At 38.6% G+C, this 55,344-nt stretch carries 73 protein-coding genes, 1 pseudogene and 1 riboswitch (2 of these 75 running past the window's edge); of the genes and pseudogenes, 66 read left to right on the top strand and 8 right to left on the bottom strand.

Annotation, left to right across the window (positions count from 1 at the left end; all coding sequences use genetic code 11):
• Positions 1–870: the 3' portion of an elongation factor G gene (gene fusA, locus FLK20_RS16920; protein WP_152657765.1), read on the top strand. 1,209 nt of this gene lie to the left of the window's left edge; only the last 870 of its 2,079 coding nucleotides appear in the window; its start codon lies off the left edge, out of view; it ends in the stop codon at positions 868–870.
• A gap of 107 nt (positions 871–977) precedes the next feature.
• Positions 978–2,168 (top strand): elongation factor Tu, encoded by a 1,191-nt coding sequence (gene tuf, locus FLK20_RS16915; RefSeq protein WP_152657764.1) that lies wholly within the window; start codon positions 978–980, stop codon positions 2,166–2,168.
• A gap of 285 nt (positions 2,169–2,453) precedes the next feature.
• Here the strand turns inward: tuf and glpX are convergent, their stop codons facing one another.
• Positions 2,454–3,398, bottom strand: a complete 945-nt coding sequence (gene glpX, locus FLK20_RS16910) for a class II fructose-bisphosphatase (RefSeq protein ID WP_152657763.1) — start codon at positions 3,396–3,398, stop codon at positions 2,454–2,456.
• 419 nt (positions 3,399–3,817) lie between these two features.
• Here glpX and FLK20_RS16905 point away from each other — a divergent pair, with 419 nt between their 5' ends.
• The 46 genes and pseudogenes from FLK20_RS16905 to FLK20_RS16670 all read left to right on the top strand — a co-directional run bounded on the left by FLK20_RS16905 (position 3,818) and on the right by FLK20_RS16670 (position 34,259).
• Positions 3,818–5,179: a sigma-54 interaction domain-containing protein gene (locus FLK20_RS16905; RefSeq protein ID WP_152657762.1), complete on the top strand. Its 1,362-nt coding sequence runs from the start codon at positions 3,818–3,820 to the stop codon at positions 5,177–5,179.
• Between the two features lie 220 nt (positions 5,180–5,399).
• Entirely contained in the window at positions 5,400–6,095 is a 696-nt protein-coding gene (locus FLK20_RS16900) for a CoA transferase subunit A (RefSeq protein WP_152657761.1), read from the top strand.
• Positions 6,096–6,116: 21 nt separating this feature from the next.
• Positions 6,117–6,791 (top strand): 3-oxoacid CoA-transferase subunit B, encoded by a 675-nt coding sequence (locus FLK20_RS16895; protein ID WP_152657760.1) that lies wholly within the window; start codon positions 6,117–6,119, stop codon positions 6,789–6,791.
• A gap of 51 nt (positions 6,792–6,842) precedes the next feature.
• A complete protein-coding gene (locus tag FLK20_RS16890; protein WP_152657759.1) occupies positions 6,843–7,619 on the top strand; it encodes a 3-hydroxybutyrate dehydrogenase in 777 nt (258 codons plus the stop codon).
• Between the two features lie 20 nt (positions 7,620–7,639).
• Positions 7,640–8,818, top strand: coding sequence for a thiolase family protein (locus tag FLK20_RS16885; RefSeq protein ID WP_152657758.1), 1,179 nt, complete (start codon positions 7,640–7,642; stop codon positions 8,816–8,818).
• A gap of 131 nt (positions 8,819–8,949) precedes the next feature.
• Positions 8,950–10,233 (top strand): GntP family permease, encoded by a 1,284-nt coding sequence (locus tag FLK20_RS16880; RefSeq protein ID WP_152657757.1) that lies wholly within the window; start codon positions 8,950–8,952, stop codon positions 10,231–10,233.
• Positions 10,234–10,654: 421 nt separating this feature from the next.
• Positions 10,655–11,980 carry a short-chain fatty acid transporter gene (locus tag FLK20_RS16875; RefSeq protein ID WP_152657756.1) on the top strand — a complete coding sequence of 442 codons (1,326 nt, stop codon included), beginning with the start codon at positions 10,655–10,657 and terminating at the stop codon, positions 11,978–11,980.
• 378 nt (positions 11,981–12,358) lie between these two features.
• Positions 12,359–12,667, top strand: coding sequence for a 30S ribosomal protein S10 (gene rpsJ, locus FLK20_RS16870; protein WP_152657755.1), 309 nt, complete (start codon positions 12,359–12,361; stop codon positions 12,665–12,667).
• 28 nt (positions 12,668–12,695) lie between these two features.
• Entirely contained in the window at positions 12,696–13,325 is a 630-nt protein-coding gene (gene rplC, locus FLK20_RS16865) for a 50S ribosomal protein L3 (RefSeq protein ID WP_152657754.1), read from the top strand.
• A 26-nt stretch (positions 13,326–13,351) separates the two neighbouring features.
• Positions 13,352–13,975, top strand: a complete 624-nt coding sequence (gene rplD, locus FLK20_RS16860; RefSeq protein ID WP_152657753.1) for a 50S ribosomal protein L4 — start codon at positions 13,352–13,354, stop codon at positions 13,973–13,975.
• Positions 13,975–14,262: a 50S ribosomal protein L23 gene (gene rplW, locus FLK20_RS16855; protein WP_152657752.1), complete on the top strand. Its 288-nt coding sequence runs from the start codon at positions 13,975–13,977 to the stop codon at positions 14,260–14,262. Before rplD ends, rplW begins: the two co-directional genes overlap by 1 nt.
• 46 nt (positions 14,263–14,308) lie before the next feature.
• Entirely contained in the window at positions 14,309–15,139 is an 831-nt protein-coding gene (gene rplB, locus FLK20_RS16850) for a 50S ribosomal protein L2 (RefSeq protein WP_152657751.1), read from the top strand.
• A gap of 57 nt (positions 15,140–15,196) precedes the next feature.
• Positions 15,197–15,475 carry a 30S ribosomal protein S19 gene (rpsS, locus tag FLK20_RS16845; RefSeq protein WP_152657750.1) on the top strand — a complete coding sequence of 93 codons (279 nt, stop codon included), beginning with the start codon at positions 15,197–15,199 and terminating at the stop codon, positions 15,473–15,475.
• An 18-nt stretch (positions 15,476–15,493) separates the two neighbouring features.
• Complete coding sequence (gene rplV, locus FLK20_RS16840) at positions 15,494–15,835, top strand: 50S ribosomal protein L22 (RefSeq protein ID WP_152657749.1); 342 nt, start codon at positions 15,494–15,496, stop codon at positions 15,833–15,835.
• Positions 15,836–15,838: 3 nt separating this feature from the next.
• Positions 15,839–16,480, top strand: coding sequence for a 30S ribosomal protein S3 (rpsC, locus tag FLK20_RS16835; RefSeq protein ID WP_152657748.1), 642 nt, complete (start codon positions 15,839–15,841; stop codon positions 16,478–16,480).
• A gap of 18 nt (positions 16,481–16,498) precedes the next feature.
• Positions 16,499–16,933: a 50S ribosomal protein L16 gene (gene rplP, locus FLK20_RS16830; protein WP_152657747.1), complete on the top strand. Its 435-nt coding sequence runs from the start codon at positions 16,499–16,501 to the stop codon at positions 16,931–16,933.
• Entirely contained in the window at positions 16,923–17,123 is a 201-nt protein-coding gene (rpmC, locus tag FLK20_RS16825; protein ID WP_040985079.1) for a 50S ribosomal protein L29, read from the top strand. The genes rplP and rpmC overlap by 11 nt, the downstream gene beginning before the upstream one ends.
• Before the next feature lie 26 nt (positions 17,124–17,149).
• Complete coding sequence (rpsQ, locus tag FLK20_RS16820; protein WP_077605113.1) at positions 17,150–17,413, top strand: 30S ribosomal protein S17; 264 nt, start codon at positions 17,150–17,152, stop codon at positions 17,411–17,413.
• Positions 17,414–17,455: 42 nt separating this feature from the next.
• A complete protein-coding gene (gene rplN / locus FLK20_RS16815) occupies positions 17,456–17,824 on the top strand; it encodes a 50S ribosomal protein L14 (protein WP_077605112.1) in 369 nt (122 codons plus the stop codon).
• 190 nt (positions 17,825–18,014) lie between these two features.
• Complete coding sequence (gene rplX / locus FLK20_RS16810) at positions 18,015–18,326, top strand: 50S ribosomal protein L24 (protein WP_042530803.1); 312 nt, start codon at positions 18,015–18,017, stop codon at positions 18,324–18,326.
• 27 nt (positions 18,327–18,353) lie between these two features.
• A complete protein-coding gene (gene rplE, locus FLK20_RS16805; RefSeq protein WP_152657746.1) occupies positions 18,354–18,893 on the top strand; it encodes a 50S ribosomal protein L5 in 540 nt (179 codons plus the stop codon).
• A 28-nt stretch (positions 18,894–18,921) separates the two neighbouring features.
• Complete coding sequence (locus tag FLK20_RS16800; protein ID WP_152657745.1) at positions 18,922–19,107, top strand: type Z 30S ribosomal protein S14; 186 nt, start codon at positions 18,922–18,924, stop codon at positions 19,105–19,107.
• A 29-nt stretch (positions 19,108–19,136) separates the two neighbouring features.
• A complete protein-coding gene (rpsH, locus tag FLK20_RS16795; protein WP_152657744.1) occupies positions 19,137–19,535 on the top strand; it encodes a 30S ribosomal protein S8 in 399 nt (132 codons plus the stop codon).
• A 32-nt stretch (positions 19,536–19,567) separates the two neighbouring features.
• Entirely contained in the window at positions 19,568–20,104 is a 537-nt protein-coding gene (gene rplF, locus FLK20_RS16790; RefSeq protein WP_152657743.1) for a 50S ribosomal protein L6, read from the top strand.
• 30 nt (positions 20,105–20,134) lie between these two features.
• The gene (gene rplR, locus FLK20_RS16785; protein WP_152657742.1) at positions 20,135–20,494 is read left to right on the top strand and encodes a 50S ribosomal protein L18; all 360 of its coding nucleotides are present in this window, start codon (positions 20,135–20,137) and stop codon (positions 20,492–20,494) included.
• 28 nt (positions 20,495–20,522) lie between these two features.
• Entirely contained in the window at positions 20,523–21,023 is a 501-nt protein-coding gene (gene rpsE, locus FLK20_RS16780) for a 30S ribosomal protein S5 (protein WP_194165655.1), read from the top strand.
• A gap of 13 nt (positions 21,024–21,036) precedes the next feature.
• The gene (gene rpmD / locus FLK20_RS16775; RefSeq protein ID WP_077605106.1) at positions 21,037–21,219 is read left to right on the top strand and encodes a 50S ribosomal protein L30; all 183 of its coding nucleotides are present in this window, start codon (positions 21,037–21,039) and stop codon (positions 21,217–21,219) included.
• Positions 21,220–21,248: 29 nt separating this feature from the next.
• A complete protein-coding gene (gene rplO, locus FLK20_RS16770; RefSeq protein ID WP_152657740.1) occupies positions 21,249–21,689 on the top strand; it encodes a 50S ribosomal protein L15 in 441 nt (146 codons plus the stop codon).
• A gap of 1 nt (position 21,690) precedes the next feature.
• Positions 21,691–22,986 carry a preprotein translocase subunit SecY gene (secY, locus tag FLK20_RS16765; RefSeq protein ID WP_152657739.1) on the top strand — a complete coding sequence of 432 codons (1,296 nt, stop codon included), beginning with the start codon at positions 21,691–21,693 and terminating at the stop codon, positions 22,984–22,986.
• 30 nt (positions 22,987–23,016) lie between these two features.
• Positions 23,017–23,661 carry an adenylate kinase gene (locus FLK20_RS16760; protein ID WP_152657738.1) on the top strand — a complete coding sequence of 215 codons (645 nt, stop codon included), beginning with the start codon at positions 23,017–23,019 and terminating at the stop codon, positions 23,659–23,661.
• A gap of 462 nt (positions 23,662–24,123) precedes the next feature.
• Positions 24,124–24,342 carry a translation initiation factor IF-1 gene (gene infA, locus FLK20_RS16755; protein WP_040985051.1) on the top strand — a complete coding sequence of 73 codons (219 nt, stop codon included), beginning with the start codon at positions 24,124–24,126 and terminating at the stop codon, positions 24,340–24,342.
• Positions 24,343–24,373: 31 nt separating this feature from the next.
• Positions 24,374–24,487 (top strand): 50S ribosomal protein L36, encoded by a 114-nt coding sequence (gene rpmJ, locus FLK20_RS16750; protein WP_010095733.1) that lies wholly within the window; start codon positions 24,374–24,376, stop codon positions 24,485–24,487.
• Between the two features lie 23 nt (positions 24,488–24,510).
• The gene (gene rpsM / locus FLK20_RS16745; protein ID WP_152657737.1) at positions 24,511–24,876 is read left to right on the top strand and encodes a 30S ribosomal protein S13; all 366 of its coding nucleotides are present in this window, start codon (positions 24,511–24,513) and stop codon (positions 24,874–24,876) included.
• 21 nt (positions 24,877–24,897) lie between these two features.
• Positions 24,898–25,287, top strand: a complete 390-nt coding sequence (gene rpsK / locus FLK20_RS16740) for a 30S ribosomal protein S11 (RefSeq protein ID WP_040985036.1) — start codon at positions 24,898–24,900, stop codon at positions 25,285–25,287.
• Positions 25,288–25,489: 202 nt separating this feature from the next.
• Positions 25,490–26,434: a DNA-directed RNA polymerase subunit alpha gene (locus tag FLK20_RS16735; RefSeq protein ID WP_152657736.1), complete on the top strand. Its 945-nt coding sequence runs from the start codon at positions 25,490–25,492 to the stop codon at positions 26,432–26,434.
• 45 nt (positions 26,435–26,479) lie between these two features.
• Positions 26,480–26,833 (top strand): 50S ribosomal protein L17, encoded by a 354-nt coding sequence (rplQ, locus tag FLK20_RS16730; protein ID WP_147211524.1) that lies wholly within the window; start codon positions 26,480–26,482, stop codon positions 26,831–26,833.
• A 649-nt stretch (positions 26,834–27,482) separates the two neighbouring features.
• The gene (locus tag FLK20_RS16725) at positions 27,483–28,325 is read left to right on the top strand and encodes an energy-coupling factor ABC transporter ATP-binding protein (RefSeq protein WP_152657735.1); all 843 of its coding nucleotides are present in this window, start codon (positions 27,483–27,485) and stop codon (positions 28,323–28,325) included.
• Entirely contained in the window at positions 28,301–29,170 is an 870-nt protein-coding gene (locus FLK20_RS16720; RefSeq protein WP_152657734.1) for an energy-coupling factor ABC transporter ATP-binding protein, read from the top strand. The genes FLK20_RS16725 and FLK20_RS16720 overlap by 25 nt, the downstream gene beginning before the upstream one ends.
• Positions 29,163–29,960: an energy-coupling factor transporter transmembrane component T family protein gene (locus FLK20_RS16715; RefSeq protein ID WP_152657733.1), complete on the top strand. Its 798-nt coding sequence runs from the start codon at positions 29,163–29,165 to the stop codon at positions 29,958–29,960. The genes FLK20_RS16720 and FLK20_RS16715 overlap by 8 nt, the downstream gene beginning before the upstream one ends.
• Positions 29,961–29,985: 25 nt before the next feature.
• Complete coding sequence (truA, locus tag FLK20_RS16710) at positions 29,986–30,759, top strand: tRNA pseudouridine(38-40) synthase TruA (protein ID WP_152657732.1); 774 nt, start codon at positions 29,986–29,988, stop codon at positions 30,757–30,759.
• 194 nt (positions 30,760–30,953) lie between these two features.
• Positions 30,954–31,391 (top strand): 50S ribosomal protein L13, encoded by a 438-nt coding sequence (gene rplM, locus FLK20_RS16705; RefSeq protein ID WP_152657731.1) that lies wholly within the window; start codon positions 30,954–30,956, stop codon positions 31,389–31,391.
• 19 nt (positions 31,392–31,410) lie between these two features.
• Complete coding sequence (gene rpsI / locus FLK20_RS16700) at positions 31,411–31,803, top strand: 30S ribosomal protein S9 (protein ID WP_152657730.1); 393 nt, start codon at positions 31,411–31,413, stop codon at positions 31,801–31,803.
• An 84-nt stretch (positions 31,804–31,887) separates the two neighbouring features.
• Positions 31,888–32,010 carry an IS3 family transposase gene (locus FLK20_RS16695; protein WP_152657778.1) on the top strand — a complete coding sequence of 41 codons (123 nt, stop codon included), beginning with the start codon at positions 31,888–31,890 and terminating at the stop codon, positions 32,008–32,010.
• Positions 32,011–32,116: 106 nt separating this feature from the next.
• Positions 32,117–32,365 (top strand): annotated as a pseudogene (locus FLK20_RS16685) (JAB domain-containing protein); the annotation flags it as partial.
• Positions 32,366–32,611: 246 nt separating this feature from the next.
• Positions 32,612–33,316, top strand: a complete 705-nt coding sequence (locus FLK20_RS16680; RefSeq protein ID WP_152657727.1) for a class I SAM-dependent methyltransferase — start codon at positions 32,612–32,614, stop codon at positions 33,314–33,316.
• A gap of 709 nt (positions 33,317–34,025) precedes the next feature.
• Positions 34,026–34,259 (top strand): hypothetical protein, encoded by a 234-nt coding sequence (locus tag FLK20_RS16670; RefSeq protein WP_152657725.1) that lies wholly within the window; start codon positions 34,026–34,028, stop codon positions 34,257–34,259.
• A gap of 244 nt (positions 34,260–34,503) precedes the next feature.
• Here FLK20_RS16670 and FLK20_RS16665 read toward each other — a convergent pair whose 3' ends face one another.
• Both FLK20_RS16665 and FLK20_RS16660 read right to left on the bottom strand, forming a co-directional pair.
• The gene (locus tag FLK20_RS16665) at positions 34,504–36,171 is read right to left on the bottom strand and encodes an alpha-keto acid decarboxylase family protein (RefSeq protein WP_152657724.1); all 1,668 of its coding nucleotides are present in this window, start codon (positions 36,169–36,171) and stop codon (positions 34,504–34,506) included.
• Between the two features lie 358 nt (positions 36,172–36,529).
• Complete coding sequence (locus tag FLK20_RS16660; RefSeq protein ID WP_152657723.1) at positions 36,530–36,883, bottom strand: hypothetical protein; 354 nt, start codon at positions 36,881–36,883, stop codon at positions 36,530–36,532.
• A 431-nt stretch (positions 36,884–37,314) separates the two neighbouring features.
• Here FLK20_RS16660 and FLK20_RS16655 point away from each other — a divergent pair, with 431 nt between their 5' ends.
• From FLK20_RS16655 to FLK20_RS16620, 9 genes are all read left to right on the top strand, one after another.
• Complete coding sequence (locus FLK20_RS16655) at positions 37,315–37,809, top strand: LysM peptidoglycan-binding domain-containing protein (protein WP_227995095.1); 495 nt, start codon at positions 37,315–37,317, stop codon at positions 37,807–37,809.
• A gap of 354 nt (positions 37,810–38,163) precedes the next feature.
• Entirely contained in the window at positions 38,164–38,472 is a 309-nt protein-coding gene (locus FLK20_RS16650; protein WP_152657721.1) for a TIGR04197 family type VII secretion effector, read from the top strand.
• On the top strand, positions 38,472–38,831 hold the full coding sequence (locus FLK20_RS16645) for a DUF3958 family protein (RefSeq protein ID WP_152657720.1): 360 nt from the start codon (positions 38,472–38,474) through the stop codon (positions 38,829–38,831). The genes FLK20_RS16650 and FLK20_RS16645 overlap by 1 nt, the downstream gene beginning before the upstream one ends.
• Positions 38,828–39,442 (top strand): hypothetical protein, encoded by a 615-nt coding sequence (locus tag FLK20_RS16640; RefSeq protein WP_152657719.1) that lies wholly within the window; start codon positions 38,828–38,830, stop codon positions 39,440–39,442. The genes FLK20_RS16645 and FLK20_RS16640 overlap by 4 nt, the downstream gene beginning before the upstream one ends.
• 101 nt (positions 39,443–39,543) lie before the next feature.
• Positions 39,544–40,215 carry a hypothetical protein gene (locus tag FLK20_RS16635; RefSeq protein WP_152657718.1) on the top strand — a complete coding sequence of 224 codons (672 nt, stop codon included), beginning with the start codon at positions 39,544–39,546 and terminating at the stop codon, positions 40,213–40,215.
• Between the two features lie 68 nt (positions 40,216–40,283).
• Positions 40,284–40,514, top strand: coding sequence for a PDZ domain-containing protein (locus FLK20_RS16630; protein WP_152657717.1), 231 nt, complete (start codon positions 40,284–40,286; stop codon positions 40,512–40,514).
• 4 nt (positions 40,515–40,518) lie between these two features.
• Positions 40,519–40,995, top strand: coding sequence for a hypothetical protein (locus FLK20_RS16625; protein ID WP_152657716.1), 477 nt, complete (start codon positions 40,519–40,521; stop codon positions 40,993–40,995).
• Positions 40,996–41,263: 268 nt separating this feature from the next.
• On the top strand, positions 41,264–41,464 hold the full coding sequence (locus tag FLK20_RS21680; protein WP_194165652.1) for a hypothetical protein: 201 nt from the start codon (positions 41,264–41,266) through the stop codon (positions 41,462–41,464).
• The gene (locus tag FLK20_RS16620) at positions 41,400–41,756 is read left to right on the top strand and encodes a hypothetical protein (protein WP_152657715.1); all 357 of its coding nucleotides are present in this window, start codon (positions 41,400–41,402) and stop codon (positions 41,754–41,756) included. The genes FLK20_RS21680 and FLK20_RS16620 overlap by 65 nt, the downstream gene beginning before the upstream one ends.
• Before the next feature lie 194 nt (positions 41,757–41,950).
• Here FLK20_RS16620 and FLK20_RS16615 read toward each other — a convergent pair whose 3' ends face one another.
• Entirely contained in the window at positions 41,951–42,196 is a 246-nt protein-coding gene (locus FLK20_RS16615) for a hypothetical protein (RefSeq protein WP_152657714.1), read from the bottom strand.
• Between the two features lie 340 nt (positions 42,197–42,536).
• Here FLK20_RS16615 and FLK20_RS16610 point away from each other — a divergent pair, with 340 nt between their 5' ends.
• Complete coding sequence (locus tag FLK20_RS16610; RefSeq protein WP_152657713.1) at positions 42,537–43,079, top strand: helix-turn-helix domain-containing protein; 543 nt, start codon at positions 42,537–42,539, stop codon at positions 43,077–43,079.
• A gap of 251 nt (positions 43,080–43,330) precedes the next feature.
• Here the strand turns inward: FLK20_RS16610 and FLK20_RS16605 are convergent, their stop codons facing one another.
• Entirely contained in the window at positions 43,331–43,645 is a 315-nt protein-coding gene (locus FLK20_RS16605; protein WP_152657712.1) for a DMT family transporter, read from the bottom strand.
• The gene (locus FLK20_RS16600) at positions 43,645–43,986 is read right to left on the bottom strand and encodes a DMT family transporter (RefSeq protein WP_152657711.1); all 342 of its coding nucleotides are present in this window, start codon (positions 43,984–43,986) and stop codon (positions 43,645–43,647) included. Before FLK20_RS16600 ends, FLK20_RS16605 begins: the two co-directional genes overlap by 1 nt.
• 72 nt (positions 43,987–44,058) lie before the next feature.
• A riboswitch (guanidine-I (ykkC/yxkD leader) is annotated at positions 44,059–44,155 on the bottom strand.
• A gap of 185 nt (positions 44,156–44,340) precedes the next feature.
• Between FLK20_RS16600 and plsY the strand changes: the two genes are divergently transcribed.
• Positions 44,341–44,964: a glycerol-3-phosphate 1-O-acyltransferase PlsY gene (plsY, locus tag FLK20_RS16595; protein ID WP_152657710.1), complete on the top strand. Its 624-nt coding sequence runs from the start codon at positions 44,341–44,343 to the stop codon at positions 44,962–44,964.
• A gap of 109 nt (positions 44,965–45,073) precedes the next feature.
• Here the strand turns inward: plsY and FLK20_RS16590 are convergent, their stop codons facing one another.
• Positions 45,074–46,426 carry an MFS transporter gene (locus tag FLK20_RS16590; RefSeq protein ID WP_152657709.1) on the bottom strand — a complete coding sequence of 451 codons (1,353 nt, stop codon included), beginning with the start codon at positions 46,424–46,426 and terminating at the stop codon, positions 45,074–45,076.
• Positions 46,427–46,992: 566 nt separating this feature from the next.
• On the opposite strand from FLK20_RS16590, the gene FLK20_RS16585 reads away from it, so the two are divergent.
• The 7 genes from FLK20_RS16585 (at position 46,993) to FLK20_RS16555 (ending at position 54,561) form a co-directional block, all read left to right on the top strand.
• Positions 46,993–47,988, top strand: coding sequence for a LacI family DNA-binding transcriptional regulator (locus FLK20_RS16585; protein ID WP_194165651.1), 996 nt, complete (start codon positions 46,993–46,995; stop codon positions 47,986–47,988).
• Positions 47,989–48,092: 104 nt separating this feature from the next.
• Positions 48,093–49,187 (top strand): Gfo/Idh/MocA family protein, encoded by a 1,095-nt coding sequence (locus FLK20_RS16580; RefSeq protein WP_152657707.1) that lies wholly within the window; start codon positions 48,093–48,095, stop codon positions 49,185–49,187.
• Positions 49,188–49,192: 5 nt separating this feature from the next.
• Positions 49,193–50,293, top strand: coding sequence for a Gfo/Idh/MocA family protein (locus FLK20_RS16575; RefSeq protein WP_152657777.1), 1,101 nt, complete (start codon positions 49,193–49,195; stop codon positions 50,291–50,293).
• Between the two features lie 22 nt (positions 50,294–50,315).
• Entirely contained in the window at positions 50,316–51,155 is an 840-nt protein-coding gene (locus FLK20_RS16570) for a sugar phosphate isomerase/epimerase family protein (RefSeq protein ID WP_194165650.1), read from the top strand.
• 17 nt (positions 51,156–51,172) lie between these two features.
• On the top strand, positions 51,173–52,441 hold the full coding sequence (locus FLK20_RS16565; RefSeq protein WP_152657705.1) for an ABC transporter substrate-binding protein: 1,269 nt from the start codon (positions 51,173–51,175) through the stop codon (positions 52,439–52,441).
• Positions 52,442–52,818: 377 nt separating this feature from the next.
• On the top strand, positions 52,819–53,745 hold the full coding sequence (locus FLK20_RS16560) for a carbohydrate ABC transporter permease (protein ID WP_152657704.1): 927 nt from the start codon (positions 52,819–52,821) through the stop codon (positions 53,743–53,745).
• Positions 53,746–54,561, top strand: coding sequence for a carbohydrate ABC transporter permease (locus tag FLK20_RS16555; RefSeq protein WP_152657703.1), 816 nt, complete (start codon positions 53,746–53,748; stop codon positions 54,559–54,561).
• Between the two features lie 268 nt (positions 54,562–54,829).
• On the opposite strand, the gene FLK20_RS16550 is transcribed toward FLK20_RS16555, so the two are convergent.
• Positions 54,830–55,344 carry the 3' portion of a DUF1259 domain-containing protein gene (locus FLK20_RS16550; protein WP_370453202.1) on the bottom strand. Its footprint extends 25 nt past the window's final position, so only the last 515 of its 540 coding nucleotides appear in the window; its start codon lies beyond the right edge, outside the window; it ends in the stop codon at positions 54,830–54,832.

The following is a 55,344-nucleotide window of genomic DNA, read 5'->3' as shown; positions in this document are numbered from 1 at the left end:
GAACCAGTTATCTCTGTTGCGATTGAGCCAGAAACAAAAGCAGACCAGGATAAAATGGGAATTGCGCTATCTAAGCTTGCGGAAGAGGATCCAACTTTCCGTACAGAAACTAATACAGAAACGGGACAAACTATCATCTCTGGTATGGGTGAACTTCACCTGGATATCATTGTTGACCGTTTGAAACGTGAATTTAAAGTTGGTGCAACAGTTGGTGCTCCACAGGTTTCTTACAGAGAAACTTTCCGTGCTGCTGCTGAAGTAGAAGGTAAATTCGTACGTCAGTCTGGTGGACGCGGACAATTCGGTCACGTTTGGATTAAATTTGAGCCAAACGAAGAAGGCGCCGGATTCGAATTCGTTAATAATATCGTTGGTGGGGTTGTTCCTCGTGAGTACATCCCGGCTGTTCAACAAGGTGTTGAAGAAGCAATGGACAATGGTGTCCTTGCCGGATATCCATTAATCGATGTAAAAGCTACATTATATGATGGAAGCTATCACGATGTCGATTCCAACGAAATGGCGTTTAAAGTAGCTGCTTCTATGGCACTTAAAGCTGCTAAAAACAAATGTAACCCAGTTCTGCTTGAGCCAATGATGAGAGTAGAAATTGTTGTTCCAGAAGAATACATGGGAGACATCATGGGTGATGTTACATCTCGTCGTGGGCGCGTAGAAGGTATGGAAGCACGCGGAACTGCGCAAGTAGTTAAAGCATTCGTACCGCTTGCAGAAATGTTTGGCTATGCAACTTCATTACGTTCAAACACGCAAGGTCGCGGAGTGTATACAATGCACTTTGATCACTACGAAGAAACACCGAAAAGCATTACAGAAGAAATTATCAAGAAAAATGCAGGTGAATAATTGATTTTTTCTTCAATCTAACGTATAACATTTAATAAAGGCTGGGAAATTCTAATAGAACTTCCTGGCTCATAAAAATTGCTATATATTTAAAGGAGGAACTATAAATGGCTAAAGAAAAATTCGACCGCTCGAAAAGTCACGTAAACATTGGAACAATTGGTCACGTTGACCATGGTAAAACAACTTTAACTGCTGCAATCACTACTGTTATGGCAAAACGTAATGGTGATGGTACTGCAATGGCATACGATCAAATCGATGGTGCTCCAGAAGAGAAAGAACGCGGAATTACAATCGCAACTTCTCACGTAGAGTATGAAACAGAAACTCGTCACTATGCACACGTTGACTGCCCAGGTCACGCTGACTACGTTAAAAACATGATCACTGGTGCTGCACAAATGGATGGAGCTATCCTTGTAGTATCTGCTGCAGATGGTCCAATGCCACAAACTCGTGAGCACATCCTATTATCTCGTAACGTTGGGGTACCTTCTATCGTAGTATTCCTTAACAAAACAGATATGGTAGACGATGAAGAGCTACTTGAATTAGTTGAAATGGAAGTTCGTGATTTACTATCTGAGTATGACTTCCCTGGTGATGATGTACCAGTTGTTGCTGGTTCTGCTCTTAAAGCACTTGAAGGCGACGAAGAATATGAAGAGAAAATTGTTGAGCTTATGGCTGCAGTTGATGAGTATGTACCAACTCCAGAACGTGATACAGAAAAACCATTCATGATGCCGGTTGAGGATGTATTCTCTATCACTGGTCGTGGTACTGTTGCTACAGGTCGTGTTGAACGTGGACAAGTTAGCGTTGGGGACGAAGTAGAAATCATCGGTCTTGCTGAAGAGTCTTCTAAAACAACTGTAACTGGAGTAGAAATGTTCCGTAAGCTTCTTGATTATGCAGAAGCTGGAGATAACATTGGTGCTTTACTACGTGGTGTGGCTCGTGAAGATATCAACCGTGGTCAAGTATTGGCTAAGCCTGGTACAATCACTCCACACACAAACTTCAAAGCGGAAGTTTATGTATTATCAAAAGAGGAAGGTGGACGTCATACGCCATTCTTCTCTAACTACCGCCCTCAGTTCTACTTCCGTACTACGGACGTAACTGGAGTAATTCAACTTCCAGAAGGAACTGAAATGGTAATGCCTGGAGATAACATCGAAATGACTGTAGAACTTATTTCACCAATCGCGATCGAAGACGGTACTCGTTTCTCTATCCGTGAAGGTGGACGTACAGTTGGATCTGGCGTTGTATCTTCTATCCAAAAATAATAATTGCTTAAAATAAAAAGGCAGCGTGACGACGCTGTCTTTTTTGCACTTTAAGAAAGTATTTAAGGAATAAAGTATAAGCGTAAGGATTTTCGGTGGGGCGAGTAATCGCAGTTCCAGTCCCAACTAAGGCAATCCTGCGCCTTTCAGGCTTGGCTTGCCAAATCTTCTTTAATGGCTTCCCCATTCATTTGGCGATTACTCAAAATCTTAATTCGTAATATCAGTATGGAAATAACGAGGGTCAGGTACCTTCGTTATTTTTGTCGGGCTCTTTACATTCTCTTAGATAGAAGGTTTAGCATGCTCTGTTGTTATTAGACGAAAACATTTATCTAGCCCATTTAAAACAATAGAATGCGTCGTAAAAGCATTCTGGTTATTTTCTATTCCTGGTAATAGCATATTGCCGGTAATGCTTGTTGCGATAAAAGCACATTCATCTGTAGCAACTAATTGATGATGCGAAAGAGCTTTATTTGGAGACGTGAGTCCCATCGACACACAGCGATTCCATTGCTCATCTGTATTAGGAAGTAATCTTGCCTGCATTTCTCCGCCTAGACTTTTGACACCGACAGCTGCAAGAACTCCTTCAGGCGCGCCGCCAATGCCAATAAATAAGTCTGCATCACTTCGATGGATACATGTTGCAATGGCAGGAATAACATCTCCTTCTTCAAATAATTCTGTTCTAACGCCTAAAGCATGTGCCTGTTCTACCCAATGGCTATGCCTCTCTCGATCCTGAATAATCAATTTTAATTCCTCAACCTTTTTCCCTTTTGCCTCTGCAATAATACGTAAATTTTTCTCCAGCGAAAAATCAATGTTAATCTTACCTGCTGCCTCAGGCCCAGTTACAATCTTCTCCATATACATATCAGGAGCATGAAGCAATGTACCTTCCTTAGCAACAGCAATGACAGCAATTGCGTTATTTTTTCCTTTAGAAGTAGAGGTAGTGCCATCAATTGGATCAACAGCGACATCAATACCTGCACCATTTCCCGTTCCCACTTTTTCGCCGATAAATAACATGGGAGCTTCGTCAACTTCTCCTTCACCAATAACAACCTTGCCATCCATAGGTATTCTGTTAAGTAAAGTGCGCATGGCATCTGTAGCTGCCTGATCAGCCTCTATTTTATTTCCTGTTCCAATCCATGGGTACGTTGCAAGTGCTGCGGACTCAGTAACATGTAGAAAATCTTGAATAAACGGGTTCATAACTGCCATCTCCTTTAAGGTTTTATCCTTTAAAATAACTATCTATAATTAAATACCTCATTTAATTTTCACTATTTTAAAATACCAGCTAAATGAGTATTTAAATTAATAGTAATATAATTTTCGTTTTATATCAATATCTTTCGTTTATTATTATTTTTTATTTATATCTTTTGTTTTGTGGAAGTGAAGATTAGAAAATCAATATGTGGTGATATAAAGAATAATGACGATAACAATTAATGAAGGAAGTACGATACAAAAATGCAAACACTTTAATAATTTGTACTCCTCTATGAAAAAGGCATTCCTCCGATAGACAAGAGTTTGGTATGATAAAAACAACAGGTTTAAAATGTGAACAATAAGAGTGGGTTTAATGGGTGTAAAATCATGAGCTGTGGGATAGGGGAGAAAAGATGCTTTTTAATAATAAATACAGAGAAGAGATCATTGAAGCTGTTTTTGAAAAAACGAATTTTTGTTTTGTTGTTGTTAACGAGCGGGGATTAGTTACATATTTAAATAAAAATTATTGTGATTTTATCGAAGTCAGGCTGGAGGACGTATTGGGGAAACATGTCACAGATGTTATTGAAAATACCAGAATGCATATTGTTGCACAAACAGGTAAGGAGGAAATTGCTGATCTGCAATATATAAAAGGGAATCATATGATTGCTAATCGTATCCCGTTGTTTGCTGATGGGAAATTAGTTGGTGCTGTTGGAACAGTACTATATAGAGATACAGAAGAATGGAAGAAAATGAATTCTCATATCAAGAATTTATTATTAGAAATTGAAAACTATCAGAAGAAGTTAAGTAATCCAAGGGGAGCAACTTATTCATTACAAGATGTTGTCGGCAGCTCTGTCCAAATCAATGAAATTAAAGAAAAGATTAAGAAGGTTTCATCAGGAGATGCTTCCATATTATTAGAAGGAGGCAGTGGTACAGGAAAAGAGCTTTTTGCGCATAGTATTCACCATTTAAGTGAGCGCAGTGCGAAGCCATTTATAAAAGTAAACTGTGCAGCAATCCCGGTGGATTTGCTGGAGTCTGAATTATTTGGTTATGAAGGTGGTGCATTTACAGGAGCTAAAAAAGAAGGGAAGCTGGGTAAATTTCAGTTGGCCGATGGAGGTACTCTTTTTTTGGATGAGATTGGAGATATGCCATTAAATGCACAAGTGAAGATCCTTCGTGTTCTGCAGGAAGGGGAGGTTGAAGCAATCGGTGCGGAAAGGACACAGAAAATTGATGTACGAATTATTTCTGCAACAAATCAGTCAATTGAAAAACTAATTAAGGAAAATCGCTTTCGGGAAGACCTTTATTATCGTATTAATGTAATTTCTATTAAAATTCCTCCTCTAAAGGAAAGGGCAGAAGATATTCGTGTAACTGCAAAATTTTTACTTGATAAAATTACCCAACGTACGGGAAAGAGAGTAATCAGCTTCAGTGATTCTGTCATGAAGTTTTTTATGCACTATGATTGGCCGGGAAATGTTCGGGAGCTGGAAAATGTGATTGAATCTGCAGTGCACCTGACAAATACAGAAATTATCGAATTGGAAGATTTACCGGACCATATGCAACAAAGTCTTTATATAACAAAAGAGGGCATGGGTTTGAAGGAGATTTTGGCCAATGCAGAAAAACAGGCAATTGCCGGCGCTGTCAGTCAATCGAATGGAGATAAAATAAAAGCTGCTGAGTTGCTAGGTATCAGCAAATCCAGTTTTTATGAAAAAATAAAAAAGTATGACTTATAAATTCCTGAAATATGGAATGCATTCCGTAAAGCTGGAAATGTTAAGATTTTAGATTTGAAAGGGTTTACAAAGTCCTGAATTAGAAGGGAAAGTCTATAGTCCATGAATCTGGAATATAGGCTTTTCAATTTGTAGTTACTTTTATTGCCTGCTCTTTATTTCCTTATATAATCAATATTGGCACATTTTTTGCTAGTATATTATGGAGGGAGAGATGCAGATGAAAACAATTTATACATCTTTTGAAGAAGCTGTAAAAAATATTCAAGATGGTTCTACCATTATGGTAGGTGGCTTTGGACTTGTGGGGATTCCCGAGAATCTTATTTTGGCTCTGGTAAACTCACGGGTTAAGCATCTCACAGTTATATCAAATAATTGTGGTGTAGATGACTGGGGGCTTGGATTACTTCTGAAAAATAAGCAGATTGATAAAATGATTGGTTCTTATGTAGGCGAGAATAAGGAGTTTGAGCGGCAGGTGCTGGCAGGAGAATTAGAGGTTGAATTGACACCTCAAGGCACACTGGCAGAGAGAATTCGAGCTGGCGGAGCAGGGATTCCGGCATTTTATACACCTGCTGGAGTCGGGACGCCCATTGCGGAAGCAGGAGAGATACGCGTCTTTAACGATAAAGAATATTTACTGCAAACAGCATTAAAGGCAGACTTCAGTTTGATCAGAGCTGCTGTTGGCGATGATGCAGGGAATTTGGTTTATAACAAGACGGCGAGAAATTTTAATCCGATGATGGCAGCAGCAGGGAAAGTAACGATTGCAGAAGTGGAGCAGCTGGTTGAAACAGGTTCTATTGACCCGGATCATGTTCATACACCAGGAATCTATGTTCAGGCTATGATTGAAGGTAAACAGGAAAAACGTATAGAGCGTTTAACCGTAAGGCAGGAAATATAAACCGGGCGGAGGATAAAATAGGTGGTAAAACAATTAGATAAAGTATCTGTCAGAGAAAGAATTGCAAAACGGGCTGAGCAGGAAATCGAAAGCGGTTACTATGTCAATTTAGGAATCGGAATGCCGACAATGGTTGCCAACTATATTCAAGAGGGAAAGCAAGTTGTGCTTCAATCGGAAAATGGTCTGCTTGGTATAGGTAAGTCTCCTTTAGAAACAGAGGTTGACCCGGATTTAATTAATGCAGGCAAGGAAACAGTAACGGCACAAAGAGGGGCGTCCTGCTTCAGTAATGCAGAATCGTTTGCAATGATTCGAGGTGAGCATTTAGACCTTGCTATTCTGGGAGGGATGGAAGTTTCCCAAACGGGAGATTTGGCTAACTGGATGATTCCGGGAAAGATGATTAAAGGGATGGGCGGCGCGATGGATATTGTGCATGGTGCTAAAAAAATCGTCGTTATTATGGATCATGTGAATAAGTATAACGAGCCGAAGATATTGAAAAAATGCAGTCTACCCTTAACCGGGAAGCAGGTAGTGAACAGGATAATTACGGATCGTGCGGTAATTGATGTAGAGAAAAATAATCTTGTGCTGGTTGAAGTGGCAGAAGGATGGACGGTTGAAGAGGTTTTAGCATCAACGGAAGCGGAGCTCAGAATCAGTGATTATTTACAAACAGGAGCTTATTAAAATAATTCATTGGCATGAAGATAGGTTCAGTTAAAAAGGGGGATCTTTGAAATGGTAGAAAATAAGGTAGTTTTTATAACAGGAGCAGCCAGCGGTATTGGATATGAAATTGGTCGCGAATTTGCAAATAATGGCGCAAAGGTAGCTTTATCAGATGTAAATGCGGAGAAAGTGAAGGAGGTTTCGGAAGATTTAAAGCAGAAGGGCTATGAATGTATCGGCCTGAAATGCGATGTTACCAATGAAGAAGAGCTTAAACAGGCTTTAGATAGAACAATAGAAAAATATGGGAAAATAGATGTTTTAATTAATAATGCTGGATTACAGCATGTATCCTCTATTGAAGATTTTCCAACTGAAAAGTTTGAGTTCATGATAAAGGTAATGCTGGTGGCTCCATTTATGGCAACAAAACATATTTTTCCGCTTATGAAAGAGCAGGGGTTTGGACGAATTATTAATATGGCATCCATTAATGGGCTGATTGGTTTTGCGGGAAAAGCGGCATATAACAGTGCCAAGCATGGAGTGATTGGTTTAACCAAAGTGGCTGCCTTAGAGGGCGCAGCAGACGGAATCACGGTGAATGCTATCTGCCCGGGATATGTGGATACACCGCTTGTACGCGGGCAATTTGAAGACCTGGCCAAAAACCGGAATATTCCGGTGGAAAAAGTATTGGAGGAGGTATTATACCCGCTTGTACCGCAGAAACGCCTTTTGGCTGTACAGGAAATTGCGGATTATGCGATGTTTTTAGCCAGTGATAAAGCAAAAGGAGTTACTGGGCAGGCAATTGTATTAGATGGGGGATATACAGCGCAATAAAAAAGTGAAGAGGTGATAAAATGACAAACATTTATCTGATTGAAGGGGCGAGATCCCCGTTTGGTACATTCGGCGGCAGCCTAAAGGATGCTGATCCGACTGAACTAGGTGTAGCAGTAAGTAAGGAAGCAATGCGCCGCAGCGGTATTCGTGGCGAAGATATAGATCTATGTGTTTTCGGAAATGTCATTCATTCCGGAAAGAATGCACCGTATCTTACAAGACATATTGCATTGCGGGCAGGCGTACCGTTATCCAGTCCTGCACTTACAGTAAATCGTTTGTGCGGGTCAGGGCTGCAATCGGTAGTCTCGGCAGGTCAATCGATTTTGCTGGGTGAAGGAAAGGTAGCCTTGGCTGGAGGAGTCGAAAATATGAGTCAGTCTCCTTTTGCATTAAGAGGGAGCAGATTCGGCACCAAATTAAGAACTCCGCAAGTGGATGACATGCTTTGGGCAGCTTTAACAGATGAATATATCGGTTCAGGAATGGGCATTACAGCAGAAAATATAGCTGAAAAATATCAAATTTCCCGCGAGGAGCAGGATGTATATGCTTATCTGAGTCACCAGCGGGCGGCAAAAGCACAAAAAGCAGGAAAGCTGGAGGAGGAAATTATCCCGATTGAATTAAAATCCAGAAAAGGTACAACGATTGTAAATACGGATGAACATATTCGTGAACATACAACGGTGGAGAAGCTGGCTGGCTTAAAACCCTCCTTTAAGAAGGATGGAACGGTTACAGGAGGTAATGCAAGCGGAATTAATGACGGGGCTGGGGCAGTTGTTGTGGCGAATGAAAGTTATGTTGAGCAGCATCAGCTGCAGCCGCTGGCAAGAATTGTATCTTGGGGCATTGCAGGTGTTGAACCGGAATATATGGGAATTGGACCTGTTCCAGCAATAAAGCAAGCTTTACAAAAGGCTGAGCTTACACTGGATGATATTGATTTATTTGAAGTAAATGAAGCATTTGCTGCGCAGTATTTAGCTGTTGAGAAGGTGCTCGGCTTACATCGTGAGCAAGTAAATGTTAATGGAGGGGCTATCGCCCTGGGGCATCCGATTGGAGCCAGCGGCACAAGAGTGCTTTACTCGCTGGTGAAAGAGTTGAAGAGAAGCGGAAAAAAATACGGTATTGTCTCGCTTTGCGTTGGAGGAGGACAGGGGATTGCGATGATAGTGGAAGCAGGATAAATCAATATGATGAAGCGGGGAATATGTTCTTTTCGAATTCTGGAGGGGCTGGCATATGGATGGGCAGCTATAAAGATCTGCTCCTCCTGCATAGAACAACATGAGAGTTTGAGAAACGGAGGGGTAGAATAATGTTTGGAATTATTTTAGGTCTCGTTGTTTTAATGGTTCTTGCTTATTTAGGGTGGTCCATTATTTGGATTGCTCCCATTGCGGCGGGAGTTGTTGCGTTAACGGGAGGGCTGGATCTTTTAGAAGCATATACAGACACCTATATGAGCGGATTTGTTAATTTTGCTAAACAATGGTTTCCTGTCTTCATGCTAGGAGCGGTTTTCGGAAAGCTGATGGAAGACACAGGAATGGCGAAGTCCGTCGCTGTTGCATTAACAAAAGTAATCGGTACGGGGCGAGCCATATTAGGAGTGCTTGTTTCCTGTGCTGTTTTAACCTACGGAGGCGTGAGCTTATTTGTTGTAGTGTTTGCAGTCTATCCGCTTGCATTGACATTATTCAAAGAAGCAAATATCAGCAGGCGCTTAATTCCTGGTACAGTTGCATTAGGGTCCTTTACATTTACGATGACAGCTATTCCGGGAACACCGCAAATTCAAAATTTAATTCCGGTTACGTATTTTGATACAAATGCAATGGCAGCACCGGTCATGGGGATTACGGCAGCGATTATTATGGCTGTCGGGGGTTATTTTTATATGCGGTGGAGAGAAAAGCAGCTTACTGCAAAAGGAGAAGTCTATACAGAACCGAAAGATAATAAAATTGTTGATGTAGAAGGGGAAACACCGCATTTTATTTTATCAATCTTACCGTTGATTACTGTTGTGGTAACTTTAAATATTTTTGGATGGGATATTGTGGTTGCTTTATTATCGGGAATTCTTTTATTGCTTCTATTGAATATCACAAAGTTCAAAGGGTTTGTGAAAGCTATTAACAATGGTGCAGTAGGTTCAGTTACTGCCATTGTCAACACGAGTGCTGCTGTTGGATTTGGTACTGTTGTCCAGGCAGTTCCCGGTTTTGACCGGCTTACAGCACTATTGATGGGGGTTAAAGGAAACCCGCTAATTTCAGAAGCAATTGCTGTTAATATTCTGGCTGGTGCGACAGGGTCTGCGTCAGGAGGAATGGGAATTGCACTGGAAGCCTTAGGTGAGCGATATTACGAGCTGGCACTTAGTTCAGGTATTGATCCGGAGGCGTTTCACCGGATTGCCTCCCTGTCATCAGGAGGACTGGATGCAATGCCGCATAATGGTGCAGTTATCACATTGCTTACCATTACAGGGATGACGCATAAAAACAGCTATAAAGATATTTTTGTAGTAGCGGTAGCTATTCCGATTCTGGCAATTGTTGCAGCAATCATTCTGGCATCTTTCGGCATCTACTAATGTTCTATAGATAAAAGCGAATGTCTCTGCTGCGTTATAATAGAGTGAATCCTCATCCTGGCAGGGGATGAGGAGAGCAGTCTTGGCTGATTAAGTGTCATTTTTATAGGATAGTTGATAAAGAAGAGGCATGATAGAATATAGATAGGGTGCTCAAAAAGCCAAACAAAAATGACGCGCTAGGAAAAGGGATCTCTGCTAATCACTTCCATATCATACGGATAACGCAGGAGGCATCACGTCCTGTGAAAGTGCGTCGGCTTGCTTTTCCGGTTATTCAGGTATGTAAAAGCATACGCTCCGTTGAGGTCTTAGCCGACTCAGCTCTTTTGACCGGACTTTTTGAACACCACACATAGAACCGATTCTGTAATTTTTGGGGGATTCGGTTGACATATCAGCACACAGGGGGGGAGTTCTATTGAAAGTTTTAACGGGGTTCTTTGACAGATTGGTACAGAGGTATTTACCAGATGCTTTTTTATTTGCTATTATTTTGACAATTTTTGTTTACTTATTAGGTGTTTTTTTTACAAATAGTGGTCCGATGGAAATGATAGCCTATTGGGGGGATGGTTTTTGGGATTTGCTTGCATTTGGCATGCAAATGTCGCTTGTAGTTGTTACGGGATACATTTTAGCAAGTACACCTGTAGTGAAACGTTTCTTGGCTAAAATCAGCAGATTAGCTAAAACTCCGGGACAAGCGGTGATGCTTGTAACTTTCGTAGCTTTAATTGCCTGTTTAATAAACTATGGCTTTGGACTTGTTGTAGGAGCATTATTTGCTGTGCATGTTGCAAAGCGAATTCCAACAGTGGATTACCGAATACTTATTGCCAGTGCATACAGCGGCATGGTTATCTGGCATGGCGGCTTTTCCGGATCAGTACCATTGCTTATTGCCACTCCGGGTCATTTCTTAGAAGATGCCATTGGGCTAATTCCTGTAACAGAGACATTGTTCAGCTCATTTAATGTATTTATTGTTATTACACTATTAATTACACTTCCGCTTTTTAATCGATACTTACTAAAAGGTGCAGACCCTTTAAGTAAAATTAATCCATCGTTATGGAAGGATGAGTCAGAAGAGAAAACAGAAGCTGAGGCTCATCAGCCTGTAACACCGGCAGAGAGGGTAGAAAACAGCCAGGTTTTATCGCTTCTGATTGGTGTTATGGGTCTCGTTTTTATCGGATATCATTTCGTTACAAATGGATTTGACCTGAATATAAACATTGTCAATTTTATTTTTCTTTTCTTGGGAATTATTCTCCATAGAACACCGAAGCGTTTTCTGGAAACGGTAGGGAACGGTGTGAAGAATGCTGGGGGGATTATTGTACAGTTTCCTTTCTACGCAGGGATTATGGGAATGATGGTAGCATCAGGGTTATCCGATCAGATTTCATTATGGTTTGTCAGTTTTTCCACCGAATATACATTACCAATTTTTACATTTCTCAGCGCCGGTCTTGTAAATGTTTTTGTACCATCTGGCGGAGGGCAGTGGGCTGTGCAAGGTCCAATTATGATCCAAGCAGCTCTTGAAATTGGTGCGGATACAGCAAAAACAGCAATGGCTGTTGCCTGGGGGGATGCTTGGACAAATATGATTCAGCCATTTTGGGCTTTACCTGTACTTGCGATCGCAGGATTGAAGATACGAGATATTATGGGTTTTTGTGTCATGATTCTACTGTTTAGTTTTATTCCAATTGCAATCGGCTTTTTACTATTGTAATAGACACTCCTTGCGAGATATATTGAAGCGGAACGGTAAACTAGCCGGTTCCGCTTATTATTATTATTGTGGAATGTAAGAGATCTTGTGAAATCAGATGAGCAGGAATTCTTCTATTATATAAGGAAAACAAAAAAACTTTTAAATTCCTCTTGCAATCGTACAGGGAACTATGTATAATATAAAAATGTGCAAACTTATAGGTGGTTATCTATGAGCTTGCTATGATTAACTATTTCTAGTATAATAAAATGGTTGGTCAATTAATGCGATGATGCGGAAGGTTGTTGGCACACCCGGCCCCTTTGCCATGGCGGAGTGCTAAGGAATTTTCGCTGAGAATGTCTATAATTATATAGGCGAGAAGGAGGGAAAATGATGGCAAAAGAGAAAATCAGAATTCGTTTAAAAGCATACGATCACCGTATTTTAGATCAGTCTGCTGAAAAGATTGTGGAAACTGCAAAGCGTTCCGGAGCAAAAGTGTCTGGTCCAATTCCACTGCCGACTGAGAAATCTGTTTACACAATTCTTCGTGCAGTTCATAAGTACAAAGATTCTCGTGAGCAGTTCGAAATGCGTACGCACAAGCGTCTGATCGATATTCTTGAGCCTACACCAAAAACGGTTGATGCGCTGATGCGTTTAGATCTTCCATCTGGTGTAGATATTGAAATTAAATTATAATTCGTTTTAAATACAGGAGGTGTAACGGATGACGAAAGGAATCTTAGGTCGTAAAATCGGCATGACTCAGCTTTTCTCTGAAAATGGAGAACTTGTACCAGTAACAGTCGTTCAAGCTGAGGCAAATGTTGTGTTGCAAAAGAAGACATTAGAAAATGATGGTTATGAAGCGTTGCAAATCGGTTTTGCTGATAAAAAGGAATCACGTACAAATAAAGCGGAAAAAGGTCATGCTGAGAAAGCAGGCACTGCCCCTAAGCGCTACGTTCGTGAAATCCGTGGCGCAGAAGTTGCCAACTATGAAGTTGGGCAAGAAATCAAAGTGGACATCTTTGAAGCTGGAGAAAAAATTGATGTGACAGGTACATCTAAAGGGAAAGGATTCCAAGGTGCTATCAAGCGTCACAATCAACAACGCGGACCAATGTCTCACGGTTCTCATTATCATAGAGGCCCTGGTGCAATGGGAGCAATTGATGCAATGCGCGTTTTCAAAGGCAAGAAATTACCAGGTCACATGGGTTCTGAACAAGTAACTATTCAAAACCTTGAAGTAGTTAGTGTAGATGCTGAAAAGAATTTACTGCTAATCAAAGGAAATATCCCTGGTGCAAAAAAATCTTACGTGAAAATTACGAGTGCAGTAAAAGGTAACTAATCACATAAACGAAGGGAGGATATGTCATGCCTAAAGTAGCACTTTTAAAACAGGATGGAAGTAATGTTGGAGAAATCGAATTAAATGACGCTGTTTTTGGTATTGAACCAAACACACATGTACTTCATGAAGCGGTTGTTATGCAACGTGCATCTTTACGTCAAGGTACACATGCTGTAAAAAATCGTTCTGAAGTTCGTGGTGGAGGTCGCAAGCCATGGCGTCAAAAAGGAACTGGTCGTGCACGTCAAGGGTCAATCCGTTCACCACAATGGGTTGGCGGTGGAACTGTTTTCGGACCAACTCCACGTAGCTATAGCTACAAATTACCAAAGAAAGTTCGTCGCTTAGCGTTGAAGTCTGCATTATCTTCTAAAGTGAAAGAAGAAGGTTTGTTTGTTTTAGAAGCAATCACAATTGATGCTCCAAAAACAAAAGAAATTGTTAACATCCTAAACGGATTGAAAGTTGAAGAGAAAGCACTTATCGTTCTTTCTGAGAATGATGAAACAGTTGCACGTTCTGCAAACAACTTACAAAACGTAAAGGTATTAACGGTAGAAGGATTGAATGTACTTGACTTGCTTACGCATGACAAGCTGATCATCACAAAGGATGCAGCTGAAAAAGCAGGGGAGGTGCTCGCATAATGAAAGATCTGCGCGATGTAATTAAACGCCCTGTCATTACAGAGAATTCTGCTGACCTAATGGCAGAGAAAAAATATACGTTTGAAGTAGCTGTAAAAGCGAACAAAACAGAAATCAAAGATGCTGTAGAAGCCATCTTTGGTGTTAAAGTTGAAAAAGTAAACACAATGAACCTTAAAGGTAAATTTAAGCGAATGGGCCGTTACGGTGGATATCGCCCTGACCGCAAAAAAGCTATCGTTCAGTTAACAGAGGATAGCAAAGAATTAGATTTCTTTGAGGCTTAATCATAACAACGAATAAATACAATTTAAACTAAAAGGAGGGACAACGATGGCGATTAAAAAGTATAAACCAACCTCAAACGGTAGACGTAATATGTCTGGCTCAGATTTTGCAGAGATTACTACGAGTACCCCAGAGAAATCCCTTTTAGCTCCATTATCTAAACGTGGTGGACGTAATAACCAAGGGAAATTAACGGTTCGTCATCAAGGCGGCGGTCACAAGCGCCAATACCGTATTATCGACTTCAAGCGCGATAAAGATGGTGTGCCAGGACGCGTTGCTACAATCGAATACGATCCTAACCGTTCAGCAAACATTGCATTAATTCATTATGCTGATGGTGAGAAACGTTATATCCTTGCTCCGAAAAACATCCAAGTAGGGCAAGTTATTGAATCTGGTGAAAATGCAGATATTAAAGTAGGTAACGCATTACCACTGGGAAGCATTCCTGTAGGTACAGTTATCCACAATATTGAATTAAAACCAGGACGCGGAGGACAATTAGCACGTTCTGCAGGTGCAGAAGCTCAAATCCTTGGACGCGAAGAAAAGTATACTTTAGTACGTCTTGCTTCTGGAGAAGTTCGTTTAATCTTAACAACTTGCCGTGCTACAATCGGCCAGGTAGGTAACATTGAGCATGAACTTATCCGTATAGGTAAAGCTGGTCGTTCCCGTTGGAAAGGTAAACGCCCAACTGTCCGCGGTTCTGTAATGAACCCTAATGATCACCCGCATGGTGGTGGTGAAGGACGCGCACCAATCGGACGTAAATCACCAGTATCACCTTGGGGTAAACCAACACTTGGTTACAAAACGCGTAAACGCAATAAACCATCTGATAAGTATATCGTTCGTAGACGTAAAAAATAAACGGAAAAACGGGCGGGCACTAAAACCCGTCTCTAATCCCTGGAAGGAGGCTTATCCATGGGTCGTAGCTTGAAAAAAGGACCTTTTGCAGATGACCATCTAATGAAGAAAATTGAAGTGTTAAACACAGAAGACAAGAAGCAAGTTATAAAAACCTGGTCTCGTCGCTCTACAATTTTCCCGCAGTTCGTTGGTCACACAATTGCAGTATATGATGGACGTAAGCATGTACCAGTATATATCACTGAAGATATGGTCGGTCATAAATTAGGTGAGTTCGCACCAACTCGTACGTATAGAGGACACGCTGGTGACGATAAAAAAACAAGACGTTAATGAGAGGAGGTACTAGGCATGCAAGCTAAAGCCGTTGCGAAATCAGTTCGTATTGCTCCTCGTAAGGTTCGTTTAGTTGTAGATCTAATTCGAGGAAAAGAGGTTGGCGAAGCAATCGCTATTTTAAAACATACACAGCGCGGAGCTTCTCCAGTCGTAGAAAAGGTATTAAATTCTGCAGTTGCTAATGCAGAGCATAACTATGAAATGGATGCAGACAATCTGGTAGTATCTGAAGTATTTGTAAACGAAGGCGCTACTTTGAAACGTTTCCGTCCACGTGCACAAGGACGTGCAAGCAGAATCAATAAACGTACTAGCCACATTACAGTTGTGGTAACTGAAAAGAAGGAGGGATAGTCAGTGGGTCAAAAAGTAAATCCAACAGGTCTTCGCGTAGGTGTCATTAAAGACTGGGAGTCTAAATGGTACGCTGGTAAAGACTATGCAGACTTACTACATGAAGATATTAAAATCAGAGAATATCTTGAAGGACGTCTTAAAACGGCTGCTGTTTCTTCTATTGAAATCGAACGCGCAGCAAACCGTGTAAACATTACGATTCATACTGGTAAGCCAGGAATGGTAATTGGTAAAGGCGGATCTGAAGTTGAAGCTTTACGTAAATCTTTAAATAACTTAACTGGCAAACGAGTTCATATCAATATCGTTGAAATTAAAAAAGTAGATATTGATGCAACACTTGTAGCTGATAATATTGCTCGTCAATTAGAAAACCGTATCTCATTCCGTCGTGCTCAAAAGCAAGCTATCCAACGTGCGATGCGTGCTGGAGCAAAAGGAATTAAAACACAAGTATCTGGACGTCTGGGCGGTGCGGATATCGCTCGTGCAGAACATTATAGTGAAGGAACAGTACCACTTCATACTTTACGTGCTGACATTGATTACGGTACAGCAGAAGCTGATACTACGTATGGTAAATTAGGTGTTAAAGTATGGATCTATCGTGGAGAAGTCCTTCCAACAAAAACCGATAAATAAGGGAGGGGGCTCATTACTATGTTAATGCCTAAACGTGTTAAATATCGTAGACAACATCGTGGTAAAATGAGAGGCCAAGCAAAAGGCGGTACAACTGTTTCTTTCGGAGAATATGGTTTACAAGCTCTTGAGGCTTCTTGGATCACAAGCCGCCAAATCGAGGCAGCGCGTATCGCAATGACTCGTTACATGAAGCGTGGCGGTAAAGTTTGGATTAAAATCTTTCCAGACAAACCATACACTGCAAAGCCTTTAGAAGTTCGAATGGGTTCCGGTAAAGGTGCTCCAGAAGGATGGGTAGCAGTTGTAAAACCAGGTAAAATTATGTTTGAAATCGCAGGTGTATCTGAAGAAGTAGCCCGTGAAGCACTTCGCTTAGCTTCTCATAAATTACCTGTTAAAACGAAATTCGTAAAACGTGAAGAAATTGGTGGTGAAAGCAATGAAGGCTAAAGAAATTAGAGATTTAACCACTGCCGAAATTGAACAGAATGTAAAAACATTAAAAGAAGAATTATTTAATTTACGTTTCCAATTAGCTACCGGCCAATTGGAAAACACTGCACGTATCCGTGAAGTACGTAAATCAATTGCTCGTCTTAAAACGGTTGTTCGCCAACGCGAACTAAGCGCAAATAACTAAAGATTCCAGAGGGGAGGTTAACCTCAATGTCTGAACGTAATGATCGTAAAGTTTATACTGGTCGTGTTGTATCCGACAAAATGGATAAAACTATTACAGTTTTAGTTGAAACTTACAAGTTCCATAAGCTTTATGGAAAACGTGTTAAGTATTCTAAGAAATTCAAAACACATGATGAAAACAATGTTGCAAAAACTGGTGACATCGTACGTATCATGGAAACTCGCCCGCTATCAGCTACAAAGCGTTTCCGCTTAGTAGAAGTAGTCGAAGAAGCGGTAATTATTTAATAAAGTTCGCTCGGAAGGTATCCGAAGGGAGGTCACAGTGTTATGATTCAACAAGAAACTCGTTTGAAGGTTGCAGATAACTCTGGTGCTCGTGAAGTATTAACCATTAAAGTATTAGGCGGTTCCGGTCGTAAAACTGCCAACATTGGTGATGTCATTGTTTGTACGGTCAAACAAGCAACACCAGGGGGCGTTGTCAAAAAAGGTGACGTTGTAAAAGCAGTAATTGTACGTTCTAAATCTGGCGCTCGTCGTAAAGATGGTTCTTACATCCGTTTTGATGAAAATGCTGCCGTAATTATTCGTGATGATAAAAGTCCAAGAGGAACTCGTATCTTCGGACCTGTTGCACGTGAATTACGTGATGCTCAGTTCATGAAAATCGTATCTCTAGCTCCAGAAGTTTTATAAATGTTTGTTCAAAATAGGCGATAAAAAGGACCGAGAAGTTCGAGGCAGCGCAGGTTTGAGCAGCGGAGTGTATGCAATTAGATACATGAGCAGCGGAAAGCCAAGCTAACGAAGAAATTAGGTGCGTCATTTTTATTGGTGGTTTGAACATCCTAAGTAGAAATTTCCTCATCAAGGAGGTGCGTAAAGCATGCATGTAAAAAAAGGTGATAAAGTCAAAGTGTTATCCGGTAAAGACCGCGGTAAAGAGGGTACTGTATTAGAAGCATTCCCAAAGAAAGAGCGTGTATTAGTAGAAGGCGTGAACATGATTCAAAAACATGCGAAACCTTCTCAAGATAATCCGCAAGGCGGAATCTTGAATATCGAAGCTCCAATTCATGTTTCTAATGTATTGCCAATCGATCCGAAGTCCGGAGAACCAACTCGTGTTGGCTATGAAATAAAAGATGGTAAAAAAATCCGTATTGCAAAAAAATCCGGTGAAGCATTAGATAAATAAGTTTTTCTGTGAAAGGAGGGCTAACACATGAATGAATTAAAACAAAAATATCAAGATGAAATCACTTCATCTTTAATGAATAAATTTAATTATAATTCCGTAATGGAAGTACCTAAAGTAGAGAAAATCGTGATCAACATGGGTGTTGGTGACGCAGTACAAAACTCCAAAGCATTAGATAGCGCTGTGGAAGAATTAGCTTTAGTTTCTGGTCAAAAACCATTAATCACTCGTGCAAAGAAATCCATCGCAGGTTTCCGCCTTCGTGAAGGTATGCCAATTGGTGCAAAGGTTACTCTACGTGGAGAACGCATGTATGAGTTCCTGCAAAAACTGATTGCTGTATCACTTCCACGTGTACGTGACTTCCGCGGTATTTCTAAAAAAGCATTTGATGGACGTGGAAACTACACGTTAGGTGTAAAAGAACAGTTAATTTTCCCAGAAATTAATTATGATAAAGTAAGTAAAGTTCGTGGTATGGACATTGTTATTGTAACAACATCTAATACAGACGAAGAAGCTCGTGAACTTTTAGCTGGATTGGGCATGCCTTTCCAAAAGTAGACATGAGCTAATAAAAGGAGGGAAAGTTTTGGCTAAAAAATCTATGGTAGCGAAACAAAAGCGCCCGCAAAAGTATAAAGTACAAGAGTATACACGCTGTGAACGCTGTGGTCGCCCGCATTCAGTAATTCGTAAATTTAAACTTTGCCGTATTTGTTTCCGTGAACTTGCCTATAAAGGTCAAATTCCTGGTGTCAAAAAAGCAAGTTGGTAATCCCCGATTCGGGAAGGAGGTAATTAGTAATGGTTATGACAGATCCAATTGCAGATATGCTTACTCGCATTCGTAATGCGAACATGGTTAAACATGAACAATTAGAGCTTCCTGCTTCTAAAATTAAAAAAGAGATCGCTGATATCCTGAAACGCGAAGGCTTTGTGAAGGATTATGAGCTCGTTGAAGACAATAAGCAAGGTATATTACGTATCTTCTTAAAATACAGTGCAAACGAAGATAGAGTTATTACAGGAATTAAACGTATCAGTAAACCAGGTTTACGCGTATATGCTAAAGCAGATGAAGTACCACGTGTATTAAACGGACTTGGCATTGCTATCGTATCAACTTCTAACGGAATGCTTTCTGACAAAGAAGCACGTTCTCAAGCAGTTGGCGGCGAAGTACTAGCATACGTTTGGTAAAAACTTATAAGTTATAAGAGGAGGTGCAGGGAATGTCTCGTGTCGGACTTAAGCCTATTGAAATTCCAGAAGGTGTAGAGTTGAAGTTCAACGGAACTACACTAACAGTTAAAGGACCAAAGGGTGAATTAACAAGAGATTTTCATCCAGATATTAAAATCAACGTTGAGGGTAATATCGTAACTGTAGAACGCCCAAGTGATCATAAAGATCACCGTGCACTACATGGTACTACTCGCAGTTTAATCAATAATATGGTAGTTGGAGTAAGCAAAGGTTTTGAAAAATCATTAGAAATCAACGGTGTTGGTTACCGTGCTCAAAAGCAAGGAAACAAAACAGTTGTTAACGCTGGTTATTCACATCCTGTTGAGCTTGACCCAATTGACGGTATTGAAATCGAAGTACCTAAAAACACACAAATCGTTGTGAAAGGTATCGATAAAGAATTAGTAGGAGCAGTTGCTGCTAATATCCGAGCAATCCGCCCGCCGGAGCCTTATAAAGGTAAAGGAATTAAATATGCGGATGAATATGTACGTCGTAAAGAAGGTAAAACTGCTAAGTAAGTTTTTTAGCCCGAGAAAGGAGTGACCCAGATGATCACAAAGCCTGACAAAAATGTTATTCGTAAAAAACGTCACAATCGTGTGCGTAAAACATTATCAGGAACTGCAGAACGTCCACGTTTAAATGTGTTCCGTTCTAACAAAAACATTTATGCTCAACTGATTGACGATGTAAATGGCGTAACGCTTGCAAGTGCTTCTACAGTTGATAAAGAACTTGGAATCAATGGCGGTAATGTCGATGCTGCTAAGCAAGTCGGAGCAGCTATTGCAAAACGTGCAGTTGAGAAAGGATATAAATCCGTCGTATTTGATCGTGGTGGTTATTTATATCATGGACGTATCAAAGCTTTAGCAGAGGCAGCTCGTGAGGAAGGCCTTGAATTTTAAGAGTAAAAGGAGGTAACCATCTATAATGATTATGAATATTGATCCGAGCAAATTAGATCTTGAAGAACGTGTTGTTACGGTCAACCGTGTTGCAAAGGTTGTAAAAGGTGGACGTCGTTTCCGCTTTGCAGCATTAGTAGTTGTAGGTGACAAAAACGGTCATGTAGGTTTCGGTACTGGTAAAGCACAAGAAGTACCTGAAGCTATTAAAAAAGCAGTAGATGATGCGAAGAAAAACTTAATTACTGTACCAATCGTAGGCACAACCATTCCACATGAAATTCATGGACAGTTTGGTTCTGGTAACGTATTGATGAAGCCAGCTTCTGAAGGTACTGGAGTTATCTCTGGTGGTCCGGTACGTGCGATTTTAGAGCTTGCTGGTGTAGGTGATATCCTGACAAAATCATTAGGATCAAACACACCAATCAACGTTATCCGTGCTACATTGAACGGTTTAACAAATTTAAAAACAGCTGAGGACGTAGCGAAATTACGCGGGAAGTCTGTTGAAGAACTGTTAGGATAAGGAGGGAATCACGATGTCTAAAAAATTAGAAATAACCCTCACTCGCAGTGTTATCGGTGGCACTGACGTTCAACGTAAAACGGTTGAAGCGTTAGGGTTGAAGAAAATTCGTCAATCGGTTGTACGTGAAGATACTCCAGCCGTTCGCGGTATGGTTAACAGAGTGTCCCACTTATTGACAGTTAAAGAAGTTTAATAAATTTTGTGTAAAGAGGAGGTGCTCGCATGAAACTTCATGAATTAAAAGCAGCTGAAGGATCCCGTAAAGAAAGAAACCGTGTAGGCCGCGGAACTTCTTCTGGTAACGGGAAGACTTCTGGTCGTGGACATAAAGGTCAAAAAGCGCGTTCCGGTGGTGGAGTAAGACCTGGTTTCGAAGGTGGACAAATGCCTTTATTCCAACGTTTACCTAAACGTGGTTTTACAAACATTAACCGTAAGGAATATGCTATTGTGAACCTTGACACGCTTAATCGCTTTGAAGAAGGAACTGAAGTTACGCCGGAGCTATTACTAGAAACTGGTGTCGTAAGCAAATTAAATGCTGGAGTTAAGATTCTTGGAAAAGGGAAATTAGAAAAGAAACTGACTGTTAAAGCTCATAAATTCTCTGCATCTGCAAAAGAAGCAATTGAAGCAGCGGGCGGTCAATCTGAGGTGATCTAATTTGTTTCAGACACTCTCCAACTTTTTGCGTGTAAAAGATATAAGAAATAAAATTATATTTACACTGCTTATGCTTATTATATTCCGTATCGGCACGTTTATTACTGTGCCTTTTGCAGATAAATCAGCAATTGAGTTTATGATGAACCAGCAAAATATGTTTGGTTTCATCAATACATTTGGTGGTGGGGCGCTTGAAAATTTCTCTATCTTTGCGATGGGAATCATGCCTTACATCACCGCATCAATTATCATGCAGCTGCTGCAAATGGATGTTGTTCCGAAGTTCGCTGAATGGAAGAAGCAGGGGGAAATGGGGCGGAAGAAAATTGCGCAAGTAACACGCTATGCAGCTATTGGTATCGCCTTTATTCAAGCAATTGCTATGTCTATTGGCTTTAATGCCATGGCAGGCGGATTACTTATCCATGATCCCGGCGTCATCAAATTCTTAATGATTGCTATCGTATTAACTGGCGGAACAGCTTTTCTTATGTGGTTAGGTGAACAGATTACTGCTCACGGTGTAGGTAATGGTATTTCTATTATTATCTTTGCCGGTATCGTTGCTGCTATTCCAAATGGCGCGGCTCAATTATACAATCAATACTTCTCTAATCCGGGAAGTGAATTGTTTATCAATATTGTTATTGTAACGTTAATTGTATTAGTAGTTATCGCTGTTACGGTTGGAATTATATTTGTCAACGAAGGTTTGCGGAAAATTCCAATTCAGTATGCAAAGAAGGTAGTCAATCGTACACCAGTAGGCGGACAGTCAACGCATCTGCCAATTAAGGTAAATGCGGCAGGGGTAATTCCAGTAATTTTTGCAATTGCCTTTATGATTGCACCTACAACGATTGCCGGTTTTTTTGAAGGCAACCAAATAGCAAGTACAGTGACGTACATTTTCGATTACACACAGCCAGTAGGTATGGTAATCTATGTTGCACTGATTATTGCTTTCTCCTATTTCTATACATTTGTTCAGGTTAATCCGGAACAAATGTCAGAGAACTTGCAAAGGCAAGGCGGTTATATCCCTGGTATTCGTCCGGGACACAATACAGAGGAATATTTAACAAGGGTTATTCGCAGATTGACTTTTGTTGGGTCCATATTCTTAGCATCTGTTGCCGTATTCCCAATTATCTTGGGTGGTCTTGCAAATCTGCCACAAACAGTTCAAATCGGCGGTACGAGTCTGATCATCGTTGTCGGTGTTGCATTAACAACAATGAAACAGCTGGAAGGTCAGCTTGTGAAGCGACATTATAAAGGGTTTATTAAGTAAATTTCCTGCCTACAAAAGCGAGGGGAAACAATGAATTTAATCTTAATGGGGCTACCTGGTGCCGGGAAAGGTACCCAGGCCGAAAAAATGGAAGAAAGATATAATATCCCTCACATTTCAACAGGGGATATGTTCCGATTAGCTATTAAAGAAGGCACAGACCTTGGAAAAAAAGCGAAGGAATATATGGATCAGGGAAATCTTGTTCCAGATGAAGTAACAATCGGTATCGTCAAGGAGCGCTTAGCAAAGGATGATTGTGCAGAAGGATTTCTATTAGATGGATTTCCGCGTACCATCGCTCAAGCTGAAGCACTGCAAGAGTTGACAGCTGATTTGAATAGAACCATCGACTATTGTATACATGTTGATGTACCAGAAGAAAAATTGGTAGAGCGTTTAACTGGACGGAGAATTTGTCCGACTTGCGGAACAACTTATCATGTTATCTATAATCCTCCAAAAGAGGAAGGTATCTGTGATAAGGATGGCTCCCAGTTAATTCAGCGAGATGATGATCAACCTGAAACGGTGAAGAAACGGTTAGCCGTTAACGTAGAGCAAACACAGCCATTACTTGATTTTTATCAAGATAAAGGATATCTTGTGAAGGTAGACGGTGATCGTGATATTAACGACGTCTTCTCCGACATTGAGTCCATTTTGGATAAATAAGTCAGCTATTTAATAAACAGAATAGGTGCAAAACCTACATTTGCGAGTTATAATAGGTGAGATAATGTGTAATGCTTTTATCAAACACGATAAAAAATTGGTTCATCAACCTTTTGATATAAAACGAACAATTGCCTAGGTGATGGTGAGAGCAGATATACGTTAACAAATTGATTTTCTGAACTTAAGATCCATTTGTACGTATGATGCAGGATAGTGATTCAGGTCAGTACAATTGATATCTCGGTTGTGAACGGCCGGTTGTCCTACGCTGGCCAATGGAGGAAGCAGTGCTCTGATCAATCATTTCAAATGATGATGGTGCGCTACATGTACGTTTGATATTTCCCTGAAAAGACCTTAAAGTCTGGTAAAACCATGGCTTGTCACAAAAGGGAAATGAGGCTTTATCCCAAATTAAGATAAGGTTGTAACTGATTTGAAGAAGGGAGATCACACACAATGGCGAAAGACGATGTTATTGAAGTAGAAGGTACAGTGACAGATACATTGCCGAATGCGATGTTTAAAGTTGAGCTTGAAAATGGCCATACAGTATTGGCGCATGTATCTGGTAAAATCCGTATGCACTTTATCCGCATTTTACCAGGCGATAAAGTAACGGTTGAACTTTCTCCGTATGATTTAACCAAGGGACGAATTACGTACCGTTATAAATAAACGAGCTCCGATCTAAAAGGAGGTAATGGTGATGAAGGTAAGAGCATCTGTAAAACCAATTTGCGAGAAATGCAAAGTCATCAAACGCAAAGGTAAAGTAATGGTAATTTGTGAAAATCCAAAACACAAGCAAAAACAAGGCTAAAAAACAGGAGGTGCTAGTATTCTATGGCACGTATTGCAGGTATTGATATTCCACGTGATAAGCGTGTAGTAATTTCCTTAACATATGTTTATGGTATTGGAAAAGCTACTGCACAGGAAGTCCTTAAAGAAGCAGGCGTTTCTGAAGATACTCGTGTCCGTGATTTAACGGAAGACGAATTAGCAAGAATCCGTCAAGCAATTGATAGCTACACTACAGAAGGTGATCTTCGTCGTGAAGTATCTTTAAACATCAAACGCTTGATTGAAATCGGTGCTTACAGAGGTATCCGTCATCGTCGCGGATTACCAGTCCGTGGACAAAAAACAAAGAACAACTCTCGTACACGTAAAGGCCCACGTAAAACAATGGCTAACAAGAAAAAGTAATGTAAGGAGGTAAGCTTACAAATGGCACGTAAAACAAATACGCGTAAACGTCGTGTGAAAAAGAATATAGAATCAGGCATTGCTCATATCCGTTCTACTTTTAACAATACAATTGTTACAATTACGGATACGCAAGGTAATGCTATTGGATGGAGCTCTGCTGGTGCTCTGGGCTTTAAAGGATCTAAAAAATCAACTCCGTTTGCTGCACAAATGGCTGCTGAAACAGCTGCGAAGTCTGCAATCGAAAACGGCATGAAAACATTAGAAGTTACTGTTAAAGGACCTGGCGCTGGCCGAGAAGCTGCAATTCGTTCTTTACAGGCTGCTGGATTAGAAGTTACAGCAATTGTTGACGTAACTCCAGTTCCTCATAATGGTTGCCGCCCGCCAAAACGTCGTCGTGTTTAATTTAACCGTATAGAATTTGTCAATCTGTTAATAATGATTGGTAAAACGTACGGTTTCTACATGTGTAGATAAACAGATTCCAAGGACAGTTCGTACGAAAGATTTTTAGGTAGCGCAGAAACGCCAACTGCCTATTTGAGGAATTTCGGTTAGACTATGTTGTCTAGCCGGGGTTTCGACGTTTTAAAGGAGGTTTTGTTAAATGATCGAGATAGAAAAGCCAAAAATTGAAACGGTTGAAATTAGCGATGATGCTATGTTTGGTAAATTTGTAGTTGAACCGCTAGAACGTGGATATGGTGCCACACTTGGAAACTCCTTGCGTCGTATCTTACTATCCTCACTACCAGGTGCTGCTGTGACAACCGTTCACATCGACGGAGCACTGCATGAATTTTCAACGATTGACGGGGTTGTGGAGGATGTAACTACTATCATTCTTAACTTGAAAAAGCTTGCACTGAAAATCTACTCTGATGAGCCGAAAACATTGGAAATTGATGTTCAAGGTGAAGGAGCAGTAACTGCTGCAGACTTAACATATGATAGTGATGTGGAAGTAATGAACCCTGATCTTCATATTGCGACATTAAACAGTAAGGCTAATCTTCATATGAAGTTAACAGCTGAAAGGGGTCGCGGTTATCGTCCGGCAGAAGAAAACAAGTTTGATGATCAACCAATTGGCGTGATTCCAATTGATTCCATTTTCACACCAGTATCACGTGTTACCTATCAGGTAGAGAATACACGTGTAGGTCAAATCGCTAATTATGATAAACTGACATTGGATGTTTCGACGGATGGTAGTATTCGTCCGGAAGAAGCTGTTTCTTTAGGTGCGAAAATTATTACGGAGCATTTAAATATTTTTGTCGGCTTAACCGATGAAGCACAGAACGTTGAGATTATGGTTGAAAAAGAAGAAGATCAAAAAGAAAAAGTAATGGAAATGACCATTGAAGAGCTTGATCTTTCTGTTCGTTCTTACAACTGTTTGAAGCGTGCTGGCATCAACACGGTTCAAGAGCTTGCAAATAAATCAGAAGAAGATATGATGAAGGTTCGTAATTTAGGACGTAAATCATTAGAAGAAGTAAAAGTAAAATTAGAGGATCTGGGATTAGGTCTTCGAGATGATGACTGATTAGACCAGTCACCTGTAGAGTTTCGAAAAAGGGAGGGATAGTCCGTGGCTAGAAAATTAGGACGTACAACAGATAGTCGTATGGCTCTTCTTCGCAACCTTGCATCTGATTTGATTATTCATGAACGTATTGAAACAACAGAAGCAAAAGCGAAAGAGTTAAGATCGATTGTAGATAAAATGATTACTCTTGGTAAGCGTGGCGATTTACATGCACGCCGTCAAGCTGCAGCATTTTTATACAATAAAGAAGCGGATGAAGAAAACAACGTAGTTCAAAAATTATTTGATGATGTTGCTGCGCGCTATGAAGATAGACAAGGTGGATATACACGCGTTCTTAAACTTGGTGAACGCCAAGGCGATGGCGCTAAAATGGCAATCATTGAGTTGGTTTAATTTACTACAAACGGCAAGGGGCAGGACTCAATCTCTCTCAGAGGTTATCCAAGCCCTTTTTTTGTATTGAAAAATGGTTATTAACTAGGCTCTTGACCAAAATCTATGGTTGACAAATTAGAGGTAAATTTGATATCAGCGGAAAAACACTACGCTTTCCCATAGGAGTCTACGTGTTTTTCCTCCGCTAGATAGTTTCAATACCATATTTACTCTTTAATTTTAACCATTGATTTTGGTGTAGACCCATTAACTAGCTAATAAATTAGTTTTTGTTTAAAGAAATCGGCAAATATTTCTATAGTTTTTGTGTGATAAAGAGAACCTAAAAGATATTTTAGTAAGTACCCAGCGGAAGAAATACACGGAGACTCCCGTGGGAATGCGCAGTGTGAAGACCCCGCAGAAAAGCGGTTTTCTTTTCGAGGAGGCTGAGGACAAGCCCACAGGAAAGCGTAGTGTATTTCTGGGGCTGCGATTACTCGCCCCATCAAAAAGAGTTGGAGCGTTGGCTAGAAATACTATCAAACTTCATTAGCCAGGGTTTTTGAACAAATACTTTCATTCATCAACTGCTATGAGTAAAATAATAACCATGACAGATAAAGCAAATTACATAATAGAAAAAACAGGAGGAGGGGGTGTCTGGATGGATAGAAAAAAGCTGGTAGAGTTTAAGAATGTTTCCTTTCAATATGAAGAAGAAGGGGCACTTGTATTAAATCAGGTTTCTTTTGAGATTTATGAAGGTGAATGGGTTGCTATTATAGGCCATAACGGCTCTGGAAAGTCCACTATCGCCAAGCTGCTGAATGGACTATTAATGCCAAAGGACGGAGAAATCATTGTCGATGGTCAAAAAGTAGATGAGGATACAGTGTGGAATATACGTAAAGATATAGGAATGGTCTTTCAAAATCCAGATAATCAATTTGTTGGTGCAACCGTTCAAGATGATGTGGCATTTGGAATGGAAAACAGAGGAGTTCCCAGAGAAGAGATGAGAGAGAGAATCCAGCGCACCTTATCCGCTGTCCGTATGCAGGATTATTTAATCACAGAACCGCACCGTCTATCCGGCGGGCAAAAGCAGCGTGTAGCTATTGCCAGTGTTTTAGCGATAGCTCCAAAGGTATTAATTTTAGATGAAGCAACTGCTATGCTTGATCCGACAGGCAGAAAGGAAATTATGCACACGGTAAACGATATTCAGGAATCAGAAGGGCTGTCTCTGATTACGATAACACATGACCTGCAGGAGATTGTCCAGGCTGATCGTGTGATTGTCATGAATAAGGGACAAATTTGGGAAGAAACAACACCAAGAGAGCTATTCTTACAGCGGGAAGCATTACGTGAAATTGGGTTGGATGTGCCATTTGTTGCACAATTAACCGATGAGCTGATGAAGCAGGGAGTCGAATTAACAGAAGCAGCATTAAACCACGAAGAGTTGTTGGAGGAATTATGGAAATTCAATTCAAAGATGTAAGTTACATTTATCAAGAGAATAGCCCTTTTGCCCACCAGGCCCTTGAGAATATTTCCTTTACAGTCGAATCTGGCTCCTTTGTAGCTGTTATCGGTCATACAGGCTCCGGGAAATCAACCCTTATTCAGCATTTAAATGGTTTAAGTCTGCCAAGCAGGGGTGAGATAACAATTGGTGATTTCCGGCTTACTTCAGAAGGAAAGCCTAAGGACATCCGTGATTTAAGAAAAAAAGTTGGCGTTGTCTTTCAATATCCGGAACATCAGTTATTTGAAGAGACCGTTGCCAAAGATATTGCCTTTGGCCCTAAAAATTTTGATGTAGGACAGGAAGAAATTGATGCCAGGATAGAGAAGCTCCTCCCTGCTGTCGGTCTCCCTGAAGAAATACTGGAGCGATCGCCATTTGATTTAAGTGGCGGACAGAAGCGGCGTGTAGCCATAGCGGGTGTGCTGGCAATGGGACCGGAAGTCTTAGTATTGGACGAACCGACTGCCGGACTCGATCCGCGCGGGCAGCGTGAAATCATGGATATGTTTTATCAGCTGCATCAGGAGCGTAATCTGACTACTGTATTAGTGACACATAGTATGGAGGATGCGCTGGCTTACGCAGATAAAATCATTATCTTAAATAAGGGACAAAAATATATGGAAGGTGCGCCGCTTGATGTGTTTAAGCAAGTAGATAAGCTGCAAGAGGTACAATTAGGTATCCCGGAGGTTATTCATTTTCTGAATCAGTATAATGAACGCTTTGGAACTTCTTTAAACTATCAGTATCAACCCCTGCAAGAATTAGCAAATGAGATAAAAAGGCAGCTGGGGGTGGGTTCGGATGAATAATGCTTTAATCATTGGTCAATATGTCCCTGGAAGCTCCTTTATTCACCGGTTAGATCCAAGAACGAAAATCACGGTCGTCTTTTTCTTTGTGATTGTTGTCTTTTTTGCAAATAATATACCGACTTATAGCTTATTAACAGCTTTTTCATTGCTTTGTGTGCTGAATTCAAGAGTACCATTGCGGTTTATATTAAAAGGGCTGCTGCCTGTCTGGTTTTTAATTATTTTTACATTTATTCTGCATCTGATTATCACAAATGAAGGAAATCTCTTGGTAGATTGGGGATTTATTCAGATTTACAGCGGGGGAATTATCCAGGGGGCTGCCATCTCCTTACGCTTTTTTCTGCTGATCCTGACGACTTCTTTATTAACCTTGACAACAACACCAATTGAAATCACGGATGCAATGGAGGAGATGCTTCATCCCTTGAAAAAAATTAAATTTCCTGTCCATGAGCTGGCGTTGATGATGTCGATTTCCTTACGCTTTATCCCAACGCTGATGCAGGAAACAGATAAAATTTCCCGTGCGCAGGCTGCACGTGGTGTTGATTTTCGTACAGGTCCAGTCAAAGATCGGATTATGGCAGTAATTCCGTTGCTGGTTCCTTTGTTTGTCAGCGCATTTAAGCGTGCCGAGGATTTGGCAATGGCGATGGAAGCACGCGGTTATCAAGGTGGAGAAGGAAGAAGCAAGCTCCGTGAATTGCATGTAGGTGCCAAGGATATTCTGGTTCTGATCGGTTTTGCACTGATGCTGGCGGCATTATTTATACTGAGACAGTAATAGTTGGAAGGAAAGGGTAGATATAATGGAAAGGATAAAATGTACAATTGCGTATGATGGCTCCGGATTTGCCGGCTTTCAGGTACAGCCTGATCACCGGACTGTCCAGGGCATGCTGGAAAAAGTCTTGGCCAAAATGCATAAAGGCGAAATGATCCGCATTCAGGCATCAGGACGGACAGATACTGGTGTTCATGCCGTCGGGCAGGTGATTCATTTTGATACCCCTTTAACGATTCCTGAGCGCAATTGGAAGCAGGCTATCAATACACTTCTGCCAGATGATGTCTGGATAACCACTGTCGAGAAGGTCCCTGATACATTTCATGCCCGCTACAGTGTGAAGCAGAAGGAGTATCATTATATTGTTTTAAACAGGGAAGATCCGGATGTGTTCCGCCGGAATTATGCATTGCACTTTCCAAAAAGCCTTGATATGAAAGCCATACAAGCTGCCTGTAAGCATTTAGAGGGTGCACACGACTTTACCACCTTTTCTTCTGCAAAATCATCTGTGAAAGGCTCTAAAGTACGCACATTATTCCAAGCATCCTGTATGAAAAAGGAAGATGACATTGAATTTGTTTTCCGGGGCAGCGGCTTTTTATACAATATGGTGCGAATTATGGTCAGTGCACTTTTGGATGTAGGGATTGGAAAGCGGAACCCTGAGGATATACCAGCACTTTTAGCTGCAAAAGAAAGAGGCCAGCTGGGGAAGACGATTTCTCCAAATGGGTTGTATTTATGGAAAGTAAGCTATAATGAACCCGAAGAAGAGAAGCTTTCTGTTGACTAAATGAATATGGCTAATAAAAGCAATATTTTTTTCAATTACTTGCATACTAGGCTTGACTTTTAGTCCGGAAAGTTATAATATGATATATGGCATTTTATTTCTAAACCATGATTAGCCCCGGAATCTAATTATGTTAAGAATAAAAATATGATTACGAATAGTAAAGAATGATTGATATATGGAGGGAAAAAATTATGCGCACAACTTTCATGGCAAATGAAGCGAATATCGAACGCAAATGGTTGGTTGTGGATGCGGAAGGGCAACGTTTAGGACGTTTAGCAAGCGAAGTAGCTGCTATCTTACGTGGTAAACATAAACCTACGTACACACCACATGCAGACACTGGTGATTATGTAATTATCATCAATGCAGACAAAATTGAACTATCAGGAAACAAAATCAATGACAAAATGTACTACAATCATTCCCATCATCCAGGTGGGCTGAGAACACGTAACGCATACGAAATGCGTACAAAGTATCCTGAAGAAATGCTTGAAGTTGCAGTTAAAGGGATGCTTCCAAAAGGACCTTTAGGTCGCAAAATGAAAAAGAAATTGCACGTATATAGAGGCGCTGAGCACAACCATCAAGCTCAAAAACCAGAAGTTTACGAACTTCGCGGATAATTAAAGGGAGGTAAATGAATTGGCACAAGTACAATACTACGGCACAGGTCGCCGTAAAAAGTCAACTGCCCGCGTACGTCTAGTACCCGGTACAGGAAATGTTACAATCAATGGTCGCGATGCTAGAGACTATTTTCCATATGAAACACAACTTTTAATCTTGAACCAGCCGCTTGCTACTACAGAAACTCAAGGAACTTACGATGTTCTTGTAAATGTACACGGCGGAGGATTCACTGGTCAAGCAGGTGCAATCCGTCACGGAATCGCACGTGCATTATTACAAGCAGATCCAGAGTATCGTGCTTCTTTAAAAACAGAAGGATACCTTACTCGTGATGCTCGTATGAAAGAGCGTAAGAAATACGGTCTTAAGAAAGCTCGTCGTGCACCTCAGTTCTCAAAGCGTTAATATTTCAAGAAGCCCTCAGCCGTTGTGGTTGGTGGGCTTTTTTATTTAATATAGCTGTATTAGTTACATGGTAAGTTATGAAAAATTAAAAAACAGATTGAAGAATATATCCACTGGTATAATCATGAACGAGCAAAAGAAAAATTGGCTGGATTGAGTCCAGTCAAAATATCGAACTCAATCCAGCCAATCAACTGCATAATATAACTTTTGGGTAACCACCTATTTTAGCCTTTATTTGAATGGATAACCTTGATTTGTATATAATACGGGGTACTTTTTCAACCATGCTATGACATCATCATTAGGCTTTCATCGCTGTCATGTTGGTTCGTTGAATGCCTTACTCATTCATCCACGCGAGGTGTTTAAATCAGCAATACTTAATAACGCAGCTTGTACATCAGCATCCAAGTGGCGACATCACACCATCGATGGAAGACATTAATGTTACAAAGAGATTAGTCGATGCTGGAAAGCTACTTGGCATCGAAGTACCCGATCACTTAGTAGTAAATATAATAACAGCTTTACTTGCCTAAAAGAAAGAGACTATATTTAAAAAGGGAGATCTGACTCCCTTCTTTTCTTCCAGATATATTCGTATTTAATAAATGCAGGTTTTGGTAGTATGATTGTTAGAGTTAATATATCATATAGAATATTGAACATTACATATTAAGGTGTTTTTATTCAATGAAATTCTCAAAGCTTACGCACAACAGTTTAGTAGAAGAAGAAAAAGGTTAAGTTTTTGAGTAAATTATGATAGTATAAATTTAATTTGTATTATATGAGGTGAGTTTAGTTGAGTAGAGTTGAGCAGAGTACAAAATTAGATTTAGAACGAATTGTTTTTATTGGAAGAACCTTTGAAGAGTATTTGGATATGTTTTCGCTTTCAAAAGAAGAACTAGAAGGAAAAAAAATACTCGATTGTCCAGCAGGAGCTTGTTCATTTACTGCTGTTGGTAACAAACAAGATTTAGATATAACAGCTGCTGACATTGCATATTATCATTCAAAGGAAGATCTATATAATAAAGGTCTTCAGGATATTGAACACACTATGGAACTTATGGAAAAAGCGCAAAGCAATTATATTTGGGATTATTTTAAAGATGTTGAAAGTCTTAGAAAACATCGTTTGAGTGCCTTGAAAAATTGTGCTAACGATATGGGGGAATCGAGTGAACGATACGTTCCAGTCACTTTGCCTTCCATACCGTTTAAGGATGGAGAATTTGATATTCTTCTTTCTGCACATTTTCTATTTATGTATGCTGACCGATTAGATTACCAATTTCATATAAAAACGCTAAATGAATTATTGAGAGTTACTAAAGAGGAGATCCGCATTTTTCCTTTAGTTGATTTGGAAGGCAAACGATATGAGCATTTAGATAAATTAATAAGTTATCTTGCTGAAAATGGATGCACAGTTGAAGAAGTAAAAGTGCCATATGAATTTCAGGCAAATGCTAACTTGATGTTAAAAATAAAAAAAGGGTAACAAAGAAAGAGACTGTACAAAACCCAGTAAAAATAGAAAAAATGACTTTTTATATATATGGTAGAAAGTCACTTTTTTAATTTGATTAAAAAATGAAATAAATGTACAAAAAAAGGATACCTTCTGATAAAGTTAAAGTACCACTACAAAAACAGAATCGGAAAAGAAATTATTCCAGAAATCAAACGGGAAAGCCCAGAAGAAATATCGACAAAAGAANTAGAAAAAATGACTTTTTATATATATGGTAGAAAGTCACTTTTTTAATTTGATTAAAAAATGAAATAAATGTACAAAAAAAAGATACCTTTTGATAAAGTTAAAGTACCACTACAAAAACAGAATCGGAAAAGAAATTATTCCAGAAATCAAACGGGAAAGCCCAGAAGAAATATCGACAAAAGAACTTCAACAGATAGCAGGGAAATTGGACAAGTCTGTCCAAACCTATACGGAACAAATCGAATCGAGTGAAAAAGCACAGGCTNAGATAGCAGGGAAATTGGACAAGTCTGTCCAAACCTATACGGAACAAATCGAATCGAGTGAAAAAGCACAGGCTCGAAAATACCTGCGTTCGGAACGAAAGCAGCCACAAACCTTGAAATAGGTACAAGATTTTATTCGTCGTAAAGAAAAACAGGAAAAAGCGTTAGAGATTTTAGAAGAACGCAATAGCTATTCGAAGACCGACCATGACGCCACCTTTATGCGGCTGAAAGATGATTACATGAAAAACGGACAACTGAAAGCTGCTTATGGAAGTGAACAAAATATCAAAGACGTCACCCTGAACCGGTTACGAACCGCCCTAATTACTTACAATATGTATCGTAAAGAGAAGAAGAAAAAATACAAAAACAATCCCTTTAACACCGCTAACTGGGATTATGACGCAGAAAAAGATGCTCCAAACGGTCAAGCAGTTACCTATTTTCTATAGAGAAATCGGCCTTTTCATAGTTTATCAACAGCTATTAAAAGCTGCTCAATATTTTCCATGAAAAACGTAGAACTTGAAAAATGCCATTCTGAATAGGAGGCCCTAAACTTTGAAATGGGTTGTACGAGGTCTTACATGCGATGAGGGAGATCGATTGAGACATGTATTGTTCCCCCCAACAGAACCCCATCCAGTCAACTGTCGGGGGTTCTGTCGGAGGGCAATACTAGTTCAGTTTTTGAAGTCATTGAAAACCATTTTGTTTTGCTATGATTTTTCCAAAATCACTGAGTAGTTTAGGGACATCCATTCTTTCCATTGTTACTTCAATAAAAACAAGCTTATCCTGGTTATTAGCTAGATGAAATGCATCAGCAAGTTCTTTTTCAGTTGTAGCAACTATGCTGATACTGTTCGCACCCAGATCTAATACTTCGGGTAATTGGTTGTATTTCCACATATTAATATCGTTATATGCTTCATTTGGTCCATGAATGACCCGTTCGATAGAATAGCCGTCATTGTTTATCAGAATAATAATTGGTTTTAATTGATGTCTAAGCAGGGTGGATAACTCCTGAACAGTCAGTTGGAGTGATCCATCACCGATGACTAGAATATTACGACGGTGAGGGTTGGCAATTTGTGTGCCGAGTAAAGCGGGCAATGTATAACCAATCGACCCCCATAATGGTTGTCCGATAAACGTTGACTTTTCAGGAAGAAGCAGGTTAGAGGCACCAAAGAATGGCGTACCTTGTTCGACCAAGAGAATATCCTCCTGAGCTAAGAAATGATTAAATTGCTTCCAAAAGCGTGCTTGGCTTAGTGTTTGATTTGACGGGATAAAAGGATCATCTGTTTCTCTATTATAGAGAGATTGAATATTGGAGTTGTCATTGTTCTTATTTTCAATTTCTTCAGTTAATACTGCCAATACATCACTCATAGAAACGATACTAAAGTTTTTTTGATCTATTTTTGCGTAAGAAGGGTGAATTTCGATTAATTTGCCTGGCTCTAGCTGATGTGTAAACCCGCCTGTTACAGAATCTGTAAGTTTGACACCGATACTGATGATACAGTCTGCATCTTCCACCTGTTCTCGAACATATGGATCGCTTAATGCCCCGGTGTACACACCAATAAATTGAGGATGGTTTTCATCGATGACTCCTTTCCCCATACTGAAAGAAGCAATAGGGTAGCCAGATTGATGAACAAATGCTTTTAATTGTTCGTTTAGCTGATAACGACTCACTTCGTAATCAGCTAAAATCACAGGGGATGTTGCCTGCCTGATTTTTTCTAAAGCAAGGCTGAGAAATGCATTTAATTGATCGATGTTACTTTTAAACTCAGGGAGTTGTAATGGGTTTTTCGGTGTATCGATTTCTTTATGAGCGACATCGGAAGGAAGATTAATATAAACAGGCCGCTTATGTAACCAACAGGCTTGAAGCACACGATCAATTTCGTCTGAAGCATTTTCCGCTGTCAATGTTGTTTGAGAGACGGTTACTTCTCTGAACATTCTTTCAAAGTGTGTAAAGTCCCCATCTCCAAGTGTATGATGGATATATGCGCCAGATTGAGCGACATTTGTTGCTGGAGAACCAGTGATTTTGATAACAGGTAGTTGTTCTGCATAAGCACCTGCAATGCCATTGATGGCACTTAGTTCTCCGACCCCAAATGTAGTGACCACTGCTGAAATTCCGTTGATACGGGCATAACCATCTGCTGCATATGCAGCATTCAATTCATTACAGTTACCAATCCATTCTAAATCCTCTGTTCGTTCGATTTGATCTAAAAATCCAAGGTTAAAATCACCAGGCATCCCAAAGATATGCCTAACGCCTAATTCTTTTAGACGTAAAATTAAATAATCACCAACTGTACATATCATTAGACCACACTCCTTAAAGGTAAACCATATTTATATGCCATATGACAACAAATAGCCCAGTTACATACTACATTACCTATTATTGTAAAACAAAATATCCATAGAGTAAATACTCAAAATTGTATGAATGATAATTATGTGTTTGAAATTCTGAATATTATTATTACCCGAACAAGGACGTTTGAACCACTCGCGACCAAAGTCACCAGCGGCTAAATGATAAAATAACTAACAGAACAGGCACAACGCATATTTGTATGTGCTGTGCCTGTTTAAAGTCGCATATGGAAAACTTCTTCGTGGTCCGTCGTGATCAGTACTTCCTTCATTTGGTGGCTGTTATTCTACTTCGAAAAATTCATTCCTCTGGACTTTCTTCGGCATCCAGTTTTTCTTTTTTGATGAATTGAGCAACCCCACCCAAAAGAAGTGTCAACGTGATTCCAATCCCGCTTAGTAAGTAGAGCAACATAAATATTTCTGCATAAGTACTTTCGGGTGTGTAGTTTACCTGTATTGAAGTAGGAAGTAGAATAATGACACTTGTATATAGTGCCTCGGTAAATCGCATGCCTTCTGTATGCATAAAGAAAACGATGCCACCAACTACGATAAAAAATAACATGAATAACAATGCACGAAGTGATTCATTTTTTAAAATTCGAATTAAATTTTGTAAATTTCGGCGAACAGCCAATAATAATGAAATCATCCACTCACTCCTTTAAAAAATCTTTTATTCGTTTTTTGATTCATTTCATCGAGCTCTAATCATTCCACGAACCTCTGTTTACTACAGCAGCACAAGAGATTCGATTTACATTATACCAAATAGGGGGAGAGATTTATGATGAGTATGTTGGTCAGGAAGCGACATATTGATTGAAAGCCTTATTTTGTTAAGCCTATAAACAATGTTAATGTAGAAACAAATTATGGTAAAGAAGATTTTAAAAGATGAAACCAAAATCTAGGGTATAAAAAGATTTTTCTATTTTTCATTTTCTTTACAACAAAATTACAAAATGTTCACAAAGGTAGAATTCAAGTTTATAAGCTGAGAAGATGGGTAGACATTAACTATTACATAGAAAAGGAGTTGTTATTATCAAGTATAAGTATATTTCTTCCATCATTCTTTCTTTGGCTGGATTCGTGCTCTTTGCGGGGACAGCAGCAGCTGAAAAGCATTATGAAGTACAATCAGGGGATAATGTGTACCGTATCGCTCAAAACTATCAAGTAGATGTAAATGCGGTCATTGCGGCAAACCCAACTATATTGGATCCTGCCCATATCCAACCGGGACAAATATTAAACATACCGGATGAAACGGGGACTCCTTTTACAGTTACAGCTTATACTGCTGGACCTGAATCTACTGGAAAAGAACCTGGTGATCCTGCTTATGGTATCACAGCATCTGGTGAAGTGGTAAAAGAAGAGCATACCATTGCATGCCCGCAATCTCTTCCTTTTGGGACGAAAATACATATCCCGGAGCTAGATGAAACTTACGTGTGTGAAGACCGGGGAAGTGCAATTACCAATGGTCATTTGGATATCTATAAGGAAGATTTAGACGATGCACTGGAATTTGGAGTACAAGAGCTTCAAGCTAAAGTGTGGACATATTAAGCTTAGGAACTAGAATAGAGATTTATTGTGTTACCACAACAGAAAGTAACCACCTATACTGCATTTAGGTTGGTTGCTTTCTTTGTGTGAGCTGTCTTTTTAAATTGCGCATCAATTTCAGTACTTGGACCTTTCTATCATAATTAGGCGAAAGGACTCTCATAGAGGGGTGGGTGTTTGCAACACGCCATTACTTCATAGTAAACTACACACCAATTATAAACGAATAAAAGAGAATAAATCATTACTTCCCCAATAGATGAGAAATGACAGAAAATATGTAAATTAAAATCCTTTTATGGTAAAATCATCTTATATTATCATAAGATACTATATAAAAGGAAGTGGTTTTTCATGTCTTGGGAGATACAAAGTAACACAGAGGCAGCTAGGCAAATTGCTACGAATATCGCAATGTCATTAGATAACCTTTCCAGTGCTGGTATAGTGACTAAGGATTCGGAAACAACTGTGGCTGGGAATGAATCAGCGCATGAAGCGATTGACGCATCATTACATGCTCGTCAAAATATTGTTGAAGTCATTAGAAATTCATGCCAGAATCTCCAACTTGTAGCTGAAGAATTTGAAGCCATCGATCAAGAGATTAGTAACCATATAACTTCCTCCCCACTTTCCACCAGACTGGGAGGGAACTGGTGATGGAACAAAAGAAAGAACTGGTGTTACAAAAAATCACACAACAAATGACGCAATTAGAACAAACGTATGATAACGTGGAAAAATCAAATAAATCGATTGCTAATCTACAAGAGGATTATCACGATTTTTTCCAGCGTATTTCATCTTTATACAGGGATTTAGAACATGAACATCAAGAAGAAATGGAATCTTTCTTTCGAGAACAACGGGATGGTATACACTATCAGCAACAAGTCATCTTTACCCATTTGGATGAGGAAATAGATGTATTACAACATCAGAAGCGAAAACTGCTGCAAAAGGAAGATGACCTGGCACATCAAAAACGTCGAATATTCCTTGTTGAGGATTCCTTATGAGTATCGATATGTATGTACAAGCTGCTACTAGTCAGGGTGAAAATGTAGCTACTGTTTGTCAGCGTGAAATAGCACATTATCAAATGTTAATAAATAATATGGAAACATTCGTGTCTGAAACACAATTACGATCCAAAACCTACTTTAATGCCAAACAGTTTTATGGACAGGTACTCATTCCTTTAGCAAAGGCAGGAATATTATTGTCGGAGGCTGTAAACGCTGCTTGTCAAAAGTTCCCGAACCAGTATCTGGCGACAGTAGATACCAGTAATTTGAGTTCAACCAAATTGGAATCTCAAATTCAGCAATTAGAACAGAATATAATGTACCTTCAAGATATTCAGGCTACGTTGGAAACGACAGATATGGACGATGTTTTAAAAGATGTCTCTTTAAGCGTAAATAATAAATTAATGGACAACTTAATGACCTCCAAAAGAATCTTAGAAGAAAAATTGTATTTATTGTTAGATTTTCATCAACGTTCGCCACAGTTTTTTCGGAAATCAAGGAACTGGAGGACATTGTTAACCATGGAGTACAACAAGCAGAAACCTCTTGGAGTGCAGCAAGTGGCAGTTTTAACATTCCACCTGCAAGTGATTTAACATGGACAAAAGATATTGAAACAAAGTGGGATGTCAGAGCAGAAAGAATAAAGCGTGAAAAGCTGGAAGCCGAAGAAGCGGAAGACGCCTACCATTTTCAAATGATCGATGAATTAAGTAAATACGATCTTCGGTTATGGGAATATAAGCAAGGTTTTGATGATCCTACATTCTCTTGGTTTATTGAGAAGAATGGCGAGCGAGTATTTAATGATGAGTTAGAAGCTTACTTAGATGAATATGGCGAGTTTCTGGATGAAAATATGTATATGCAAGTGGACCATCATTATCTTGAAGAAAAAGAGTTAGAAGCACAAAAGAACGGTAAGTCCTATATAACCAATCAGCAATTTGATGGACTCCAAAAAACAATGATACAAGCCAGCAGTAATTTCACTACTATTGCAAGACAAGGTATGGCTTTATCGCCATTAGCAGCATTAAGAGGACCAAAAGGTCACAACAATCATATATCATCAAATCCGAACAAAAAGAAGAGTAAAGATGAAGGTAATGTTGCCTCTAATGTTAAGAGGAACATGAGTCTTGATTCCAATGGAAAATTCGCTGATCCTGTAGTAGAATCGCAATATCGAACCTATGTAAATAGAAAAGAAAAAACGCGAAAAAATGGACAAGCGGTGGTCATTAGAGATCGTTTAGATTGGAAACAAGCCAGTGATTATTGGACTAAGGATTCACCAATGGCAAGAGGAAATAGATTTAATCAGACGGCTAGAGATTCTGCTATCCTTACCATGAAGTTCATTTAAAATCTGGGAGACGATTAGATTCATACGATCCTTTAACTGGTGAAATTATCTCTAGAAAGACGACAGACTTGGATAAGATTACGGAGAAAACTTATAGAGGATATTTATCGGAATTTAAAACAAAGTATTCCGTAGATACAGAGATAAGAAGTAATGCACATCCAAATTTAGATGGAAAGACGTTGCAGGGGGATTACATTCTTGAAATACCAGCTTCCAATCTTAAAAGTAAAAATATAAATCATTATAAAGAAATAGCAGCAGAATATGATGTCACATTACGATTTTTGGAGGAATGATAACATGGGATTTGATTTAAAACCAGAGATTAAGCAGGCTCTAAATGATATAGGTTTTGTAAAAAAATATGAAGAGATATCCAGTAAATATAATTCTAAAAAAGTTAAACTAGAAGACAGGCTTATTTACTTAGATATTGATACAGTTATAGATATGATAGAAGATTTAGGTTATTCCGTTTCGATTGATAAAAAAGAAAAATTTTTAAAAATTGAAGAGGAAATCGAAGAAAGATTAACATTTGGTGTTTATATTATTATAAAAGGTGGAACCACAGAACTTACTTGGGTAGTAAAACGTGATGGAGAATTAAGACTAGGAGACCCTTGGTCAATTTATTCCAGATTATTAATTGATCCAAAATATATAATCAGATTGCCAGCTTTTAGAGACTATGATGAGCTGGAAGGTATATTAAAAGTATCATTTGAAATGTATGAGGAATTTAAAGCGATTTTGATTAAAGAATATCTAGGCTAAATATTTCACAGCAAACCCTAGAGGGATGTTAAACCTTATTTTATAAGGCATAACATCCCTCTTTGTTTGGTAATAGACTATATCTGAATTGAAAACAAAGTGTGCTGTAGACAAAGTAATTCACTCAAGGAACTGGACGGACTGACATTAGAAGGAGAATATATTTTAGAAATACCGGCTTCCAATATTAAAAGCGAAAAGCTTGACTATTTCAAAGATATGGCAACAGAATATGATGTCACATTACGATTTTTAGAGGAGTGATCAGATGGGTTTGGATTTAAAACCAGAGATTAAGCAGGCACTAATAGAGATGGATTTAATAAGGAAATTTGAGAAATTATCGAAAAAATATAGTGCAGAAAATATCAAAAAAGAAGAGCAGTTAGATGATGAGGATAGACATGGTAATAGTTGTGGAAGCATTAGAAAGAGAAGCTCATCAACGAGGCTATACGGTTACCTATGATAGAAGAGAAAACTTTTTTAGAGTGGAGGATGTAGTAGATGAAGAGTTAGTAATGGCTGTTCATATAATATTTGTTACTGATAGAGTAGATCTTATATGGACTGTGGTACGTAATGGGGAAGTAAGGTTAGGTAGCTCATGGACAGTTTATTCTCGATTATTAATTGATCCAAAATATAGAATAAAAATGCCGGCGTTTAAAAATTATGATGAATTGGAAGGGATACTGGAAGAATCGTTTGAAATGTATGAGGAATTTAAAGCGATCTTGATAAAAGAATATCTAGGCTAGTTATTTTACAGCAAACTATTAGAGGGAAGTTAAAACAAGGTAAATTTTGAAGCAGGATACGAAAAAAAGATTAAAAGTAAGCACTCCTGTATTTGTTTTGTCAGGTATTTATCCTCAGATGTTTTAGGTGGAGCAGCAGTAATCAGTGTGCTTACGTGAAAAGTTTTCTCTATTGATTTAAAATAACATTCCAATTATGGCTCACTGTGTTCAAAAACGAGCCCCTCTAAACGAATTATATCCTCCATGATACCTTCCTGTTCATAATCTAATAATCGAATAATTCTTATTAAGTCGGGAAGTGCATCATCTATTGTATATAGCTTATCTGAAGCCAGGTTATAAGTGACATGAAGCAATTTTTCTTCCATCTCCGAAAAATATAATTTGCGGCTCAATTGAGTGATTAATAGATCTTTCGGTGTTTTATCCTGTGTCATTTCATTCATCATTCCTTTCTAAGAAGATTCCTTAGTCAATACCTTTCATGTTATACTTTATTATGAATAGTTAAACTTTATTGAAGAAATGAAAATAAATCGGATATTCATTTTCCGCCGGATCCTTTTAATTCATTTAATAATTGATTTATCGGCCAGCTTCTAGCAAATTATTTTTGATAAGGATTCATTTTATTCGAAATCACTTCTTTCACTCCCTTCCAAGTATCTATATAGGTTATTTGTTAATAATAGTAACATATTTAGCTCCCTTAGTAAACGTATGTTCCCCTTTTTGTTTGGAAATAAATCATATTGCTTTTAAAAGAGAGGTAATCAAATGGACATCGATAAAAATGTAGGAAAGAATATGAAAAGAGTCCGAAAAGAACGGAATCTGACACAAGAAGAATTAGCAAACAGGGTAGGGTCTATCAAACAGACCATTTCAAAAATAGAACGTGGTGTTTTCTCTCCTTCCTTTTCGCTGTTAGTTAAAATATGTAATGAACTATATACAACGCCAAACGAACTGCTGTTAGATGACTCACAACGATTGCAGTGGGTGGCAGAGAGTCCGAATCAATTAGAATATTCCATAAAAGGTTTGGAGCAAGAAATGATGATTGTAGAAGATTTATGGGCAAAAGCAGAAAAATATAAAGAAGATGGGGAAGAACAGCGAGAAGCAAAAGTATTACATGAAATTATTGATCGCTTTGCATGGGAAAATGAACATTTTAGAGATATAGCTGAATATCTTTATAAAAAAAGATTAAATGATTATCTGGCTAATACATCAAAAGAACTAAGAAATAATAAAGTGATGAATTTAAGGACTATGGAGAAAAAGGCATTCAGGCAAGAGGGTAACCAAGAGTAAATTATCAGCGGAGCCGTCTACCTTTGTTTGCTATTGGTTAGTTTATAGGATACATCTCGTTGTTCTATCGCTTTTGAACTGGTAGACCTTATAGAAAGACACTTTAAATGGCAGGTGATCCTAAAGAGCCTGAACAAGAATGCAGAAAAACAAAGATGAAGAAATCACTTATTTTGCTAAAAAGATGAATTATCACTACTTGCTTTTATCTATGGAACAAGTAGTGATAAAAATCCTTTTATAGAAATTCATTATGAAAACAGCTTTAAACCGACAGCTGCTCCTAATACCATTGCTATAAACACGATTCTTTTCCATTCCTTTGGTTCATCATAAAAAATCATTCCTGCTATTGCCCCCCCAGAAGCGCCGATACCAGTCCATACGGCATAAGCAGTACCCATAGGCAATGTTTCCATAGCGTATGCAAGGAAAAAGAAACTCGCTCCAAATCCAAGCACCAGCAAGGCGAATGCCTGCCAGTTACGATCTTTGTGCAGTTTATTTATCATCGTCACACCAACCACTTCAAACAACCCCGCGATAATTAATGAAGTCCAAGCCATTATGATTCAGCTCCTTCTTTTATTTTATCTTTTGTTACTAATTTCAAACCAATGACACCAGTCAATAAAATGGCAATCAAAAGAACCTTTACCAGCTGAAATGGTTCACCAAAGAAAGCAATATCTGCAAAAGTTGTTCCTGCTGTCCCCAGTCCGACAAAAACGGCATAAACTGTCCCGACAGGAAGCTTCTTCCCAGCCATAATCATTAAATAGAAACTGAGAATAATCGCGATAACTGTCCCGGTCCAAGTCCAAAAATCATAGGCATGCTTTAGCCCAATTACCCAAAAAACTTCAATAACTGCTGCAATAATTACTTTTAACCACTGCATATTCATTTAAATACCCCCTCCAACTTTATTCTTTCCAGGAAAAAACAAAAAAACCTGAGAGACAACTGTATAAACAGTATCTCCCAGGCTTTTATCCTTCCGTGGCACAGGTTAAGCTGTGAGTTTTCTCTCGGACCAGACCAACCATTGTTGCGGAACCCTAGAAAACATTTCATATAATGAAGTTAATTTACATTATACATAAAATTAACTTTTATTCAAGTCTTATAGAGAGTGGCATCACCAATTGGACTTGTTCAGAATCTCATTACAAATAGAAAGCTATTGATGTTAATATGGAAATATAATGAATTAATATGTAACCTGACGAGTCAGATTGTAGAGTAATGGAGGAGAGTGATGATGGATATTTTAAAGCTTTTCGTGGCCTTAGCATGTGGTTACCTTTTAGGGAGTCTTAATACGGCAGTGGTTATAGGAAAGATATACGGCAAAGACATAAGAAGTCATGGAAGCAATAGCGCCGGGCTTACTAATACTCTGAGGGTACTTGGGAAATCTGCTGCCGTATTTGTACTTTTAGGAGATATATTAAAAGGGGTAATTGCCTGTTTTATAGGCTTGTTACTCGGCGTTTACTTTTATTCGGGAGGATCAATGGAGTCTGTAAGCCTTTTAGTTGCAGGTGCAGGAGCAGTTATAGGGCATAACTGGCCGGTATATTTCAAATTTAAAGGGGGAAAGGGAGCGCTGACAGCAGTGGCTGTGCTATTTATGATTGACTGGGTTATGGCTCTTTTATGCCTTGCTTTTTTTGTAATCATAATAGCTGTAACACGTTATGTTTCTTTAGGCACCATATGTGCTACAATGCTTATAGCGGTTATTTCGTTTATGCCTGTTTTTGACCATACTCTATATTTTAATCTATTTGTAAGCCTGATGGCTCTTATAATTATTTTTAAACACAGGGAGAATATAAAAAGGCTGCTTTCAGGGACAGAAAATAAATTAACTTTTTGAATTTCCTAGTGTGGAGCAATTTCTTTTTCTCAAACAAGTACGATTGTGAAATAAATGAAAAAACAATTCGCTATTATAAAATAACGGATTGTTTTTTCACTTATAATATCTATGTGTTCTTCTCTCTCACTTTCCCAGGAAGCTTAAACGCCAGAGCAACGACAAATACACAGAAAACAAAACAGATCATCGCAACAAGATGCAGGTGCTCTGTATCTAAATGACGATTAAATGTTAACCCAAGCAAGCTGGATGATACAATCGAGCCCAGATAGCGGCTGGTTTGAAATAAACCTGATGCGGAGCCAGTGTCCTCTGGATTCACGTGTTCATAAAGTGCGGTTTGTGCAGAAATATTATTAAATCCATTGCTCATGCCAAGAACTGCCATAATAATAACGAGCCAGATTAAAGGAGACGCATCATTATATGTTAATAGCAGTCCGGTACCTGCTAAAAGCAAACATGCACCGATGACCATAGGCAGCTTCGAACCGTATTTATCAATTAGACGGCCGGCTAAGGGGGAAACAATCACGCCAAATCCTGCCAACGACAGCATAATGAGTCCAGTATGCTGTTCACTGTAATGACGAACCTGCTGCAGATAAGTCGGGAATCCAAAAAAGAAACAATAATGAATCAAGTTAATACATATGAATTGCAAATAAATAAACGAAACATAACGGTTTTTCGTTAACCCTTTTACATCGATGAAGGGCTCTTCCTGCTTCAGCTCGAAGAAGTAAAAAATGGCAGCAGCAGCAAAAAAGAGCAGTAGCGCCCACCAGCGAATGTTCTGATCAAGGGAGAGCAGGAACAGGATTAATCCCACAATTGCAATAATAAAGAGGATAATCCCACTGAAATCAATCCGTTTCGCCTCAAATTGCCCTTGTGCCGTATTTGGTAAAATAAAAACAGCCAGCAAAAAGGATACAATAATAAACGGAAAATTAACCAGGAAAATCGACTGCCAATCCCAGGACGCAACTAAAAAGCCGCCGATAGAAGGGCCAAAAGCCGCTGATGTGGAAGCAAAGATAGATAAGACAGCTAGTGCTTTCCCCTGTCCTTCTGTAATATATGTCCGCACCATACTCATACCGCTGGGAAATAAAGTCGAGCTGCCAATCGCCTGTAAAGCACGGCATCCTAAAAGAAAGAGATAGTTTGGTGAAAAGGGAGCTAATATTGATGCAGCTGCTACGATGCCAAGCCCTGCTATAAACAATTTTTTTGGGCCGAACATGTCACTTAATTTCCCCATGACAGGCTGTCCGGCAGCACTGGCAAGATAAAAAATCGAAATCAGCCAGGAAGCATCTGCAAAGGTTAATGCAAATTCATTTTGCAGCCTTGTTAATGCCACTGAAATCATCGATGAGTTTAAAGGATTGAGCAGTGTGCCAAGCCCTATAGTCAGAACGAGCAGCCATGGCTTGTGTATGTTTTCTTTCATTTGTTCATCACCTTGTTTGTATATGTAAGTTTAAGTCATATTTTCTGCTGCAGAAAGAAACAGCTGAACGAATATGTCGAATCAAAGTGCAATTGCACTTTGGTTAAGGGTTTATTTGACTATTTTATTCCTTTTTCGCATGTATTGCAAAATGGATTTCATATCCAATTGTTCATTGTCATAGAAAGTCATTTTACCAAGAAAGAGCGTAGGATTAAACAAAAGGCTGATTGGGTATCACAACCTGCATGGAAGAGTTTTAATTCAGTTGGAATATATAAATCCCCCAGTATTAGATTTTTGCTCAGTCATCTGGGGTGCAGGACCTTATAAGAGCTTTTGAATTTGACGCTATAAATAATACCACTGAGACATCTAACTAAATAAATTAATTAATATTTAGATATTCCTGATATATCTGAGTTTTAAAGCCAAAGAAAGGTATTTGAAAAAATTCTTCTCAGAGTTAAGAAAATAAAAAAAACATTGACAAATTGATTGGGCTATAATTATAATGTTGATAATCTTAATCGATTAGATTATCTATGAAAGGTATCTTAAGACTTATGGCAAATGTAAAAGATGTTGCAAAACGGGCAGAAGTTTCAACAGCTACTGTTTCCAGAGTGCTGACAGGAAGAAATAAAGTAAATGAAGAAACGAAACAAAAAGTTTTAGCTGCCATGAAAGAGCTGAACTATCAGCCCAATTATCTTGGCAAGCAACTTCGTGAACTTCGTAGTAATAACATCTTAGTGGTTGTACCTGATTTCGGTAATACATTTTTTTATGAGGTATTACAAGGGATAGAGATTCAGGCATTAGAGCATCATTATGAAATATTAATTAAAAATATGAAAAATAAAGAGGGTGAAAATTTAGATTATTTCAAATACCTGCATCAAAAACAAGTTGCTGGAATTATAATGTTGACAGTAGGAGAAAAAGAGAAATTAGAAATTATCGGCAATGATCGTGTTGTGATTGCAACTTCACATTTAAAAGGAGTAGATATTCCTAGTATCCATGTAGATAATGAAAAAAGTGCCTACAAAATGACAAACTATTTATTAGCGTTGAATCATAGAAAGATAGCTTTTATATCTGGAGGATTCGATACTATTTCCAGTAGTAATCGATTGATTGGGTTCCAAAAGGCATTGAAGGAATATGGTTTAGAGATGAATCCCCAGTATATTCGTGAAGGCGATTATAGTTTTGAATCAGGGATTAGAGAAGCAAATAACTTATTGGAGTTAGATACACCACCAACTGCAATTTTTGCAGCGAGTGATCATATGGCTGCAGGAGTTATCAAAAGCATTCAACGAAAAGGATTGCGAGTTCCTGATGATATTAGTGTGGCAGGCTTTGATGATATAGAATTAGCCTCTGCTGTCACTCCAGAACTCACAACAATTTCACAGCCTGCTTTTCAAATTGGAGAGCATGCTATGGATATGATGCACCAGCTGATAACAGGTAAAAAAATACAGAATAAACGAAGGATTGTAGAAGGAAAATTAATCATTAGGGAGTCTTGTAAAATATATAAAGGATAATTTATCTATTTCATGTAATCGATTACTTGAGAGCGTATTTCTTCGGTTATCGGATACATGGAGGCATAATGTTTGTAATCGATTACATAAAGGAGTGTTTGGATATGACTTTGAAAATAGGAATTATTGGTTGTGGAGGAATTGCTTTTAGTAAGCATATGCCATCCTTAAGTAGATTCAGTGACTTAGTAGAATTAAAAGCATTTTGTGACCTAGATGGACAAAAAGCTGAGCATGCAAAAGAGAAATTTGGAAATAGTGAAGCATTAGTTTATAACGACTATATTCAATTACTAAAAAATCAAGAAATTGATGTGGTTCATGTCCTTACTCCAAATGCTTCTCATGCCGAAATTACGATAAAGGCATTAGAAGCAGGCAAACATGTTATGTGTGAAAAACCAATGGCTATTAATTCAGAAGAAGCAAAAAAGATGGTAGAAGCTGCAGAAAGAACCGGTAAAAAACTGACAATTGGTTATCAGAACCGCTTTAGAGAAGATGCTCAAATTTTATATCAAGCATGTAAAGAAGGAAAACTTGGAGAGATTTATTATAGCAAAGCCCATGCTGTAAGAAGAAGAGCTGTACCAACATGGGGGGTGTTTACTAATAAAGAAGCACAAGGTGGAGGTGCATTAATTGATATTGGAACACATGCTTTGGATTTGGCTTTATGGATGATGAATAATTATCGGCCCAAACTAGTGGTCGGGACAGCAAGCCAAAAATTAAAGGATAAGACAGAGGGAAATCTTTTTGGTGATTGGGATCCAACTACCTTTGACGTAGAAGATTTTGCAACAGCATTTATAAAAATGGAGAATGGGGCAACTATTTCATTGGAGGCATCATGGGCATTAAATATAGAAAAAGGAAGAGAAGCGGAAGTAACTCTCTGTGGAACAGAAGCAGGTGGTGAATTAAAGAGAAGAGAGGATGAAAAAGAAAGATATGTTAGTTTTTACTCTAGTGAATATGGAAAATTAACAGATACGCATACCGCTGCAGGGTCTTCTATTGCTTATTTCGGCGGAGAAAACTTGAATGAAGGAGAACAAGAAGCAAAAATGTGGATAGAAGCTATTTTAGAAGATAAAAGTCCGCTGGTTCAACCGAAAGAAGCATTAGTTGTTACACAAATTCTAGAAGCAATCTATCAATCGGCATTGACAGGGAAGGCAGTGGAATTTGATTGAGGAAAATGAAAATAGGTATTGTTGGATGTGGAATGATTAGTAAAAGTTATTTAAATACATTTAGCCGGTGCGACTTTATAGAAGTGATTGCTTGTTGTGATTTAGATAAAAAAAGAGCTGAAGAAATAGCGCTATCTTATAACATTCCTAGAGTATATGATATAGAAGATTTTTTTCAAGACAATGAAATTGAATTGGTTGTCAATTTAACGGTCCCATCTGCACATGGAGAAATACATCTGCGTGCGTTACATGCTGGAAAACATACATTTGGAGAAAAGCCATTAGCTGCTAATACCAAAGAGGGAAAAGAAATTTTAGATTTAGCAGCTAAAAAAGGATTACGAGTTGGATCGGCACCAGATACATTTTTAGGAGCAGGCATTCAAATGTGTCAACAAATAATAGATGATGGACAAATTGGAGAACCTGTAGGGGCAACAGCATTTATGATGTCACATGGACCAGAAAGCTTTCATCCCAGACCACAGTTTTTATATCAATCAGGGGCGGGACCGCTGTTTGATATGGGACCTTACTATTTAACTGCAATGATTGCGCTTCTTGGTCCCGTCAAAAAAGTAACCGCGTCAGCTAATATGAGATTTACGAAACGCATGATAACAGCATCTGAAAATTATGGAGAATGGTTTGCGGTTAGTACACCAACAAATGTTGCTAGCATATTAGATTTCCATAATGGTTCGATCGGGAATATGATTATGAGTTTTGATGTATGGGGGACAGGACATGAAAAATTAGAAATTTATGGAACCAAGGGTACAATATCTGTACCGGATCCTAATCGTTTTAGTGGAGAGGTGAAATTGCAGAAGGAGGGGGAAGCGCACTTTTCTTCTTACCCAATTACTTCCGGTTATATAGATAATACACGAGGAATTGGTGTTATTGATATGGTGCGTGCCATTTTTCAAAAAAAGCCTCATCGAGCATCTGGAGAGTTAGCTTTTCATGTGTTAGAGATTATGGAGAGTGTTCTAAAGTCCTCCCAGGAAGCAAGGCACTGTAACATCCAAAGTATATGTGATAAACCGGTGATATTACCAGTTTCAGGGATTCAAACAGATCAAGATACAATAAATTAACTGATAACTAGGAGGAATTATTGTGGGCGAATTAAAAATTGCTTTACAGCTGTATTCTGTAAAGGATGCACTGGCGCAAGATTTAGAAGGAACATTAAAAGAAGTTTCGGAAATTGGCTATCGTTATGTCGAGTATCCTGTACGAAATCAAGGAAAAGCGGGAGAATTTATTCCAGAAGTTTCTGCTGATACTTTAAAGAAATACTTGGATAAGTATGATTTAAAAGCAATAGGTACACATACAGGTTATGAAAATGATTTAAATATACAGCAAGTTGGGGAGTATAATCTTGCGATAGGTAGTCAGAAAGTTATTATACCAGCATATTTCTTTACCGAAGAAGACTCGATTGAAACTTTCTCAGCGTGGTTGAATGAGGCTGGAAAACAGTTAAAAGAGATGGGAATCGGGTTATACTATCATAATCATTATCATGAATTTCAAAAAATTTCCGGAGAGGTTGTTTTAGAAGGTTTGGTAGAACGTACTGATTCAAAGTACGTAAATTTTGAATTAGATACTTTTTGGGCATTAAGAGCAGGATATGATCCATTAGAATTAATGGATAGACTGGGAAATCGTATACATCTCATTCATCAAAAGGATTTAAATAAACAAGTGAAAGAAGTAAACTTATTGCAGAAAGTAGAAGGAAAATTAAGTGCAGACAAAGTGTTTGGAGTTGTAGAAGCGACAGACTTTGTAGAAATAGGTGACGGTATCATGGAAGTACAAAGTATTGTAGAAAAGGCAAAAACTTCTGATGTAATCGAATACATTGTTGTAGAACAGGATAGAACGACTAAAGGAGAGTTAGAAAGCGCTCAATTGAGCTTCCAACGTTTAAACGAAATTATCTAATATAAGGGGGATATGAAATGAAATCATTTAGATGGGTAGTAGTTGGCTTACTTACAGTTTTAGTCCTATCTGCATGTGGAGGAGACAATAATTCAGATGGAGATACGAAGGAAATTGAGTTCTGGCATATGTTAGATAATGATGCAAAAGAATGGGTAGAAAGAAAAGCGACAGAATTTGAAGAAGAGAATCCAGGAGTGAAAATTAATACAGTTGCCAATACTGGGGATGCATTTAAGCAAAAAATGACTGTGGCAATGAATGGCGGGAATCCACCAGATGTGTTCTTGAACTATGGCGGCGGCTGGTTAGGCCAATTTGTAGAACAGGGTAACGTATTGGAGATTACAGATAGTATTGATAAAGATATCTATGTAGAATCAGCTTTATCAGCAGTAACATATAACGATGGACAAGTTTACGGGGTTCCGCTGAGTTTAACAATGGATGTTATCTGGTACAATAAAGAAATTTTTGCGGATCTTGGTTTGGAAGAGCCGGAAACATATGAAGAATTTCAAGAAATTATAACAGTTTTAAAAGAAAATGATATTTATCCAATTGCATTAGCGAATAAATCGAAATGGCCAGGGTCGTACATGTTTATGAATATGGTTTCTAAACTCGGTGGTCATGAATTGTTTGACGATGCATTGAACCGAAATGGAAAAGGGTTCGATGATGCCATTTTTGTAGAAGCTGGAGAGAATATTAAAGAGCTTGTAGAAATGGATGCTTATAATCCCGGGTTTAACGGATTGCCATATAATGAAGGTGGAAGCAGGCAACTCTTTTATTCTGGAGAAGCAGCAATGTTTAATATGCATAATGCAGTGCTAAATGATTTCAGAATTGAAGCACCTGATTTTGTTGATAAAGTAGGATTCTTTATGTTTCCTGATATGGAAGGCGGTGTAAACAATCCTGGAGAAATTGGCGGAGCAATATCTCCGGCATGGTCTGTATCTTCTAAAGCAGAACATCCTGAAATAGCTACTGAATTTGTAAAATTCTTAACAACTCCAGAAGCAGCACAAGAATATGCAGATGAAACCGGGAGTGTAACAGCGCTAAAAGGTATTTCTCCAGAAGGGGAATTAGAAGAGCAATTTGCAGAAGTTATTTTGAATTCAACGAGCATTCAATCACCTTATGATCAAGCACTTCCGCCAGAATTAGCGGAATTGCATAAGGATACACTGCAATCTATATATGGGTTATCCATGACACCAGAAGAAGCAGCGAAACAGATGGAGGAAAAAGCAAAAGAAATATTGGGTGAATAAATGAAGGGGATTAGGACAAAAGGAAATGCTTTAGTCAAAAGTGTAGGAAGCATAAACTGCTGGTAGAAATATATGCAGACATCTGGAGCATTTTGTGATTTTTTACGGGAAGGACAAGAAGCAGAATTGCTGGAACTATGATGACTTGTCCCGCCATAGATCAGCGGGACGGATATTTGTACAAATTCTTGCTTGAAATTTGCCAGGTTAAAGTACTTTTGTTCTATCCTTTTCACCTAAAACCATAAGCTGGAATGATGTTACTATTGCTAGCTTACGCAATACATAAGTACTGTGCGATGAAAAGAAAGGTTCTTTTTATTGTGAGGTGCTGAATTTGTTTCATTCTTTTTTGAACTCGCATTAGGAGGGTTAGTATGCCGATACCATCAGATATATATGAAGAAAAAAAGATATCATCATCTAAAGGTAAATGGAAAAATGGTTTAGTTATCTTTCTTTTTATTGCACCAGCTTTATTTATTTACTTGCTTTATGTTGTGTATCCGATTATAGCTACATTTGAATATAGTTTTCATACATGGACAACCGCTGGAGAAAAGATGTTTGTGGGATTAGAAAATTATGCAAATTTATTTGCTGATCCTGTGTTTTGGACATCATTGAAAAATAATATTTGGGTGGTACTTACATCTGTATTTATTCAGATTCCCTTAGGATTAATTATGGCTTTGCTGCTTGTATCACCAATAAAGGGAATTCGTTTCTTTAATAGTGTTTATTTCTTACCATTTCTTGTCTCAACAGTAGCAACGGGAATGCTGTGGGTATTTATGTTTGATCCATTAAATGGAATCATGAGCCAAATTGTCAGTATTTTTGGGATTGAGAATATCTTTTGGTTAAGTGCTCCAGAAACAGCCATGTTATCTATTTTATTTGTAGTTGTTTGGCAAGGTGCCCCATTCTATATGATTTTATTACGTTCAGCAATTGTTGGTATACCAGAAGAGTTATATGAAGCGGCGAAGATTGATGGTGCAAGCAGTTGGCAAAACTTCAAACATATTACGTTGCCACTTCTTATGCCAACAATTGTGACATCATCCATTCTTGCAATTGTCGGATCATTGAAAGCCTTTGATTTATTCTTTGTTATGACAGAGGGTGGGCCAAATGGTGCAACGGAAATTATGGGGACATTTATGTTTAAACAAGTATTTATGAATTATAACACAGGATATGCTAGTGCGATTGCTTTTGTCATGTTCTTTATTGCACTTACTGTGACAATTGTTATTCAGTCAATAAATAGTTCGAAGCGAAGAAAGGAGATGCTGTAAATGGTAATGAAAAAAGTTGGATTATATATATTAGCAATTGTTTTTCTGATCTATGCCGCATATCCAATTGTTTATCTGATTTCAACATCGTTAAAGTCGCAGCCAGCATTTTTTGAGTCTCCTTTTAGCTTATTTACGCATTTTACATTAGATAACTATGTAGCAGTTATTCAACAAGGGTTATTAGTAAACTTTTTAAACAGTATTATTGTTTCTGTTATCTCTGTGTTTGTTGTTATGCTAATTGCTTCATTAGCCAGCTATCCATTAAGTAGAATGAAGTTCAAATTGAATCGCGCTGTTTTCTTACTCTTTATTGTTGGAATGATGCTTCCTGTCCATGCTACATTAATACCTATATTTAGATTCTCGAATTCAATTGGAATTTATGATAGTTTAGTAGCTATAATTGGTCCTTATATTGCTTTTGCATTACCAATATCCATTTTTATTTTGACGCAGTTTATGAGTGAAATACCGAAATCATTGGAAGAGTCGGCGATGATGGATGGTGCAAATAAGTTAAAGATATTTTTCCATATTATTTTACCAATGACCCGTCCAGCATTAATGACGGTATTTATTTATAACTTTATTCATATATGGAATGAATTTATTTTTGCTCTTGTGCTAATCTCTAATAATGAAAATATGACGCTCCCACTAGGTTTGAGGAATTTCTTTGGAGAGTATTCAACCAATGTTCCGGCAGTAATGGCTGCAATCTCCTTGGCTAGTATTCCAATGCTCTTGGCATATATTTTTACACAAGAGAAAGTAACCAAAGGACTAACAGATGGTGCTGTAAAAGGTTAAAGAACAGTACCTTGACGGGAAGCCTCCAATTAACCCGGTTCTGCTTTTTACATGAAACACCAGCATGTCAGTGTTCATTCTATTATGTAATCTGTTAAAGCAATTCATCATTATGTTCACTTATAGAGGAAGTCCATAACGAGTATATTTATGCTGATGGTAAAGTATACAAAATAGATAAATGAAAAACGGAAGCTATCTAATTCATTGAGGAGAAATAACGCCGTTTGTGATATTTTACTAAAAAAATCACAAACGGCTAAGCTTTTTAAAAAAGTCCTGCTTCTCTTGCGGCTGCATTGCTGGCTCTTGCAAACTCAAATGGACTCATTCCAACATTCTCCCAGTGCATATACATTAGCCGAGGCTCTTCAAACAGCCAATGATTATGAAATGCTGTTATGGTAATTCCTCTTCTTCGCAATGCATCAATCATTGGATTAACTTCCTTCTGAAGGAGTACAGATTCACCTAAGTTCAGACCGTTATCTTCAAAGGATAGCATAAATGGAAGTGCTAACGGAGATTGAGTCCGACGACCTAAAATAGTAGCTTGCAGATCTCGAAGGCGCATAACTACACAAACAGGAGTCGCTTGTATAACCTCACCACCGATAATATCTGCAAGCTTTTGACAAGTTGATGCTTCTCTGTCTTCCGTATGATCGTGAGAAACATCTTTATGCATTTTATTTGATTCAGATTCATTATAACAATCTAAGTTTCTATCCATTTCATAGTCCGTATCATGCCATTCTGAACGTCTAAAAGCCTTTTGATTTC

The organism is Oceanobacillus sp. CFH 90083 (assembly GCF_009389585.1).
Taxonomy (GTDB): Bacteria; Bacillota; Bacilli; order Bacillales; family Amphibacillaceae; genus Oceanobacillus.
This window is presented reverse-complemented; position numbering and strand designations above follow the sequence as displayed.

Excerpts from the sequence above, each read along its gene's own strand:
- FLK20_RS16715 (WP_152657733.1), top strand. The coding sequence starts at position 29,163 with ATGAATAATGCTTTAATCATTGGTCAATATGTCCCTGGAAGCTCCTTT.
- FLK20_RS16665 (WP_152657724.1), bottom strand. The coding sequence starts at position 36,171 with ATGATATGTACAGTTGGTGATTATTTAATTTTACGTCTAAAAGAATTA.
- rplM (WP_152657731.1), top strand. The coding sequence starts at position 30,954 with ATGCGCACAACTTTCATGGCAAATGAAGCGAATATCGAACGCAAATGG.
- rplE (WP_152657746.1), top strand. The coding sequence starts at position 18,354 with ATGAATGAATTAAAACAAAAATATCAAGATGAAATCACTTCATCTTTA.
- FLK20_RS16585 (WP_194165651.1), top strand. The coding sequence starts at position 46,993 with ATGGCAAATGTAAAAGATGTTGCAAAACGGGCAGAAGTTTCAACAGCT.
- FLK20_RS16645 (WP_152657720.1), top strand. The coding sequence starts at position 38,472 with ATGGAACAAAAGAAAGAACTGGTGTTACAAAAAATCACACAACAAATG.
- FLK20_RS16735 (WP_152657736.1), top strand. The coding sequence starts at position 25,490 with ATGATCGAGATAGAAAAGCCAAAAATTGAAACGGTTGAAATTAGCGAT.
- FLK20_RS16900 (WP_152657761.1), top strand. The coding sequence starts at position 5,400 with ATGAAAACAATTTATACATCTTTTGAAGAAGCTGTAAAAAATATTCAA.
- rpmJ (WP_010095733.1), top strand. The coding sequence starts at position 24,374 with ATGAAGGTAAGAGCATCTGTAAAACCAATTTGCGAGAAATGCAAAGTC.
- FLK20_RS16600 (WP_152657711.1), bottom strand. The coding sequence starts at position 43,986 with ATGAATATGCAGTGGTTAAAAGTAATTATTGCAGCAGTTATTGAAGTT.
- FLK20_RS16610 (WP_152657713.1), top strand. The coding sequence starts at position 42,537 with ATGGACATCGATAAAAATGTAGGAAAGAATATGAAAAGAGTCCGAAAA.
- rplV (WP_152657749.1), top strand. The coding sequence starts at position 15,494 with ATGCAAGCTAAAGCCGTTGCGAAATCAGTTCGTATTGCTCCTCGTAAG.
- rpsJ (WP_152657755.1), top strand. The coding sequence starts at position 12,359 with ATGGCAAAAGAGAAAATCAGAATTCGTTTAAAAGCATACGATCACCGT.
- rplD (WP_152657753.1), top strand. The coding sequence starts at position 13,352 with ATGCCTAAAGTAGCACTTTTAAAACAGGATGGAAGTAATGTTGGAGAA.
- FLK20_RS16880 (WP_152657757.1), top strand. The coding sequence starts at position 8,950 with ATGTTTGGAATTATTTTAGGTCTCGTTGTTTTAATGGTTCTTGCTTAT.
- rpsS (WP_152657750.1), top strand. The coding sequence starts at position 15,197 with ATGGGTCGTAGCTTGAAAAAAGGACCTTTTGCAGATGACCATCTAATG.
- rpsH (WP_152657744.1), top strand. The coding sequence starts at position 19,137 with ATGGTTATGACAGATCCAATTGCAGATATGCTTACTCGCATTCGTAAT.
- FLK20_RS16635 (WP_152657718.1), top strand. The coding sequence starts at position 39,544 with ATGATCGATGAATTAAGTAAATACGATCTTCGGTTATGGGAATATAAG.
- FLK20_RS16620 (WP_152657715.1), top strand. The coding sequence starts at position 41,400 with ATGGTAATAGTTGTGGAAGCATTAGAAAGAGAAGCTCATCAACGAGGC.
- plsY (WP_152657710.1), top strand. The coding sequence starts at position 44,341 with ATGATGGATATTTTAAAGCTTTTCGTGGCCTTAGCATGTGGTTACCTT.
- FLK20_RS16580 (WP_152657707.1), top strand. The coding sequence starts at position 48,093 with ATGACTTTGAAAATAGGAATTATTGGTTGTGGAGGAATTGCTTTTAGT.
- FLK20_RS16650 (WP_152657721.1), top strand. The coding sequence starts at position 38,164 with ATGTCTTGGGAGATACAAAGTAACACAGAGGCAGCTAGGCAAATTGCT.
- rpmD (WP_077605106.1), top strand. The coding sequence starts at position 21,037 with ATGTCTAAAAAATTAGAAATAACCCTCACTCGCAGTGTTATCGGTGGC.
- FLK20_RS16760 (WP_152657738.1), top strand. The coding sequence starts at position 23,017 with ATGAATTTAATCTTAATGGGGCTACCTGGTGCCGGGAAAGGTACCCAG.
- rplW (WP_152657752.1), top strand. The coding sequence starts at position 13,975 with ATGAAAGATCTGCGCGATGTAATTAAACGCCCTGTCATTACAGAGAAT.
- rplC (WP_152657754.1), top strand. The coding sequence starts at position 12,696 with ATGACGAAAGGAATCTTAGGTCGTAAAATCGGCATGACTCAGCTTTTC.
- FLK20_RS21680 (WP_194165652.1), top strand. The coding sequence starts at position 41,264 with ATGGGTTTGGATTTAAAACCAGAGATTAAGCAGGCACTAATAGAGATG.
- truA (WP_152657732.1), top strand. The coding sequence starts at position 29,986 with ATGGAAAGGATAAAATGTACAATTGCGTATGATGGCTCCGGATTTGCC.
- FLK20_RS16725 (WP_152657735.1), top strand. The coding sequence starts at position 27,483 with ATGGATAGAAAAAAGCTGGTAGAGTTTAAGAATGTTTCCTTTCAATAT.
- rplF (WP_152657743.1), top strand. The coding sequence starts at position 19,568 with ATGTCTCGTGTCGGACTTAAGCCTATTGAAATTCCAGAAGGTGTAGAG.
- FLK20_RS16670 (WP_152657725.1), top strand. The coding sequence starts at position 34,026 with ATGCGGCTGAAAGATGATTACATGAAAAACGGACAACTGAAAGCTGCT.
- rplO (WP_152657740.1), top strand. The coding sequence starts at position 21,249 with ATGAAACTTCATGAATTAAAAGCAGCTGAAGGATCCCGTAAAGAAAGA.
- rpsK (WP_040985036.1), top strand. The coding sequence starts at position 24,898 with ATGGCACGTAAAACAAATACGCGTAAACGTCGTGTGAAAAAGAATATA.
- rplP (WP_152657747.1), top strand. The coding sequence starts at position 16,499 with ATGTTAATGCCTAAACGTGTTAAATATCGTAGACAACATCGTGGTAAA.
- rpmC (WP_040985079.1), top strand. The coding sequence starts at position 16,923 with ATGAAGGCTAAAGAAATTAGAGATTTAACCACTGCCGAAATTGAACAG.
- rplX (WP_042530803.1), top strand. The coding sequence starts at position 18,015 with ATGCATGTAAAAAAAGGTGATAAAGTCAAAGTGTTATCCGGTAAAGAC.
- FLK20_RS16625 (WP_152657716.1), top strand. The coding sequence starts at position 40,519 with ATGGGATTTGATTTAAAACCAGAGATTAAGCAGGCTCTAAATGATATA.
- FLK20_RS16905 (WP_152657762.1), top strand. The coding sequence starts at position 3,818 with ATGCTTTTTAATAATAAATACAGAGAAGAGATCATTGAAGCTGTTTTT.
- rplR (WP_152657742.1), top strand. The coding sequence starts at position 20,135 with ATGATCACAAAGCCTGACAAAAATGTTATTCGTAAAAAACGTCACAAT.
- FLK20_RS16640 (WP_152657719.1), top strand. The coding sequence starts at position 38,828 with ATGAGTATCGATATGTATGTACAAGCTGCTACTAGTCAGGGTGAAAAT.
- infA (WP_040985051.1), top strand. The coding sequence starts at position 24,124 with ATGGCGAAAGACGATGTTATTGAAGTAGAAGGTACAGTGACAGATACA.
- FLK20_RS16890 (WP_152657759.1), top strand. The coding sequence starts at position 6,843 with ATGGTAGAAAATAAGGTAGTTTTTATAACAGGAGCAGCCAGCGGTATT.
- FLK20_RS16660 (WP_152657723.1), bottom strand. The coding sequence starts at position 36,883 with ATGATTTCATTATTATTGGCTGTTCGCCGAAATTTACAAAATTTAATT.
- rpsQ (WP_077605113.1), top strand. The coding sequence starts at position 17,150 with ATGTCTGAACGTAATGATCGTAAAGTTTATACTGGTCGTGTTGTATCC.
- FLK20_RS16575 (WP_152657777.1), top strand. The coding sequence starts at position 49,193 with ATGAAAATAGGTATTGTTGGATGTGGAATGATTAGTAAAAGTTATTTA.
- FLK20_RS16720 (WP_152657734.1), top strand. The coding sequence starts at position 28,301 with ATGGAAATTCAATTCAAAGATGTAAGTTACATTTATCAAGAGAATAGC.
- FLK20_RS16555 (WP_152657703.1), top strand. The coding sequence starts at position 53,746 with ATGGTAATGAAAAAAGTTGGATTATATATATTAGCAATTGTTTTTCTG.
- tuf (WP_152657764.1), top strand. The coding sequence starts at position 978 with ATGGCTAAAGAAAAATTCGACCGCTCGAAAAGTCACGTAAACATTGGA.
- glpX (WP_152657763.1), bottom strand. The coding sequence starts at position 3,398 with ATGAACCCGTTTATTCAAGATTTTCTACATGTTACTGAGTCCGCAGCA.
- rplB (WP_152657751.1), top strand. The coding sequence starts at position 14,309 with ATGGCGATTAAAAAGTATAAACCAACCTCAAACGGTAGACGTAATATG.
- FLK20_RS16590 (WP_152657709.1), bottom strand. The coding sequence starts at position 46,426 with ATGAAAGAAAACATACACAAGCCATGGCTGCTCGTTCTGACTATAGGG.
- FLK20_RS16615 (WP_152657714.1), bottom strand. The coding sequence starts at position 42,196 with ATGACACAGGATAAAACACCGAAAGATCTATTAATCACTCAATTGAGC.
- rpsM (WP_152657737.1), top strand. The coding sequence starts at position 24,511 with ATGGCACGTATTGCAGGTATTGATATTCCACGTGATAAGCGTGTAGTA.
- FLK20_RS16560 (WP_152657704.1), top strand. The coding sequence starts at position 52,819 with ATGCCGATACCATCAGATATATATGAAGAAAAAAAGATATCATCATCT.
- rplN (WP_077605112.1), top strand. The coding sequence starts at position 17,456 with ATGATTCAACAAGAAACTCGTTTGAAGGTTGCAGATAACTCTGGTGCT.
- FLK20_RS16885 (WP_152657758.1), top strand. The coding sequence starts at position 7,640 with ATGACAAACATTTATCTGATTGAAGGGGCGAGATCCCCGTTTGGTACA.
- FLK20_RS16565 (WP_152657705.1), top strand. The coding sequence starts at position 51,173 with ATGAAATCATTTAGATGGGTAGTAGTTGGCTTACTTACAGTTTTAGTC.
- FLK20_RS16605 (WP_152657712.1), bottom strand. The coding sequence starts at position 43,645 with ATGGCTTGGACTTCATTAATTATCGCGGGGTTGTTTGAAGTGGTTGGT.